Raw genomic sequence first — 55,715 nt, forward strand, 5'->3', positions numbered from 1 at the left:
GATGTCGGGCTCCAGCCACGGGATGTGCGGGGCGCCCGAGCGGGACTGGTAGACGAGCTGCCACGGGTGGTCGACGCCGGTGCGCTCCCGCACGGCGTCGGCGATCACCCGCGCCACGTCCAGGTGCTGGGCGACATACGCCCCGCCGTCGCCGTGGTCCTCGACGGGGCCGGAGGTGTCCGCGGCGGTGGTCGGAATGGAGTGGGTGCAGAAGGCGATGTGCGCGCCGTCCCGGACGTCCTCGGGGAGGTCGGCGAGGGAGCGGATCACGCCCTCGATCATGGGCTCGACGAAGCCGGGGTGGTTGAAGTAGTGCCGCAGCTTGTCGACCTTCGGCAGCTCCAGGCCCTCCGCCTCCAGGGCGGCGAGGGCGTCGGCGAGGTTCTCGCGGTACTGGCGGCAGCCGGAGTACGAGGCGTAGGCACTGGTGGTGAGGACCAGGATGCGGCGGCGGCCGTCCTGGACCATCTCGCGCAGGGTGTCGGTGAGGTAGGGCGCCCAGTTGCGGTTGCCCCAGTAGACCGGCAGGTCCAGACCGTGCTCGGCGAAGTCCTTGCGCAGCGCGTCCAGCAGGGCGCGGTTCTGGTCGTTGATGGGGCTGACCCCGCCGAAGCGGAAGTAGTGCTGCCCGACCTCCTTGAGGCGTTCCTTGGGGATGCCTCGCCCGCGGGTCACGTTCTCCAGGAACGGGACCACGTCGTCCGGGCCCTCGGGGCCGCCGAAGGAGAGCAGCAGCAAAGCGTCATAGGGACTGGCGTCGAGCACGTCTGGCATGTCTCGATCCTGCCACTCGGCACCGGCGGCCGGGACACGGCGGGGGGTGCCCCCACCCGTGCCCCGGTAAAGCCGGTGCGTGGGAGTGACCACCGGCCGTAAGCTGTATCGACTGCGGTCGCACCTTACTGACACCTTCGGAGACCCCGTGCCCAGCCCCTATCGCGCCCTGTTCGCCGCGCCCGGCAGCAAGGCCTTCTCCGCCGCGGGGTTCCTCGGCCGGATGCCGCTGTCCATGATGGGCATCGGCGTGGTGACGATGATCTCCGAACTGACCGGACGGTACGGACTGGCCGGCGCCCTGGCGGCCACGATCGCGCTCTCGGCGGCGGTGGCGGGTCCGCAGGTCTCACGTCTGGTGGACCAGTTCGGGCAGCGGCGGGTGCTGCGCCCGGCGACGCTGTTGTCGCTCGGCGCGGCGGCGGTGCTGCTGTTCGCCGCGCACTACGGGTGGCCGGAGTGGGTGCTGTTCGCCGCGTGTGCCGGCATCGGCTGCGTGCCGAGCCTCGGCGCGATGATCCGGGCCCGGTGGGCCGCCCTGTACCGGGGCACGCCGCAGCTGCACACCGCGTACTCCTTCGAGTCCGTGGTGGACGAGATCTGCTTCATCTTCGGGCCGATCGTCTCCATCGGGCTGTCCACGGCCTGGTTCCCGGAGGCCGGCCCGCTGCTCGCGGCGTGCTTCCTGGCGGCCGGGGTCTTCTGGCTGACCTCGCAGCGGGCCACCGAGCCCGTTCCGCACCCGCGCCAGGACAAGGGCGGCGGCACGGCGCTGCGTTCCGTGGGCCTCCAGGTGCTGGTGGGGACGTTCGTGGCGACGGGCGCGATCTTCGGTGCCGTGGACGTGGTCACCGTGGCCTTCGCCGAGGAGCAGGGGCACAAGGCGGCGGCCAGTGGGGTGCTCGCCGTGTACGCGCTCGGCTCGTGCGTGGCGGGCGCCGTGTTCGGGCTGCTGCGTTTCGCAGGGGCGCCGGAACGCCGTTGGCTGCTGGGCGTGTGCGCCATGGCCGTGAGTATGATCCCACTCCTACTGGTCGGGAACTTGCCGTTTCTGGCCGTGGCGCTGTTCGTTGCGGGTCTGTCCATCGCTCCGACGATGATCACGACGATGTCCCTCATCGAACAGCACGTACCACGCGCGCAGCTCACGGAGGGCATGACCTGGGTGAGCACCGGGCTCGCGGTCGGGGTCGCGGTCGGCTCCTCCGTGGCCGGCTGGGTGATCGACGCGGCCGGCGCGCGCGCAGGGTACGGGGTTCCGGCGGCGTCCGGGGCCGTCGCGGTCGCGGTCGGTTTCCTCGGGTACCGCCGGCTCAAGCGGCCGGCACCGGGTGGGGGAGGCTCCGTTGGGCAGCTCAGCGAGCGCGGGGAACGGCATATGGCGTAACTGGGGAGGGACCGTCGCCGTCCGCCCCGCGCGGGAGGTCGCGCCCGCCTCCGTCGACGAGCTGGCCGCCGCCGTGCGCCGGGCCGCCGAGGACGGTCTGCCGGTGAAGGCGGTCGGCACCGGGCACTCCTTCACCTCGATAGCCGCCACCGACGGCCTGTTGATCCGCCCTCAACTGTTGACGGGCATACGTGATATCGACCGTGCGGCGGGCACGGTCACGGTCGAGGCCGGCACGCCGCTCAAGAGACTCAACGTGGCCCTCGCGCGGGAGGGTCTGTCGCTGGCCAACATGGGCGACATCATGGAGCAGACGGTCTCGGGGGCCATCAGTACCGGCACCCACGGCACGGGCCGCGACTCCGCCTCCGTCGCCGCCCAGATCCGGGGACTGGAGCTGGTCACCGCCGACGGCGCGGTGCTCACCTGCTCGGACAAGGAGAACCCGGACGTCTTCGCGGCCGCCCGCATCGGTCTCGGCGCGCTCGGCATCATCACCGCGGTCACGTTCGCCGTGGAGCCGGTCTTCCTGCTCACGGCCCGCGAGGAACCGATGCCGTTCGACCGCGTCTGCGCCGAATTCGACCAACTTCACGCGGAGAACGAACACTTCGAGTTCTACTGGTTTCCGCACACCGGCAACACCAACACCAAGCGCAACAACCGCAGCGCGGGCCCGGAGCGGCCCGTACACCCGCTCAGGGGCTGGGTCGACGACGAGTTCCTCTCCAACGGGGTGTTCCAGGTGGCCAACTGGGTCGGCCGCGCGGCGCCCGCCGCCATCCCCGCCATCGCCCGGATCTCCAGCAGGGCGCTCTCCGCGCGGAGCTACACCGACATTCCCTACAAGGTGTTCACCTCGCCGCGCCGGGTGCGGTTCGTGGAGATGGAGTACGCCGTCCCGCGCGTGGCGCTCGTGGAGACGCTGCGGGAACTGAAGGCGATGGTCGACCGATCGCCGCTGCGGGTGAGCTTCCCGGTCGAGGTGCGCACCGCGCCGGCCGACGACATCACGCTGTCCACGGCATCCGGCCGCGACACCGCCTACATCGCCGTCCACATGTTCAAGGGCACTCCCTATCAGGGGTATTTCACCGCGGCCGAGCGCATCTTCACCGCCCATGAGGGGCGGCCCCACTGGGGGAAGATCCACACGCGTGACGCCGGGTACTTCTCCCGGGTGTATCCGCGCTTCGGGGAGTTCACCGCGCTCCGCGACCGGCTCGATCCGGAACGCCGGTTCCGTAATGACTACTTGCGGAGGGTCCTGGGGGCATAGAGGATGCCTTGAGCGGCGCGCCCATCCACGCAGGTGGTCCGAATGGAGTACTGTGGCGAGCCCTGGGTCCGGTCTCCCACCAGGGTGCCCGGGACCTTCGAGGACCGCCGGGAGGGGGGCTAGTTGCACAGGGTGACGCAGTTGGTCACTTAGCGTTGCGAATAGGTAACCGTGTCATAACGGCGATCCAGGGCCCGCGCCCGACACGCCGGGCAACTCGGCAAGGTTGTGGCAGGCTGCACCCGGGCAGGCCACACTCGACTAGCGGAAGCAGCGACGCACGTGACGTCGGCAGGCACCACCCGGGAGGTCCCCATGCCCGAACTGCGTGTCGTGGCCGTCTCGAATGACGGCACACGGCTGGTGCTGAAGGCTGCGGACAGCACGGAGTACACGCTTCCGATCGACGAACGGCTCCGCGCCGCCGTGCGCGGCGACCGTCCCCGCCTCGGCCAGATCGAGATCGAGGTGGAGAGCCATCTCCGCCCCCGCGACATCCAGGCGCGTATACGAGCCGGTGCGACCGCGGAAGAGGTCGCCCAGATGGCCGGCATCCCGGTGGACCGCGTGCGCCGCTTCGAGGGCCCGGTCCTCGCCGAGCGCGCCTTCATGGCCGAACGCGCCCGCAAGACCCCGGTGCGCCGGCCCGGCGAGAACTCCGGCCCCCCGCTCGGCGAGGCCGTTCAGGAGCGGTTGCTGCTGCGCGGCGCGGAGAAGGACACCGTCCAGTGGGACTCCTGGCGCCGCGACGACGGCACCTGGGAAGTACTTCTGGTCTACCGCGTCGCGGGCGAACCGCACTCGGCGAGCTGGACGTACGACCCGCCCCGGCGGCTCGTCCAGGCCGTCGACGACGAGGCGCGCTCGCTGATCGGCGAGTCCGACGACCTGGCCGCGCCCGAGCCCAGCTTCCCGTTCGTGCCGCGCATCGCGCGGCTGCCGCGCGACCGTCCAGGCGACCGTGAGCGGCCGAGCCTGCCCGCGCAGGCATCCGAGCCCGAGGAAGAGTCCCTGACGGCCACGGCCTCGGGTGAACGGGACTCGCTCACCAGCCTGCTGGAGGCGGTGCCGAGCTTCCGGGGCGACCTGGTCGTGCCGGAGCGCGCGCCCGAACCCGCCGCCGAGGAACCGGAGTCCGAGCCCGAGGCGGAGGAGCCCCCGGCGCCCGCGGCCTCGGCCGGTTCCGCCTACGCGGATGTCCTCATGCCGCGCTCCGTCGGCAGCCACCGGGACCGTCTCATCGGCTCGACCGACCGCCAGGCCGAGGCGGACGGCGTCCGTCCCGGCCGGCGTGCGGCGGTACCCAGCTGGGACGAGATCGTGTTCGGGACGCGGAGAAAGAAGCAGGAGTAAGCCGATCGGGCGGTCCGCGCGGGTGGCCGGTTGACGGGCGGACGGATGTCCGGGGAGGCGCCCCCGACGCCGAGCGACGGGCGCCTCGTCATACGTGCGACCGGAGCCCCGCCCCCGTCCGCCCTCGGGCGGGCTTGCCGTAGGCGCCGGGCGCGTGCCGTCGCCGTACGCGGGCCCGCCAGGAACGACTCGCCCGGAGCCCTACGACGGTGCGGGATGCCGCATGCTCCGGCGAAGCCGAGAGGTGACGGAGAATCCGGATTCGGGCGGGCGACCCCGCACGGCCCCGCCCGTCAACCGAAAACCTCCGCAACCGGCCCACCGCCACGGGGACGCCTCGGCGGGGTACCCCGTGACGGGGAGGCCCGGCAGGCGTACCCGGTCACGGGGAGGCCCGGCGGACGAACCCGGTCACGGGGAGGCCCGGCGGACGAACCCGGTCACGGGGAGGCCCGGCGGACGAACCCGGTCACGGGCACGACCCGCCGGACGAACCCGGTCACCGGCACGCCCCGCCGGACGGACCCGACCACCGGCACAACCCGGCAGACGAACCCGGCCACGGGCACGACCCACCGGACGGACTCGGTCACCGGCACGACCGGCCAGACGAACCCGACCACCGGCACGACCCACCGGACGGACCCGACCACCGGCACAACCCGGCAGACGAACCCGGCCACGGGACGCGCCAGCAGACGAACCCGAGCACCGGCACAACCCGGCAGACGAACCCGGACACGGAGACGACCCGGTGGGCGTGCCCGAGCCGATCCGGTCCCGGCTACTGCGGGTCCGGGCCCACCGCCACCGGTCGCTCCGGGTCCGAGGACCACTCCGACCAGGAACCGACGTACAGCGCCGCGGGGATGCCCGCGACCGCCAGGGCCAGGACCTCGTGGGCTGCGGAGACGCCCGAGCCGCAGTACACGCCGACCGGCGAACCCCCCGACACGCCCAGGTCCTTGAAGCGGGCGCTCAGTTCCCCGGCCGGCAGGAAACGGCCGTCGGGGCCGACGTTCTCCGTGGTGGGCGCCGAGACGGCGCCCGGAATGTGCCCGCCGACCCGGTCGATCGGCTCCACCTCGCCCCGGTACCGCTCCCCCGCGCGGGCGTCCAGCAGCACCCCTGAACGCGCCAGCGCCGCCGCGCCGTCGGCGTCGAGCAGCCCGGTCTCCGCCGGCACCGGCACGAAGTCCCCCTCGGCCGGCCGCGGCACCGCGGTCTCCAACGGGCCCTCCCAGGACGGCAGCCCGCCGTCGAGGACCCGCACGTCCGGATGACCCGTCCAGCGCAGCAGCCACCACGCGCGGGCGGCGCCCCAGCCCAGCCCGCCGTCGTAGACGACGACCGGCGTCGCGGACGACACGCCCGCCCGCCGCATCGCCGCGCCGAACACCGCGAGGTCCGGCAGCGGATGACGGCCCCGCCCGCCCGCCGCGGACGCCAACTCCTCGTCGAGGTCGACGAAGACGGCACCGGGGAGATGCCCGGCCTCGTACGCGGCCCGACCGTCGAACGGCGGTTCACCGGTCGCCGTGGCGAGGCTGAGTTGCCAGCGGACGTCGAGCAGTACCGGCGGATGCGCGCCCGCCAGCTCGCTCGCGAGTTCGGATGCGGAGATGATGTCGTTCATGGTCACCATCCTCGCGCACGGGGTGGCCGAGTCGTCGAGGTGCGGCTACTCTGCTCGGCCGGGCAGGAACGGTCACGAGGGGTACGGGACCGGGCACATACGGTGTCGGCATCGGCGCGGGAACGATCCGCCGAGTGGACGGGACACGACAACCGCAGGGGCGAGATGACCACGGCCCGCGAGCACGCGGCCGAGAAGAGAGTGACGATGACCGACGCACGGGGGTACGCCCGCCCGAACGGCGAGGCGCCCGCTGGGCACACACCCGGCACACCCTGCTGGGTGAGCCTGATGGTGCACGGACTGGAGGCCACCGAGGAGTTCTACGGGGCGCTGTTCGGCTGGGAGTTCCGTCCCGGCCCCCGGCAACTGGGGCCCTACGTGCGCGCCTTGCTCGACGGCCGCCCGGTGGCCGGCATCGGTGTACTGCCCCCGGACCGTCAACTGCCCGTCGCGTGGACGCCGTACTTCGCCTCGGACGACGTGGACCTGACGGCCGACGCGGTGCGTTCGTGCGGTGGCACGATCGGGGTGGGCCCCCTGGACGCCGCCGACGCCGGACGCCTGGCGATCGGCTCCGACCCCAGCGGCGCCGTCTTCGGGATCCGGCAGGCGTCCGCGCGCACCGGCCCCGCGGTCACCGGCGTGCCCGGCGCTCCCGCCTGGAACGAGCTGACCACCTACGATGCGGCCCATGTGGCCAAGTTCTACGAGACCGTCTTCGGCCACGAGGAGCACACGGACTCCCCCGCCGCCGACCACGTCACCCTCCACCTGGCCGGCCGCCCCGTCGCCGCCGTCCGCGGCCTGGGCAACGCCCTGCCCCGAGACCGCGGCCCGCACTGGACGACGTACTTCGTCGTCACCGACGTCGACGACGCGGTGGACCGGGTCCGTGACCTGGGCGGCCAGGTCCTCGCCCCGCCCCACAACAGCGACCACGGCCGCGTCGCCATGGTCGCCGATCCTGAAGACGCGCGGTTCGCGTTACTGCAGCCCGCGCAGTGACGTTTGCTTCCGGCGACTTCCAGGAGCCGCTCGGTGTGGGACGTCCAGCCGGCGCTAAGGACCTCATAGAAGCAGCAGTTCCGTGCCCCTCTGTTACGGGGACCTGATGTTCACGGCAGGCCCGCAGAGTTCCGCGACGAGACTGTCGACGGCCGCGTGCCAGGTGCGTACCTGGGTGTGGGTGGGGCCGAGTTCGTCGTGGTGGTACTTGCAGGCCGCGCTGAGGCGGTTCCAGAGGGCGTGGGCGCGGCGGGCCCTGGCGGGGCCGGCGTAGTGGTGCAGGCAGAGCAGTTTCGCGCGCATGCTGCGGAGTCCGCCGAGTCCGGCTTCCTCGGCCGTGAGGGCCGCGTCGACGGCTGCTTCCAGGGCGATGCGCAGGGCGTAGGCCGCGCCGCGGTCGCGGCCCGCCGGGGTCAGCGGGCCGTCGCCGTCCGGGCTGTCGGTGAGGAGGTCGTCGGCGGTTGCGAGCAGTACGGCGGCGGCGGTGGGGGTGGCGGGCATCAGGCGTTCCCCTTCGGCTTGCGGATCCGGTCGGCGAAGTCTGATCCGTCGCGTCGTCCATGGGTGTCTCCCGTGGTTCCCGTACTGACGTGGAAGGGTCGAGCACCGACGGGTGCCGGGGCGGCGACTGGCCGGCGCCGGGTGCCTGTCGACGTGCCGAACCGTAGGAGTGGGATGGGAGCAGTCATGGCTGAGGAACCGATAACCCCTGTTATCGGCCCCTCAGTCAGGCGAGTTCGGGCGATGAGGCAGGACGGACAGAACGCCGCCGCGTCTCGCCGGAACGGCTCAGCCGTTGAGGTCGATCACTCGTACAGGCTGTCCTTTCCACACGTCAGGCACTGTCGTGGCGATCACGGCTCCGTTCGGCCGCTCCGCCGTCGGCTCGGCCGCGTATCGGGTGTGGGCGGGAGCCCAGGACGTCTCGCGAGCCACGGCAAGCGCGGCAGGCAGATCCAGGTCCAGCAACGCGATGCCGGGAAGCGCGGCGAGGTGCTCCGCCGTTCCAGGCCGTACGCGATCGGCTTCCACCAGCGCGCATACGGGGGCGTAAAGGAACCAGCCCGCCTCGGAATGCGCACGGTGGATCAGGCGCGAGGCGAGCACATTGCCTTGGCCCGCCGCCACCATCGCCGTCTCGTCCAGGACGATGTGCACAGCTTCGGTCACCTGGCTCCCGCCTCACGGAGCCGTCGGTCCAGTTCTGCGTCGAGTTCGGCCTGTTCGCTCGCACTCGGGTCATAACCGTTCCATGCCCGCAGGGCGGCGCGAGCCTGGTCGGCGCGGGCGGCTCGTTCCTCGGGCGTGAGCAGGGTCTCCGCGAGGTGGGACAAGTAGCCCCGAAGTGACATGCCTTCGGAGGACGCTATCCGAGCGAGCCGGTCGCGGGCTTCAGCAGGGATACGGATGTTGGCGTCAGGCATACAGACCTCCTCAGTCACCGTCCGAGGGTACGGGTACGGGTACGCACCCGTCCAGGCAGCTCCATCTGCGGCGAACGACACCGTCACCAGACCCGTGACGAAAGTGCGCACTCCGCCCAGACGGTCTTGCCCGGGCCGTCCGGACGCGGGTGCCAGTCCCAGCGGGTCGCGAGCTGCGATACGAGGAGCAGTCCGCGGCCGTTCTCCTCGATGCCGGCGGCGCTCTCCGGGAGGGCCGGGCGGCGGGGGTGGCGTTCGGTGCGGGTGTCGGTGACCTCGACGCGTACGGTGCGGCCGTCGGGGGTTGCCTGGAGGCGGAGGTGGAAGTCCCGGCCGGGGACGTGACCGTGGCTCACGGCGTTCGCGGTGAGCTCGGCGACGATCAGCACGATCGCGTCGTGCGGGTCGGTGCCGTACGGGATGCCCCACCCGTCCAGGCGGACGGCCGCGAGGCGGCGGGCGAGACGGGCTCCGCGTGATGTGGAGGTGAAGCGCATCTCGAAGGCGGGACCTGGTGGTGAGGACGCCTTCAAGGGAGCGCAGGACGTGGCGGGTTGGGTGGTGTCGGTGGAATTGATGGGTTTCGTCATCACGCCCCTCACCGTCCCGTCGGTCGCGTAGCGTGACCAGTGGTGACGCAGCGACAGGGGGCGCCTGTACCCGTGTTGTACGCGCGTGTCGGAGCTGCGCGCCGTGACGGCGCCCCTTGTGGGGGCGTTGAGCGAGAGAAGGCGGTGGTGGACATGGCGGAGCGCACGGGTGCGGAGGCCGGGGCCGAGGTGGCTCCCGGGGAGCGTGAGCACGGCGAGGCCAACGGCGGCGCGGGAGCGGCGGTCGTGAGTCTCGGGGACGGGTGGGAGAACGACGGCGGGGCCGGGCGGCGACCGGAGGACGAGTCCGGGCGGGGTGTCGTGGTCGCGTTCGGGCAGACCATGAAGACGCTGCGGGTGCGGGAGGGGCTGGAGCGCGAGGAGTTCGGGCGGCGGCTCGGGTACTCGGCGTCCACCATCGCGTCGTTCGAGCAGGGGCGGAGGATTCCGACGCCCCGGACGATCGAGCGGGCGGATGAGGTGCTGGGGGCGGGTGGGTTGCTGTGCCTGTGGAAGGAGCAGGTGGAGCGGGCTCAGTATCCGGTGTTCTTTCAGGGGATGGCGGTGTTGGAGAAGGAGGCCGTTGAGCTGGTCGCCTACGACACCCTGGTGGTCAAAGGGCTGCTTCAGACAGAGGAGTACATGAGGGCGCTGCTCGCCATGAGGCGACCTCCCCTGGACGAGGAGACCATCGAGCAGCGAGTGACGGCGCGGTTGGCCCGACGGGACATCTTCGATCGCCGGCCTGCCCCGCTACTGAGCTTCGTGCTTGACGAGGCAATCCTGCGGCGGCCTTACGGAGGCAAGACCGTGCTGCGAGGGCAGTTGGAGCATCTGTTGCTGATGGGACAGAGGCGCAACGTCGAGATCCAGATCATGCCGGTCGACCGCGAGGACAATGCTGGCGTGAACGGACCGTTCACCGTTGTCACTCGGAAGGACGGCAAGAAGTTCGTGTACGCCGAGGCACAAGGAGTCGGCTCTCTACAGACTGACCCAGAGCAAGGGGTTCTGGCCGCCGCCCGCTATGGGATTATCCGATCACAGGCTCTCAGTCCGCGAGAGTCACTGGAGCTCATCGAAGGGTTGCTGGCATCGCTATGAACAACGCTGAGTCCTCGACCGTCGCCTCCGATCTCGCTTGGTTCAAGAGCAGCTACAGCGGAACCGAGGGCGGTGATTGTGTGGAGGTCGCGCCCGGTACAGCGGTTGTGCACGTCCGGGACTCCAAGGCCACCACTGGCCCCATGCTCACGGTGTCGCGTGAGGCGTGGGCGGGTTTCGTCGGGCTGGCCTCGTAGGAACGGCGTGCCTGACTTGGACCGCAGCTGACGCATCCGGGCTCACGAGGACCCGGATGCGTCAGCTGACGGCTCCCTACCTGGATGCCGCGTCGTCCCCGTCGGACTGTTCGACGTAGTCCGTGGCGGAGGGCTCGTGCTCTCGCACGACCTCGACGTCCTCGACCGGCAGGTCGGGTTTCGTCATGTCCAGCTCGGCGAGGTGGTTCTTCAACTTCTTCGCCATGGGACGGTAGGTCGCGAAAGTGAGTCCGTGTTTTTAATCAGTAGGCAGGTGCAGTTCGGCGAGCGTGGCGCCGGGCCGCGCTCCGCTGGATGGCTGCGTAGGTAAGTACGGCCCGTCCGTGCCCGTCAGGGACGCGGGGCTTTCTCGCCGTGCAGGGCCGGGTATTCGGCTGCGAGCCAAGGGCCGAGTTCGTTGATGAGCATCCCGAGCACCGCCTGATCGGGTAAGGGTGAACGGCCCATGGACGCGGCGATGCGCATCTGCTCGACGCGCTCGGGGTAGTAGCGGCCGAAGAGCTCGGCGGACTGGTCGAGGTCGCTGGTCCAGCCGCCCCATCCGGGCATGATCAGAGTGAATCCTGTACGGACGATGCGACGGCCGACGAGACGGCTGAGGGTCCGGCGATGGGCGTCCGTGGTGGCTTCTGCTGCTTTGGCGCGCCAGTGTGGAAGCACGCGGGCGAGGTCACCGTTGGTCTCCCGGGCCAGTAGGGCTGTGGGGTGGTAACGGGGCAGTTGTTCTGCGAGGTCAGGGCCCAGCAACGGGGTGCAGAGGCAGGCGATGAAGAATCCGCCGTCGTGACGTTCGACGTCGCTGAGCAGAGCCCGCGTGCTGGTCAGCAGGATCCCGACGCCATCAATCTGCGGGAATGCACGGTCGAGTGCGGCCTCGATCGCTTTGGCGTCAGCGCGGTCGGCTTCGGTGGGCTCGTCGTGGAGGGCGAGCTGGAGGTCGAGGTCGGAAACGCCGGGGGTAGCGGTGCCACGGGGGATGCTGCCGTAGAGGTAGGCGCTGTGCAGGCGCGTTCTGCCGAACGCCTCGGTGATCTGAGCGCGGGCGGCATCGACGACGGGGACAAACGGTGCTGGCACTCGGTCCAGTGCGCCTTCGCGTGCGATCGTTCCGTCGCGGTCCAAACCTCGTTCGTTCATGGAGCCACTGTGCCGTTACTGCTGCGTGCTGCCGAGCGGATTTCCGAGGCGGTGTGGTATGCGCGAATCGCACCGCCGAGACTGGGTCAGCAAGAAGCGGCGCCAGCACGGGACGGCGGAGGTGTCGGATGCGGCCGAGGAGTAGCGCCGTCAGATGTCCCCGACGCGGGTTTCCTCGGCCAGCTGGGGGTCTGGCCGTCGAGCCGGAACCGGCCGTGACGGTCACCGAGAAGGTCACCGTCACGCCGAAGCCGGCCAAGAAGCCGGGAGCGGCCACCACGGTCGAGGGCGACGGCCAGTACCTCGTCGGCGACGACATGCAGGCCGGCACGTACAAGACCGCCGGGCCCGAGAAGGGCAGCATCATCGAGAACTGCTACTGGGCGCGTACGAAGAACGCCTCCGGGGAGTTCGAGGCGATCATCGCGAACGACAACCTCCAGGGTCAGGGCCGGGTGACGGTCAACAAGGGCGAGTACTTCGAGACCAACGGCTGCCAGGAGTGGACCAAGGTCGGCTGACCGGCCGCCGCATACGCCGCCGCGCTCGTGGGGGGGACGCGGCGGACACGGGGCGGGCGGCCCGCCGAGAACGGACCGCCCGCCCCTCCCCTGCCCCTTCCGCCACCTGCCCGACGTGAGAGAGGCCCATGTCGGCAACCCGCTCCACGCGGCCGGGGCTGAGCCTCGTATCCGCTCGCCGCGCCCTCCTCCCGTCACATCTCCCGTTCCCTGACCCCGCCGGGCCCTCCGGCCGAAAGGAAGTTCCGCGATGTCCTCTCCCGAGCAGCAGCCTCATATCCCTCCGCCGGCCGCGGACCCCGAAACGGACCAGAACACGGCCGCCGAGGAGCCGGCCCCCGCGCCGGCCGGGCCGCTCCCCGCCCCGCCCGACCACCCGCCGACCCCGTCCGCCTCCCGCTGGTCACGGCTGCCGCGCGGCGCCGTCTTCGTAATCGGCGTCGGCCTAGGGGCCGCAGTGGTGGGAGCCTGCTGGGCGGGGGTGTCACTGGCCGACGGCTCGGAAGAGGCGTTCAGCACCGACGGGACGCTCACCGTCAGCGGGATCGGCGCGGGGCTGGCCTCCGGCGACCTGTGTACCGGAACGGACGGCTACGACGACATCGACTTCGGCGCTCAGGTCAGCGTCACCGACGCCGCCGGGACCCTCGTCGCCAAGGGCAGTCTGGGGCTCGGCGAGAAGACCGAGCTGGGCTGCGAATTCTCCTTCACGGTCGACGACATCCCGCCGGGCTCGAAGTTCTACACGGTCGAGGTCTCCCACCGTGGCGGCCTGACCCAGACCGAGGACGAACTGCGCGCAGGCGGCCTCGCGTTCACCCTCGGCGACTGAACGGCCGGCACGGACCGGTTCGGGGGGATCCCTATGTGACTCCAGGGCCCGGAATAGGCGTAGGGCCGCCCGGCGTTGGCGCGGCATGACGACGAACGTGCCGCGGCCCGAGGTGCTGCGCTACACCGCCTTCTCTGAGAGCACCGACGGCGGGAACCCCGCCGGTGTCGTGCTGGACGCCTCCGGTCTGGACGACGGGGAGATGCTGGCCATCGCCGCCGAGGTCGGGTACTCGGAGTCCGCGTTTCTGACCGCGCGGCCGGGAGAGCGGGCGTACGGCGTTCGTTACTTCAGTCCCAGGGCCGAGGTGCCGTTCTGCGGGCATGCCACCGTCGCCGCCGCCATCGCCCTGGCCGAGCGGGACGGACCCGGGGAGCTGGTGTTCGCGACGCGCGCCGGGATCGTACCGGTCGAGGTGGCCGAGGAGGGCGGGACGGTCCGGGCCACGCTCACCAGTGTCGAGCCGCACGTCGACGAGATCGCCGACGCGGATCTCGGTGAGGCGCTCGCCGCGCTCGGCTGGCCGGCCGCCGATCTCGATCCGGCCTTCCCGCCCCGGATCGCGTTCGCCGGAGCGCGCCACCTTGTGCTCGCGGCGGCGACGCGTGCCCGCCTCGCGGATCTCGCGTACGACTTCGCACGCCTGGAAGCGCTGATGCACCGCCTGGATCTGACGACGGTTCAGTTGGTGTGGCGGGAGTTGGCCACCGTGTTCCACGTCCGTGACCCGTTCCCCGTCGGCGGTGTCGTCGAGGACCCGGCGACCGGCGCCGCGGCTGCCGCCTTCGGCGCGTACGCCCGTGAGTTCGGGCTGGTTCCCGAGGACGCCGTTCTCACCCTGTTCCAGGGCGAGGATCTGGGCCGCCCCGGCGAGCTCACGGTGACGCTGCGCGCGGGTGACCGGCGGGTCCGGGTCAGCGGGGCGGGCGCCCGCATCGGCTGACCACGCCCGGTCAGGTGCTCGACACCGGGAGCACGTCCGGGGACAGTGCCGCCGCGCGGGCCGTCGCGGCCGTCATGCGGCGGCGGTGGTGGCGGCGGCACAGGACCTCGTAGCCGATCTCGTCCGCGGAACCGGTGACATCGCCGACCACCACCTGGGCGCCCTCGACGACCATGACCCCGCCGACCGTGCGGGCGTTGTGCGTGGCGCGGGCGCCGCACCAGCACAGGGCCTCCACCTGGAGCACCTCGACGCGGTCGGCGAGTTCGACGAGGCGCTGGGAGCCCGGGAACAGCTTGGAGCGGAAGTCGGTCGTGATGCCGAAGGCGTAGACGTCGAGGTCCAGGTCGTCCACCACGCGCGCGAGCTGGTCGATCTGCTCCGGCGCCAGAAACTGCGCCTCGTCCGCGATCACGTAGTCCGCGCGCCGGCCCTGCGAGAGGTGGTCGACGAGGTACGCGTACAGGTCGGTGGCGTCGCCGACCTCCACCGCGTCCGTGACCAGGCCGAGGCGGGAGGAGAGCTTGCCCTCGCCCGCGCGGTCGTCGCGGGTGAAGATCATTCCGGTCAGACCGCGTGCCGAACGGTTGTGCTCGATCTGGAGAGCCAGCGTCGACTTCCCGCAGTCCATCGTTCCGGAGAAGAACACCAGCTCGGGCATGGGGGGACGGAAACCTTTCGGCGGCGACGGCGGGGGACGGCGGGACGGCCGTCAGGAGCGTACTTCGAGCAGGGGGACGAGTTGCTCGGCAGGGGTCATGGAGCCGTGGTTGCCCACCATGGACGACTCCCTCGGTTCCCGCTCGGACGCGATCAGCAGGACGTCGTCCCGCGCGGCGGCGACCACGTCGCCGATGCGCTGGTGCACACGGTCGTCGATCACGGGACCGAACCAGCCGGAATCGATCGCCTCGTCGCGCGAGGCCACCCAGAACTGCTCGCCGAGCACCTCGCGCCAGCAGGTCAGCACGTCGTTCGCCGCGCCGGGGACCGCGTACACGTGCCGGGCGCGGCCCTCGCCGCCGAGGAGGGCGACGCCCGCCTTCAGCTCCCAGTCCTCGTCGAAGTCGATGCGGTGCCGCTCGTCGAAGGGGACGTCGATCATGCCGTGGTCGGCGGTGACGTAGAGGGCGCTGCGCGGCGGCAGCTGCTCCGCCAGGCGCTGCACGAGCCGGTCGACGTGGGCGAGCTGGCCGCGCCAGGTGTCCGAGTCGACGCCGAAGCGGTGGCCCGCGCCGTCCACCTCGGCGTAGTACGTGTAGACGAGGGCGCGGTCGGCGCCCGCCAGCTGTTCCGCGGCGAGGTCCATGCGGTCCTCGCCGGAGAGCCGTCCGTGGAAGGCGCCGCCGCTGAGCGCGACCTTGGTCAGCGGGGTGTTCTCGAAGGTCGGCGAGGAGACCTGGGCGGCGTGCACCCCCGCGCGGTGGGCCAGCTCGAAGACGGTGGGGTACGGCTGCCAGGCGGCGGGGGCCGTCCAGGGCTGCCAGCGTAGCTGGTTCATCAGCTCGCCGGTGTCCGGGTTGCGCACGGTGTAGCCGGGCAGGCCATGGGCGCCGGGGGGCAGGCCGGTACCGACGGAGGCGAGGGACGTCGCGGTGGTCGCCGGGAAGCCCGCGGTGAGCGGGCGGCCGGTGCCGCCGCGCGAGCTGCCGAGCAGCGAGGTCATGAACGGGGCGTCCTCGGGATGCGCGCGCAGCTGCTCCCAGCCGAGACCGTCGATCAGGAACACGCAGTTCCGGTCGGCGGGGGTCAGCTCGGGGATGCCGGCGGCCATGCCCGGGACGCCGAGACCGGCGGCGAGGGTGGGCAGCAGGTCGGCGAGGGACCCGGTGCCGTACTCGGGCACGGGGGCGGAGTCCAGGGGGAGCGGTTCCGGGTGGGGGTCCCAGACGGCGGGCTGCACCATCAGCGGGTGGTGTCCGCGGTCGCCTCGGAGAGGGCCTGGGCGAAGGCGAGCGCCTGGCGCACCGTCTCCGGCCCGTCACCCGCCTCGCTGACGCGCAGGCTCAGGTCGTCGGCCGTGGAGCTGCCCGTGTAGCCGTGGTCGGCCTCGCAGTTGGGGTCGCCACAGGCGGCCGGCTCCAGGTCGATACGGGAGACGGCGCCCCAGCCGATGGTGAGCACGATCTCGCGCGGCAGGGTGCCCGGGGCGTACGACTCCGGGTTCGCGACCACCCGGCTGACCACGATCGACGAGATCCGGCCGAGCTTGACCGACTCGGTGGAGGTGGTGGCGTACGGCGTCGGGGAGGTGGTGTCCGCGGCCTGCTCGTCGGTGTGGCTGACGATGAAGCGGTTGCCGGTGAGGACGAGCACGGTGACGTGCCGCCGCACCTCGTTCTGGTCGAAGGTCGTCTCCTGGTGGACCAGATACGACCGGATGGGCTCGCCGCCCACGGCGGCCTCCACCGCCTCGGCCACGAGGGCCGGGTAGTAGCCGCTGCGCTCGATCGCCGCCCGCAGCCCCTGGGTCGTCGTACTGGTCTTGGCCATGACGCCCATCCTACGGGGGACCACTGACTGCCAGGCACCGCTCGGCGCAGTCGGCTCTGCCTCTGGCGAGCTCAGTAGACCGGCAGGGTCCGCGGGCCGAGGTCGTCGCGGGCGGGCGGCGGGGCCAGGCGTACGGAGGCGCCGAGGACGCTCACGCCGTGCGGGGCCACGACGACCGGCTCCAGGGTGACCGCGACGACCTCCGGGTGGTCGTGGACCAGCCGCGACACCCTCAGCATCAGTTCCTCCAGGGCGGCGGTGTCGACGGGTGCCGAGCCGCGCCAGCCGAACAGGAGGGGGGCGCTCCGGATCGCTCGCACCAGTGAGGTCGCGTCGCGGTCGGTGACCGGGACGAGGCGGTGTGCCATGTCGCCGAGGAGCTGGGAGGGGGGCCCGGCAAGACCGAAGGACAGCACCGCTCCGGCGGCGGGGTCGATCACCGCGCGTACGACGGTGTCCACTCCGCGCGGTGCCATCCGCTGCACCACGGGGCGCAGCTCCTCCGGCGTGCCGAACAGCTCGGTCAACTCGGTGTACGCCCGGCGCAGTTGTTCCTCGTTCATCAGGTCCAGGCGTACGCCGCCCAGGTCGGCGCGGTGCCTGAGGTGCGGGGCGGTCGCCTTGAGGGCGACGGGGTAGCCGAGGCTGCGGGCGGCCTCGGCGGCGGTGTCGGGGGTGGGGGCGGGCAGGGCCCGGTTCACGGGGATGCCGTACATGCCGAGCAGGTCGCAGGTCTCCTCGTCGCCGAGGGTGAGGCCCTGTCCGCGCGAGAGCAGCCCGTCGATGAGCGCGGCGGCGCCCCTCTCGTCGATGTCGTCGTACTCAGGCACCTTGCCGGGCTGGGCGGCCTCCCGCCGCCACTGCGCGTACGCGACGGCGTGCGCCAGGGCCCGGACGGCCCGCTCGGCAGCGGGGTAGGCGGGGATGAGGTGGGCGCCTTCGGGGGGTTCGACGGGGGTGGTGGGGGTGGCGGGGGCTGGGTCGGCCGTGCCGGGGGCGGGCCGCGTGGGGGTGGGGGTGCGGGGGGCGGCGGGCCGCGCGGGGGGCGTCGATGGAGCACCGCCGGGCGGCGTTCGCGGTGCCGCCCGGTCGGGAGTGCCGTTTCCGGCGCGTGTACCCGCGGCCGCTGCCGCGCCGTCCGCCGTCCGGGAGGCCGTGTCGTGTCCGGCCTGCGTACCCCTGGCCGGTATGGCCTCGGCGGAGGAGGTGCGCTGCCCCGTCCGTGGGGGTGCACCCGCGTCCGGCTGCCGCTCCTCGTGCTCGTCCCCCTGCGGCCCGGCGCCCGGCGTGTCGCGTACGGGGGCCGTCCCCGCCGGGGTCGGCGAGTCCGGCCCGGCGCCGGCCGTCGGCTGGGGTGCCGTGCTGGTCGCGGCGGACAGGGCCTCCGCAAGGCCGCCGAGCTCGACGTGGACCACGAGGACCGGCTTGGTCGGGGCCGCGGCGGCGGCCGAGCGCAGGGCCTCCGCCAGGGCCGCGTCGCCGACCGAGCCCTCCCCCACCGCCGGGATGGCGGTCACGACGACCGCGTCGCTCGCATCGTCGGCGAGCGCGCGCGAGAGCGCGGCGTGGAAGTCCGCCGCCGACGCCGCCGTGGTGAGGTCCTGCGGGGGATGCGGACGCAGGCCCTCGGCGAGACAGGCCTCGTAGGTGAGCAGGCCCAGGGACTCGGAGTTGCCGAGGATCGCGACCCGGGGGCCGGCCGGCAGGGGCTGGCGGGCGAGCAGCAGGCCCGCGTCGACCAGTTCGGTGATGGTGTCCACGCGGATCACCCCGGCCTGCCGCAACAGCGCGGACACCGTCTCGTGCGGCAGCCGGGTCGCCCGTACGGCGTGTCCCCGGGGCCCGGTGCCGTGGCGGGCGCCCTGGACCACGACCAGGGGCTTGGCGGCAGCGGTCCGGCGGGCGAGGCGGGTGAACTTGCGGGGGTTGCCGATGGATTCCAGGTACATCAGGGCGACGTCGGTGTGGGGATCCTCGTACCAGTACTGCAGCACGTCGTTGCCGGAGACGTCGGCCCGGTTGCCCGACGAGACGAAGGTGGAGACGCCCGTGACCCCGGTGACGCCGCCGCCGCGCCGGTGCAGACGCGACAGCAGGGCGACGCCGATCGCGCCGGACTGGGCGAACAGCCCGATGCGCCCCGCGCGGGGCGGCTCCGGCGCGAGCGAGGCGTTCAGCCGCACGTCCGGGGCCGTGTTGATGACGCCGAACGAGTTGGGGCCGATGATCCGCATCCCGTACGAACGGGCTTGCCGGACGAGGGCACGCTGGCGTTCGCGGCCGTCGGGTCCGGACTCGGCGTAACCGGCCGAGACGACGACGAGCCCCTGCACTCCGTGTTCACCGCACTCGGTCACGACCTCGGGGACGTGCTCGGCGGGCACGGCGACGACCGCGAGCTCGACGGGTCCGTCGACCTCCCGGACGGACCGGTACGCGGCCACCCCGTCGAGCTCCTTCTGATCCTGCGCGAACGCCTTGTTCACGGCGTAGAGCCGGCCGGTGTACCCGGCGTCCCGGATGTTGTCGAGGATGCTGCGTCCCACACCGCCGGGGGCGCGTCCGGCGCCGACGACGGCGACCGAGCCGGGGGCGAGCAGCCGCTGCACCGAACGTGCCTCCGCGCGTTGCTCGCGCGCGTACTGCACGGCCATGGACCGGTCCGTGGGCTCGAGGTCGAACTCCAACCGGACGACGCCGTCCTCGAAGCTGCGCTTCTGGGTGTATCCGGCGTCGGTGAACACCTTGATCATCTTGGTGTTGGCGGGCAGCACCTCGGCCGCGAACCGGCGGATGCCGCGCTCCCGCGCGACGGCACCGATGTGCTCCAGCAGCGCGGAGGCGACGCCCCGTCCCTGGTGGGCGTCCTGCACCAGGAAGGCGACCTCCGCCTCGTCGGCCGGTGCGGACGCGGGCGTTCCGTCGGTGCCGATCCGGTCGTAGCGTACGGTGCCGATGAACTCGCCGCCGATGGTGGCCGCGAGTCCCACCCGGTCCACGAAGTCATGGTGCGTGAAGCGGTGGACGTCCTTGGCGGACAGGCGAGGGTAGGGCGCGAAGAAGCGGTAGTACTTCGACTCGTCCGAGACCTGCTCGTAGAAGCTGACCAGGCGCTCCGCGTCGTCGACGGTGATGGGGCGGATACGCGCGGTGCCGCCGTCGCGCAGCACCACGTCGGCCTCCCAGTGGGCGGGATACTCGTGCCGGTCCGACGGGATCTGCATGCGCCCCAGAGTACGGCTCGCGTACGGCGACGGCGCGAGGCAGTCTGTGGTGGACGACAGCCGGAGCGAGGCCGCGGTCCGGCTGTCACCGGGAGCGGGCACGGATGCCGCTTTGGACAGGCTTCACGATATGCGAAGCTGGTCTAGACAACCCTGAACACCGAAGGGCAGCAACACATGGCTGAGCGCCGCGTCAACGTCGGCTGGGCCGAGGGTCTCCACGCCCGCCCCGCCTCCATCTTCGTCCGAGCCGCCACGGCCGCAGGCGTCCCCGTGACGATCGCCAAGGCCGGGGGCAACCCCGTCAACGCGGCCTCCATGCTCGCCGTGCTGGGCCTGGGCGCCCAGGGCGGCGAGGAGATCGTCCTCGCGTCCGACGCGGAAGGGGCGGAGGCCGCCCTGGACCGTCTGGCGAAGCTGGTCTCCGAGGGGCTGGAGGAGCTCCCCGAGACCGTCTGAATCGCGCGTGAGCGCGGGGACGGTTTCGTTCCTCGCAGGCACCCGACACGGCACAGGAAAGGCCCGCCCGGATGATCCGGGCGGACCTTTCCTTCTTTTCCACTCCCCTGCGACGGTGGGCCGGGGGAGTCGCGTACGGCGGGGCGGGGGTGTTCGCCCGCTGTGGCTGGCGCGTCCGCGCCCTCAGCTCCACCAACAAGCACAGTCGCGCCAGTCCGAGGACGGACATCCCCGACCCGACCCCGCACCACCCACCGGCCGTGGGCGCCGCGCAGCGGGCGCGCGCGTGTCTCAGAGGTTCACGCCATGCGCGCGGAGGTAGGCGACGGGGTCGAGGTCGGAGCCGTAATCGGCCCCCGTGCGGGCCTCAAAATGGAGATGGGCGCCCGTGACATTCCCGGTGGCGCCGGAGAGGCCGATCTGCTGTCCCGCGGTGACCTGCTGCCCCGCCGAGACGGCGAGGGACGACAGGTGAGCGTACTGCGTGTACGTGCCGTCGTTCATCTTGATCACGACCTGGTTGCCGTACGCACCGCCCCAGCCGGCCTCGACGACGGTGCCCATGCCGACCGACTGGACGGGCGTACCGCTCGCCGCGTGGAAGTCGATACCGGTGTGGCTGCCGGACGACCAGACGGCGCCGCCGCTCTGGTAGGCGGTGGAGACGTAGGAGCCCGGGATCGGGGAGACGAAGGTGTTGAGGCGCTTGCGCTCCGCCTCACGCGCGGCCCGCTCCTTCTCCGCGCGGGCCTTCGCGGCCTCCTCGGCCGCCTTCTCTGCCGCCATCTCACGGGCGGCCTCCTCGGCGGCCTTCCGCGCGGCGGCCTCGGCCGCCGCGCGCGCGGCCTCGTGCTGGGCGGCCGCCTGGGCGTCGATCCGTTCGGCGACCGTGTCGCCCAGGGTGATGACGGGAGTGAGGCCGGTCTGCGCGGCGGCGGGTTCGGCGGCGAGCGCCGGAGCCGTGAGGGAGCCGACGACTCCGGTGCCGGCGAGGGCCGCGACGCCCGCCGCGCGGGCGGTGCCGCGCTGCATCCGGCTGGGACGACGGTGCTTCCCGGGGGCGCGGGTGAACGCCATGTACAGGCTGGTCCTTTCCTTCCCTCTCGCCTACCGGGTTAGCTGACGGGTTCGGAGCAGGAAGGTCTCCTACGGGCCCCCTCGCGGCACGCGCGGGCGTCCGATTCACCCCAGGGACTACAGGTGGGTCCCCGGCTCCCCTGGCTCGCGCCGTACGGGGACTCGGCGATGGCTGTTCGGTGCCGCGGATGCGGCGCACTGCCCGACGAACAGCCCGCACGAAGCTAAGCGGGACGTCTCCCAATCCCCAAACGATTCCGGGTTTTTGTAGCGCATCCCACAGGGCAGACAGGCAACCTCCGCCCCAATTCCGGGCATAAGAGGGCCCTGGTGACTTTCGTGTCACCAGGGCCCTCTGCGCGGATACCGGCCGGCGGCTCGCTACTCGGCCGTCACGACGGTGACTTCGCCGATCCCGAGGGCCTCGACCGGCGCCTTGATCTGCGCCGCGTCACCGACGAGGACGGTCACCAGGCGGTCCACCGGGAAGGCGCTCACGACCGCCGCGGTGGCCTCCACGGTGCCCGTCGCGGCCAACTGCCGGTACAGGTCGGCCTGGTAGTGGTCCGGCAGGTGCTGCTCGACCTGGTCGGCCAGGGTGCTCGCGACGGCCGCGGCGGTCTCGTACTTGAGGGGCGCCACACCCACCAGGTTCTGCACGGCGACGTCGCGTTCGGCGTCGGTCAGCCCCTCCGCGGCGAGCGTGCGCAGCACCTGCCACAGGTCGTCCAGGGCGGGGCCGGTGTTCGGCGTGTCGACGGAGCCGCTGATGGCCAGCATCGCCGCGCCGGTGCCGTCGGGGGCGGACCTGAGGACCTGCCCGAACGCCCGCACGCCGTAGGTGTAGCCCTTCTCCTCGCGCAGCACGCGGTCCAGGCGGGAGGTGAGGGTGCCGCCGAGGCAGTACGTGCCGAGGATCTGTGCGGGCCAGACGCGGTCGTGCCGGTCGGGGCCGATCCGGCCGATCAGCAGCTGCGTCTGGACGGCGCCGGGACGGTCCACGATCACGACCCGGCCCCGGTCGTCGGCGACCACCGGCGGGATGGGCCGCGGCCGGGCCGAGGAGCCGGTCCAGGCGCCCAGCGTGTCGCCGAGCAGCGCGTCGAGGTCGACGCCGGTGAGGTCGCCGACGACCACGGCGGTGGTCGTGGCGGGGCGGACGTGCCTCTCGTAGAAGGCGCGCACGGCCGCGGAGTCGATTCCGGCGACCGTCTCCTCGCTGCCCTGGCGCGGGCGTGACATGCGCGAGCTCGCCGGGAACAGCTCCTTGGCGAGCTCCTTCGCCGCGCGGCGGGAGGGGTTCGCCAGCTCGTGCGGGATCTCGTCGAGGCGGTTGCGGACGAGCCGTTCGATTTCGCTGTCGGCGAACGCGGGCGCCCGGAGGGCGTCGGCGAGCAGCCCGAGCGCCTTGGGGAGCCGTGAGGCCGGGACCTCCAGGCTGAGGCGGACGCCGGGGTGGTCGGCGTGCGCGTCCAGGGTGGCGCCGCAGCGCTCCAGTTCGGCGGCGAACTCCTCGGCGGAGTGCTTGTCGGTGCCCTCGGAGAAGGCGCGCCCCATGATCGTGGCAACGCCGTCGAGCCCGGCCGGCTCGGCCTCCAGGGGCGCGTCGAGCAGCACCTCCACGGCGACGACCTGCTGGCCGGGGCGGTGGCAGCGCAGGACGGTGACGCCGTTGTCGAGCCGGCCGCGCTCGGGGGCCGGGAAGGCCCAGGGCGTGGCGTCGCCCGGCTGCGGCTGGGGGTGGAAGTCCATCGTGGCGAGCTCGGTCACTTCGCCGCCTCCTCGTTCTCGTGGGTGCCGGCGACTGCGGCGGCTTGCTCGGTGTCTTCGGCGTCCCCGGCGCCCTCGGCGTCCTCGGGGGTCTCGCCCTCCGGGGCGACGGGCTCGTAGACGAGCACCGCGCGGTTGTCGGGGCGCAGGCGGCTCTTGGCGACCTCCTGCACCTCCTCCGCCGTCACGTCGAGAACACGCTGGACGGCAGTCAGCGCGAGCTGCGGGTCGCCGAACAGGACGGCGTACCGGCAGAGTTCGTCCGCGCGGCCCGCGACGGTGCCGAGCCGGTCGAGCCACTCGCGCTCCAGCTGGGCCTGGGCGCGTTCCATCTCCTCCGGCGTGGGGCCCTGCTCGGCGAAGCGGGCCAGCTCCTCGTCGATGGCGGCCTCGATGACCGGCACCTCGACGTCGCCGGACGTCTTCACGTCCAGCCAGCCCAGGGAGGGGGCCCCGGCCAGCCTCAGCAGGCCGAACCCGGCGGCCACGGCGGTGCGGTCGCGCCGTACCAGCCGGTTGTAGAGGCGCGAGGACTCGCCGCCGCCGAGGACCGTGAGGGCCAGGTCGGCGGCGTCGCACGCGCGCGTGCCGTCCTCCGGCAGCCGGTAGGCGGCCATCAGCGCACGCGCGGGGACCTCCTCCTCCACGATCTCGCGCAGCTGCTCGCCCATGACGTCGGGCAGCGAGCCCTCGCGCGGGACGGGCTTGCCGTCGTGGGACGGGATGGAGCCGAAGTACTTCTCGATCCAGGCGAGCGTCTGCTCCGGATCGATGTCCCCGACGACGGACAGCACGGCGTTGTTCGGCGCGTAGTACGTGCGGAAGAACTCGCGGGCGTCCTCCAGAGTGGCCGCGTCCAGGTCCGCCATCGAGCCGATGGGCGTGTGGTGGTACGGATGGCCCTCCGGATAGGCGAGCGCGGTGAGCTTCTCGAAGGCCGTGCCGTAGGGGACGTTGTCGTAGCGCTGGCGGCGCTCGTTCTTGACGACGTCGCGCTGGTTCTCCATGGACTCGTCGTCCAGGGCGGTCAGCAGGGAGCCCATGCGGTCGGCCTCCAGCCAGAGGGCGAGCTCCAGCTGGTGGGCGGGCATGGTCTCGAAGTAGTTGGTGCGCTCGAAGCTGGTGGTGCCGTTGAGGGAGCCGCCGGCGCCCTGCACCAGCTCGAAGTGTCCGTTGCCCTTGACCTGGGCGGAACCCTGGAACATCAGGTGCTCGAAAAGGTGAGCCAGACCGGTACGTCCCTTGACCTCATGACGTGAACCGACGTCGTACCAGAGGCACACCGCCGCGACCGGGGTCAGGTGGTCCTCCGAGAGCACCACGCGCAGGCCGTTGGCCAGGCGGTGCTCGGTCGCTGTCAGGCTGCCGGAGCCTGCCTGGTCTGTGGCCGTGTGACCCATGGGCATGTACGTCCCTCCGATCGCGGAGGCGGTCGTCGAAACCGCCGTTTCTGCCGGTCCTGCCACTGTATGCAAGCGCGCGGACGACCGGAGAAGTTCCCGGCCGGGCTCGGGTACGCCGAGAGCGAGAATGCCCGGGAGGCGTACCCTCGAGGGCTGCGGCGGCACGGCGGCGGGCGCGATGGCACCCCCGGACCCCGTTCGCCCGGTGACCGCGCACTCCGCGCAGCCCCGCGCGGAGCGCACCGCACCCGTCCGCGTACCCTGCTCGCGCCGCCGCACCCCGCCGGACGGGACGTCCGGACCCCGGTCCTGGTCCCGTCTGTCAGTGCGACGGTCCACAATGGTCCGCGTCAGATCCCGTCCCACGCTCAGCAAGGAGCCGGCAGCGATGGCCCGCCGCAGCACGAAGACCCCGCCGCCCGACGACCCGTACGAGGAGAAGATCCTCGACATCGACGTCGTCGACGAGATGCAGGGCTCCTTCCTCGAGTACGCCTACTCGGTCATCTACTCCCGCGCCCTGCCCGACGCGCGCGACGGCCTCAAGCCGGTGCACCGCCGCATCGTCTACCAGATGAACGAGATGGGCCTGCGGCCCGAGCGCGGCTATGTGAAGTGCGCCCGCGTCGTCGGCGAGGTCATGGGCAAGCTGCACCCCCACGGCGACGCGTCGATCTACGACGCCCTCGTCCGCATGGCCCAGTCGTTCTCGATGCGCGTCCCCCTGGTCGACGGCCACGGCAACTTCGGCTCGCTGGGCAACGACGACCCGCCCGCCGCCATGCGGTACACCGAGTGCCGGATGGCCGAGGCGACCAGTCTCATGACGGAGTCCATCGACGAGGACACGGTCGACTTCGTACCCAACTACGACGGCCAGGAGCAGGAACCGGTGGCGCTGCCCGCCGCGTTCCCGAACCTCCTGGTGAACGGCGCCTCGGGCATCGCGGTCGGTATGGCCACCAACATGCCGCCGCACAACCTGCGCGAGGTGATCGCCGCCGCCCGGCATCTGATCAGATATCCGAACGCCGACCTCGACGCCCTGATGAAGCATGTCCCGGGCCCCGACCTGCCCACGGGCGGCCGGATCGTCGGGCTCTCGGGCGTCCGCGACGCGTACGAGACGGGCCGCGGCACGTTCAAGATGCGCGCGACGGTCACGGTGGAGGACGTGACGGCGCGCCGCAAGGGCCTGGTCGTCACCGAGCTGCCCTTCGCGGTCGGTCCGGAGAAGGTGATCGCCAAGATCAAGGACCTGGTCGGCGCGAAGAAGCTGCAGGGCATCGCGGACGTCAAGGACCTCACCGACCGTGAGCACGGTCTGCGCCTGGTCATCGAGATCAAGAACGGCTTCGTGCCCGAAGCGGTGCTGGAACAGCTGTACAAGCTGACGTCGATGGAGGAGTCCTTCGGCATCAACAACGTGGCCCTGGTGGACGGCCAGCCGCTCACCCTCGGGCTGAAGGAACTGCTGGAGGTCTACCTCGACCACCGGTTCAACGTCGTGCGCCGGCGTTCGGAGTTCCGCCGCGGCAAGAAGCGCGACCGTCTGCACCTGGTCGAGGGCCTGCTCACGGCGCTGGTGGACATCGACGAGGTCATCCGCCTCATCCGCTCCAGCGACAACTCCGCGCAGGCCAAGGAGCGGCTGATGGACCGCTTCTCGCTCAGCGACGTCCAGACCCAGTACATCCTCGACACGCCGCTGCGCCGCCTGACCAAGTACGACCGGATCGAGCTGGAGGCCGAGAAGGACCGGCTCAACGCGGAGATCGAGGAGCTGACCCGGATCCTCGACTCGGACGCCGAGCTGCGCAAGCTGGTCTCCGCCGAACTGGCAGCGGTGGCCAAGAAGTACGGCAACGACCGGCGTACGCTGCTGCTGGAGTCGGCCGGCACCGCGGCCGCCGCCGTGCCGCTGCAGGTGGCGGACGACCCGTGCCGTGTCCTGCTGTCGTCCACGGGGCTGCTGGCCCGTACGGCGAACGACGAGCCGTTCGGCGACACCTCCGGCGCCAAGCGGGTCAAGCACGATGTCATCGTCTCGGCGGTGCCGGCGACAGCACGCGGTGAGATCGGCGTCGTGACCTCCTCCGGCCGTCTGCTCCGGCTGAACGTGGTCGATCTGCCCCAGCTCCCGGAGACGATGCCGACGCCGAACCTCTCGGGCGGGGCTCCGCTCGCCGAGTTCGTGTCCCTGGAGGACGGCGAACAGGTGGTGTGCCTGACATCGCTGGACGAGTCGTCGCCCGGCCTGGCGCTCGGCACGGAGCAGGGTGTCGTCAAGCGTGTGGTGCCCGACTACCCCTCCAACAAGGAGGAGCTGGAGGTCATCACGCTCAAGGAGGGCGACCGGATCGTCGGCGGGGTCGAGCTGCGTACGGGCGAGGAGGACCTGGTCTTCATCACCGACGACGCACAGCTGCTGCGCTACCCGGCGGCGCAGGTCCGTCCGCAGGGCCGCCCCGCGGGCGGTGTGGCGGGCATCAAGCTCGCCGAGGGAGCGAAGGTCATCAGCTTCACGGCGGTCGATCCGGCCGTGGACGCGGTGGTGTTCACGGTCGCGGGCTCGCGCGGGACGCTGGACGACTCGGTGCAGACGACGGCCAAGCTCACCCCGTTCGACCAGTACCCGCGCAAGGGCCGGGCCACCGGCGGTGTGCGCTGCCAGCGGTTCCTGAAGGGCGAGGACTGTCTGTCCCTGGCCTGGGCGGGCCCGGCCCCGGCCCTCGCCGCCCAGAAGAACGGCGCCGCGGTGGTCCTCCCGGAACCCGACCCGCGCCGCGACGGTTCCGGCGTCTCCCTCGCGAAGACGGTGTGGGTGGTGGCGGGCCCGGCCTGAGGCGCTCGGGGCGGCTCCGGGCCTGCCTAGGCCGCCGGGTCCTCCTCCGCCTCCCGCACATAGCGCAGAACGCCCCACATGCCCTGCTCATCGGCGTGTGGGGCGTCGCCGTCGCCGCTCACGCACGCCTCCAACTCCGTGCGCAGGGCGCCGGCGTCGATGTCCGTCCCGATGAGGACGAGCTGCGTAAGCCGCTCCGTCCCCGCCGGCCGGGGCTCCGGGTAGAACCGCAGGAACCGCCCCACGGCATGCACGGCGTAGCGGTTGCGGGTGTCGTACGGCCCGAAGTCGACGTACCCCTTGATCCGGTAGAGCCCCGCGGGCCTGCTGTCCAGGAAGCGGATCAGCCGCCGTGGGTCCAGCGGGCGCTCGGACACGAAGGAGACGCTGTCGTACGCGGCGTGCAGATGCCCGGCGTGCTCACGGTCGTCGCGATGCAGGTCGTCGAACGACAGCTGCCCGACCCGCTCCTCACCCGGCCGGCAGTCGAAGAGAAACTCGGGGTCGACGCGGCCGTGCGTGGCGGGCACCACGGCGGCGCGGTCGACGAGTGACCGCACGAGCCGCAGCACCCGCGCCTCGTCCGTGACCCGGTCGACCTTGTTGACGACCACCAGATCGGCGAGTGCCAGGTGCCGGTCGATCTCCGGGTGCCTGGCCCGGGTGTCGTCGAACTCGGCGGCGTCCACCACCTCGACAAGTCCGCCGTACACGATGCCGGGGTGCTCACTGGCGAGCACCATCCGCACGAGCTCCTGCGGTTCGGCCAGGCCGCTGGCCTCGATGACGATGACGTCGAGGCCGGCGGAGGGGCGGGCGAGCCGCTCGAGGTACTCGTCGAGCTCGCTGGCGTCGACGGCGCAGCAGAGGCATCCGTTGCCGAGGGACACGGTGGAGTCCCCGAGGGCCCCGGCCACGGCCATGGCGTCGATCTCGACCGCACCGAAGTCGTTGACGACGGCACCGATGCGGCTGCCGCCGCTGCGGCGCAGGAGGTGGTTCAGCAGGGTGGTCTTCCCCGAGCCGAGAAATCCGGCCAGCACCACGACCGGAATCTGCCGCCCGCCGCTCCACACCACCACGCGACCCCTCTCATACCTGTGCGCACGCCGGCTCACTGAGGGCGTGCACACCGAAGATTGACTGACGAACCAGGATACGAGCGAGAAGAACGACGGCGAAGTGAACGATTGTTAGCAGCATCTGCGGGGCAGACGTTGTTCATGGCGCCGGTTTGTGCGACCCTCGCTTCCCTCCGTGCGCCTCCTCTCCGCCTTCCCGCCGATCAGAGCCGCTCGGCACCCTGGAAGGCGGCAAGCGCCGCCCACCGCTCGCCGGTTCCCCGCAGTCGACCCGCATCCCGACGACCGGCGGACGGCGGCCTGATCGGGGGTATTTGACATGGTCACACAGAACAGTGGTGTGCGAAGTCTGGGACTCGCCGCCGCGGCGGTCGCCGCGGTGGTCCTCACAGGGCTGGCCGCGCGGCAGCGACGGCTCGAGGACGTGTGTCGGCAGTTGGTCGAGGTTCAGCGGGCCGAAAGTCGCCGTGCGGGCCTCGTCGACTACCAACGGCTGCAGCTGGGACTCCTGGAACGGGCCATCGACGACCCCGAACTGGCCGCCGTGCTGAGCACCTTCGAGACCGACTCCGCCGCCCATCTCCGGCAGCACCTTTTCGCCAACGCGCTCTACTCGAACGCGCTGTTCGGCTACCGCATGGGTATGGCGACCCGCGAGGAGCTGCACGGACACCTTCGAGTGCTGTGCAGGAGTGCCGCCTTCCGCACGTACTGGGAGTCCACGCGGCCTCATCGGGCAAGCCTCAGGGACGACTCGGAGGAGGGTCGTATCGGCCGGATGGTGGACAGCCTGATTCACGATCTGGACGCGGCCGGTGAAGCGGAGGAGTGGTTCGTTGTGGGTGAACCACCCACTGAATGACGGAGGTTGATCCGCATGCGACCGCTCGCATGACGGGTCCATTCGGCAGTGGCGGTCTCAGTGCCCGGACAGCACCCGTGACAGCGTGGGTCTAATCTGTCCCCGCCCAACCGCCACACCGCAAGAATGGGGACCTCCCTTGGAAATCGTGCGTCGCATTGGTGCCTCCCCCAAGGAGCGCGGGAGCATGACCGGCGACACCTGCCCCGACATTTTTGAGCTGTCCGACGGCAACTTCGCCGTCATCGGCACGGACGCCACGGCGTCACTCGACGCCCGCCTGCCGGCCGACGCCGCTCGCGCCGACCACGAGCGCATCGTGGTGATCAGCCGCGAAACGCTGCTGCGCGCAAAGGGAGACATTCCCGATGCTTGAGATAGCCACGCTCCTCGGATCCATCGGCACAGCCCTCACCGGCATCGCGGCGATTGCCGCGGTGATGATCAATAAGCGCAGGTCCACCGGAGACTCCCGGGATTCGTCCGAGTGAGGATGCTCGCAGCGGGGCCCGGCGCCGGTGCCGCGCCGGACCCCGCGGTCATGCCGCGTCCGGAACCCCGACCGGGGCCCCCTCGCCCACATACCGGGCCGTCGGCCTGATGATTTTCGGGTCCTCCGCCTGTTCGAGGATGTTGGCGCTCCATCCCACCGCCCGCGCCGCCGCGAACGTGGGGGTGAACATCTCGCGCGGGATGCCGCAGAGTTCCATGACGACGCCGGCGTAGTACTCCACGTTGGTGCGCAGGGCCCGGCCCGGCTTCAGCTCCGCCAGGATCGCCTCCACGTGGCGTTCGACCTCCACCGCGAAGTCCACCCGGGGTCCGCCGAACCGCTGGGCCACCTCGCGCAGCAGGCGCGACCTGGGATCCTCCGTGCGGTAGACCGCGTGGCCGAAGCCCATGATCCGCTCGCCGGCGCGCACATGCTCACGGACCCAGGAGTCGATGCGCTCCGGCGTCCCGATCGCGTCCAGCGTGTCCAGTGCCCGGCTCGGCGCGCCTCCGTGCAGCGGCCCGGACAGTGCCGCCACCGCGCCCACCAGGCACGCCGCCACATCCGCGCCCGTCGACGCGATGACCCGTGCCGTGAAGGTCGACGCGTTGAAGCCGTGATCGATGGTGGAGATCAGGTACTGCTCGATCGCCCGGACCCGCTCCGCGTCCGGCTCCGAACCCGTCAGCATGTAGAGGTAGTTCGCCGCGTACGGCAGATCCTCCCGCGGTTCCACCGGCTGCAGCCCCCTGCCCAGCCGGTACAGCGCGGTGAGCAGCGTCGGCACCGCCGCGGTCGCAGCGAGGGTGTCCTGTCGGCGCCGGTCGGCGCCGATGTCGTACACCGGCTGGAACCCCTTCGCCGCACCGAGCAGCGAGAGCGCCGTCCGCATCCCCGCGAGCGGGCCCGAGCGTCCGCCGGCCGCCGCGATGGCGGGCAGCGCCGACCGCACCTCGTCGGGCAGGCTCCGCAGCGCGGCGGTCTCCGCGGAGAAGCGCGCGGATCGTTCCGCGTCGGGCAGGTCGCCGTGCACCAGCAGATGCCATACGTCCTCGAAGCCACGGGACCGCGCCAGATCGACGGCCGAGTACTGCCGGTAGTGGTAGAAGCCCTCGGCCCCCCGGACGTCACCGATCCGGGTGTCTGTGACGACCACCCCCGCCAGCCCTCGCGGCACCTCGACACGTGCGGCAACAGCCTCATTGACAGACATGACTTCCTCCTTGAACTTGATCCGACTGTCTATCGTTGATGCCGAGCTGTCAATATTGAGTGAATCAATGAAAAAGTCCATGTGCGACAGGACGGATACGGTGACCCCATGCGCGATCAAGACCCCTCCCCCGGCGCCGCCGACCGGCGGCTCAGCACCAAGGAAGCCGCCGAACTGCTCGGCGTGAAGCCGGAGACCGTGTACGCGTACGTGAGCCGCGGTCAGCTCAGCAGCCGGAGGGCGCCCGGGGGCCGGGGCAGCACCTTCGACGCCAGGGAGGTGGAGGCGCTCGCGCGTCGCAACAGACGGGAGAGCGCGAGCGGTCCGGGTGGCCCGGGCGGCGAGCTGTCCGTGCGGACCCGCCTTACCCTCATCGAGAGCGACCGGTTCTATTTCCGCGGTGTCGACGCCGTCGAACTCGCGACCCGGCACAGCTACGAAGAGGTCGCCGAGTGGCTCTGGACCGGCCGCCTCCGTCCCGGGGCCGCATTCGACGCGCCCGGGCCGCTCGTCGCCGTGGCCCGCCGTGCCGTCAAGGCGCTGCCCGGCCACGCCACCCCCACCGACCGCCTGCGCGTCGCGGCGATCGCCGCGGCCACCGCGGACCCGCTGCGCTTCGACCTGTCCGAGGACGCCGTGCTCGGCGCGGGCCGCACCCTCATCCCTACCCTGGTCGCCGCGCTCCCCCCGCTCGGGCCCGACCGACGCGACACCGGCCCGCTGGCGCACCGCCTCTGGACCCGGCTCAGCGGCAGGGACCCCGACGAAGCACGGCTGCAGGTCCTCGACACGGCCCTGGCCCTCCTCGTCGACCACGACCTCGCCGCCTCCACCCTCGCCGTCCGCGTGGCGGCGTCGGCCCGCGCGCACGCCTACGCGGCCGTCTCGGCGGGGCTCGGCGTGCTGGAAGGTCCCCTGCACGGCGCGGCCAGCGGCCTCGCGCACAGACTGCTGCTCGAGGTGCTGGACCAGGGCGACGCGGCCCCCGTGATCGCGGACGAGTTGCGGGCCGGCCGCCGCATCCCGGGACTCGGCCACCGCCTGTACCCCGGTGACGACCCGCGCGCGCGTGCGCTCTTCACCCTGTTGGGGGACATCCCGGATGCCGAGCCCGCCCTGGCGGCCGCCCGCGACATCGTGGCGACCGCCGCCCGCCACACCCCTCTGCACGCCAACGTCGACCTGGCGCTCGCCGTCCTCACCGTGTCCTGCGGCATGCCGGCCTCCGCGGGCGAGACGGTCTTCGCCGTCGCCCGTACGGCCGGATGGATCGCCCACGCCCTGGAGGAGTACGGCGAGCGCCCCCTGCGCATGCGCCCCAGCGGTCTGTACGCCGGGCCGAAGCCGCCCCGGCCGCTGCCCGGGCAGGAGGCGGAGGGGGCGCCACCTCACTCCTGATGGGGCGCCACGTCACTCCTAAGGAAGCCAGGTTAGGCTCACCTGTGTGAGTAGCACGTGCTCAACCGTCTCCCGCGAGCTCGACGAGCCGGTCGCGGGAACCGCGGCCACCGCGAGGACCTGGCTGCTGCTGGAGCAGCCGGGCCCGTGGGGTGCCAAGGCGCTCACCGCGAGCCACCTCGATCCCGCGCTGGGCCGCGCCCTGGAGGCCGCCGCGCGCGGGACCGGGGTCCGGGTCGCGCTCATACGGCGCGCCGGGCGTCACGCGGACTGCCGGGTGCCCGCCAGCCGACGGGTGTATGCGGCCCACACCGTTCCGGGAAACGTGTGGCTGCACGCCGCCACAGTCACCGACCCCGCGAAGCTGCTGGATCTCGACTTCCCCGCGCTGGGCCGGGGCGAGCCCGGCACCTTCGGGACGGCACTCGGCGGCGGCCCCCATGAGAACGACCCGCTCGCGCTCGTCTGCACCAACGGCAAGCGCGACCGCTGCTGCGCCCTGCTCGGGCGGCCCCTGGCGGCCGAGCTCGCCGCATCCGGGGTCAAGGGTGTCTGGGAGGTCACCCACCTCGGCGGTCACCGCTTCTCGCCCACCGTGCTCGTCCTGCCGTACGGCTATGCGTACGGCAGGGCCCAGGCACACGCCGTCAAGGAGGTACTGCACGGCGCCCAGGAGGGCCGGATCATCGTGGAGGGATGCCGGGGCGGCTCCGCGTGGGAGCGGCCGGGCCAGGCGGCCGAGCTGGCCGTCCGGCGCACGGTGGGCGAGTACGCCGCGGAGGCGCTGAGCGTCGTACGGACGGACGGCGCGGCGCCGCGCTGGGAGGTGACCGTCGCCCACGCGGACGGACGGCGATGGCTGGTGGAGGTCGGGCAGGGCGCGTCCCTGCCGCCCCGCCCGGAGAGCTGTGGATCGGTACTGGGCTCGCCCGCGCGGATGGACGTCGTGGACATCCGCGAGGCGACCATGACGGCACTGGCCGGCTGACCGCGCTGTCCACGGGAACGCGGGAACGCGCGCCCGGGAGATCCCCGCCCCAACCCCTACGGCACCCCGCGCCCCTCCCCGTACCGTCAGGGGCATGAGTACCGCTCCCCCTGCACGCCGCCTGCGTCTGGGCCTGCCCCGGCGGGTGTTCTCGCAGGTCCTGCTGATGCAGCTGGCGATCGCCGCGGGGGTCGCGGTGCTCGCCACCGGACTGTTCCTCGCCCCACTCGGCGACCAGCTGGACGACCAGGCGATGCGCCGCGCGCTCGCCATCGCGCAGACCACGGCCCAGCAGCAGCGCATCGCGGACGACCTGCTGACCACGGCACCGTCGCCCGACGGGCCGGTGCAGCGGGAGGCGGAACGGATCCGCAGGGCCACCGGCGCCGAGTACATCGTGGTGCTGGACGTACGCGGCGTGCGCTGGTCGCACACCGATCCGCGGCGGATCGGCGGCGTGGTGTCGACCGACCCCGGTGAGGCGCTGGCCGGGCACGAGGTCATGGAGATCGACGAGGGCACCCTGGGGCGCTCCGCGCGGGGCAAGGTGCCGCTGCGGGACGATGACGGCGAGATCATCGGGGCGGTCTCGGTCGGCATCGCCTACGACAGCGTCCGGGCCCGGCTGATCCACGCGATCCCCGGACTGTTCGCCTACGCCGGCGGCGCCCTGGCCGTGGGCGCGCTCGCGGCCTGGCTCATCTCCCGGCGGGTCCAGCGGCAGACCCGTGACCTGGCCTTCTCCGATATCGCGGCGCTGCTCGCGGAGCGTGAGGCCATGCTGCACGGCATCCGGGAGGGAGTCGTCGCCCTGGGCCGCGGCGGCCGCATCCGGCTGCTGAACGACGAGGCGCAGCGCCTGCTGGGGATCGGCGAGGAGGCCGTCGGCCGCTCCCCCGACGAGGCACTCGGCGCCGGACGCACCTCCGATGTGCTGGCCGGGCGGGTGACCGGCACCGATCTACTCACCGTCCGCGGCCGGCGGGTCCTGGTCGCCAACCGTATGCCGACCGACGACGGCGGCGCCGTGGCCACCCTGCGCGACCGCACGGAGCTGGACCGGCTCGGCCGGGAGCTGGACTCCACGCGCGGGCTGATCGACGCGCTGCGCGCCCAGGACCACGAGCACGCGAACCGCATGCACACGCTGCTCGGGCTGCTGGAACTGGAGATGTACGACGACGCCGTGGAGTTCATCGGCGAGGTGGTCGGCGATCACCGGGCCACGTCGGAGCAGGTCACGGAGAAGATCAGGGACCCGCTGCTCGCGGCGCTGCTGGTGGGCAAGGCGACCGTGGCGGCGGAGCGCGGAGTGGCGCTGTGGGTCTCGGACCGGACCCGGCTGCCGGATCGGCTCATCGACCCGCAGGGGCTCGTCACCGTCGCCGGCAACCTGGTGGACAACGCCCTGGACGCCGCCGCCGGGACGCCGCACGCGCGCGTGGAGGTCGAAGTGCGCGCGGAGGGGCGCACGGCGGTGCTCGTGGTACGGGACACGGGGCCCGGAGTCCCGCCCGAGCGGCGCGAGTTGATCTTCGCCGAGGGCTGGTCCACCAAGGAGCCGCCGGCCCACCGCGAGCGGGGCATCGGGCTGTCCCTGGTGCGCAGGCTCGCCGAGCGGCAGGGAGGCAGCGCGAGCGTGAGCGACGCGCGGGGCGGCGGCGCGGAATTCACCGTCATCCTGCCCGAGGCCCTGACCGAACCGGGCGCCGAACCCGCGCTCACCAGGGCGTCCGCCCCGCGGACCGCCGACGAGGAGACACCGCCCAGCGCTGTCTGAAGCTCCTGGAGCGCATGGGACGGGCCCCGCTGACCCTCACGCACGGCGACGCGGGCCGCCCGGAACACCGTTACGTGTGGGCGACCCGCGCCTGAGGACACGGCCCATGGGGGCGGGGGAAGGAACCGTGCCCCCCCTTCCATACGGAAACCGGCGCCGTACGTCTCCGCTGCCGGCGCCGTACATCTGCGCCGGGTGCCCTACACCGCCCCCGCTCCGGTCAGCGAACGCACCTCGGTCTCCGCGTGCCGGGCCTCGTCGGGGACCTCGGCCGAGGTGACCGTGCCCAGCCAGCCCGCGAGGAAGCCCAGCGGAATGGAGACCAGCCCCGGGTTCTGCAGCGGGAAGAGCTGGAAGTCGGCGCTGGGGAAGAGGGATTCGGGGCTGCCGGACACCACGGGGGACAGCAGCACCAGCACCAGGGCCGGGACCAGACCTCCGTAGACGGACCACACGGCACCGCGTGTGGTGAAGCGGCGCCAGAACAGCGAGTAGAGCAGCACGGGCAGGTTCGCGGACGCGGCCACGGCAAAGGCGAGACCCACGAGGAACGCGACATTGAGGTCCCGGGCGAGCAGCCCGAGGGCGATCGCCAGCAGACCGATGCCCACCGCGGCGACCCGGGCGACGGCCACCTCGCTGCGCGGCGTTCCGCTCCGGCGCCGCAGGGAGGCGTACAGGTCGTGCGCGACGGACGCGGAGGAGGCCAGCGTGATCCCGGCGACCACGGCGAGGATCGTGGCGAAGGCGACCGCGGCGACGACCGCGAACAGGATCGTTCCCCCCGTGGTGCCGGCGCCGCCGCCCAGGTCGAGGGCGAGCAGCGGCACCGCCGTGTTCCCGGACGCGTGGGAGGCGCGCACGGCATCCGGTCCGATGATCGCGGCGGCACCGAAGCCGAGGACGATCGTCATCAGGTAGAACCCGCCGATGAGACCGATCGACCAGACGACCGAGCGCCGCGCCGCCCGCGCGGTGGGCACGGTGTAGAAGCGGGACAGGATGTGCGGCAGCCCCGCCGTACCGAGCACCAGGGCGAGCCCCAGGCTGATGAACTCCAGCCGCGCGGTCCAGTCCACGCCGTAGGCGAGCCCCGGTGCCAGGAAGGCGTCCCCGTGCCCGCTGCGGTCGGCCGCCGTGTGCAGCAGCCGGTTGATGTCGCCGTGGAAACGCAGCAGGACGAGGGTGGTCAGCGCGACGGTACCGCCGAGCAGCAGGACCGCCTTGACGATCTGGATCCATGTGGTGGCACGCATCCCGCCCAACGAGACGTAGATCACCATGAGTACGCCGACGCCGACGACGGTCCAGGCCTGCGCCGCCTCGCCGGTGCCGCCGAGCAGCAGCGCGACCAGGCTGCCCGCGCCCACCATCTGCGCCACCAGGTACAGCACCGACACGGTGACCGAGGAGGTTCCCGCCGCGATACGCACCGGCCGCTCCCGCATGCGCGCCGCGACGACGTCGGCGAGCGTGAACCGCCCGCAGTTGCGCACCAGTTCCGCGACCAGGAACAGCACCACCAGCCAGGCCACCAGGAACCCCACCGAGTAGAGCATCCCGTCGTAGCCGACGAGGGCGATGAGTCCGGAGATGCCGAGGAAGGAGGCGGCCGACATGTAGTCACCGGCGATGGCAAAACCATTCTCCATGGGTGAGAAGAGTCTGCCGCCCGCGTAGAACTCCTCCGCGGAGCCCTGGCGGCGACGGCTCACCCAGGTCGTGATGCCCAGCGTGACCGCGACGAACACGCTGAACAGCAGCAGCGCGGACATCTGGTGATCGACCCTCACGCGGCACCGCCTCTGCCGCCCCGCGCCAGTTCCTGCGTGTCCCAGCGCAGTTCCAGCGCCGCACGGTCTCTGCGCAACCGCGCGTGACGTGTGTAGGCCCAGGTGAGCAGAAAGGTGGTGAGGAACTGGCCGAGCCCCGCCAGCATGCCCAGGTTCACCGCGCCCGCGACCGGCCGCGCCATCAGGCTCGGAGCGGTCGTGGCGGTCACGACGTACGCGACGTACCAGGCGAGGAAGACCGTGACCGCCGGGACCACGAACCGCCGGTACCTGCTGCGTACCTCCTGGAAGGCCGCGCTGCGCTGTACTTCGAGGTACACGTCGGCGGCTGCCACGGTGTTCTGCCCGTGTCGCGCCGACGGCACCCTGACGTCGGCCGACTCGCCCCAGCCCGAGGCCAGGGCGTCGTACCAGGGATCGTCGTAGGTCACGTCCCCCGAGTTGCTTGGCTGCATGCCCAAGGATGGACAGAACGGGAAGATCCCTGACTCTTCTTCCCGTTCCTCTTCACCCCATCAGGTGACCCCGACCGTGCCCGCGCCCCGAGAGGCCCTGCCTAGGCGTCGATGCGGGACCGGTCCAGCGTCGCCGCGGAGCTGGAGATGAACTCCTTGCGCGGGGCGACGTCGTTGCCCATGAGCAGGTCGAAGACCTGCTCGGCGGCCTCCAGGTCGGTGAGGTTGATCCGGCGCAGGGTGCGGTGGCGCGGGTCCATGGTGGTCTCGGCCAGCTGGTCGGCGTCCATCTCGCCGAGGCCCTTGTAGCGCTGGATCGAGTCCTTGTACCGGATGCCCTTGCTCTGGAACTCCATGAGTTTGTCGCGCAGTTCCCGGTCCGAGTACGTGTAGACGTACTTGTCCTGGCCCTTCTTGGGCTGGACGATCTCGATGCGGTGCAGCGGCGGCACCGCGGCGAACACCCGGCCGGCCTCGACCATGGGCCGCATGTAGCGGTGGAACAGCGTCAGCAGCAGCGTGCGGATGTGGGAGCCGTCGACATCGGCGTCGGTCATCATGATGATCTTGCCGTAGCGGGCCGCGTCGATGTCGAAGGTCCGGCCCGAGCCGGCTCCTATGACCTGGATGATCGCGCCGCACTCGGCGTTCTTGAGCATGTCCGTCACGGAGGACTTCTGGACGTTGAGGATCTTGCCCCGGATCGGCAGCAGCGCCTGGAACTCCGAGTTCCGGGCGAGCTTCGCCGTACCGAGCGCGGAGTCGCCCTCGACGATGAACAGCTCACTGCGGTCGACGTCGTCGCTGCGGCAGTCGGCGAGCTTGGCGGGCAGCGAGGACGACTCCAGGGCGGTCTTGCGGCGCTGGGCGTCCTTGTGCTGACGGGCCGCGATACGGGTACGGGCCGCCGCGACCGCCTTCTCCATCACGACACGGGCCTGCTGGGCCGCGTCGCGCTTGCTGGAGGTCAGGAACGCCTTGAGCTCCTTGGAGATCACGTTGTTCACGATCCGGCGGGCCGCCGAGGTACCGAGGACCTCCTTGGTCTGGCCCTCGAACTGCGGCTCGGCAAGACGGACCGTGACGACCGCGGTCAGGCCCTCGAGCGCGTCGTCCTTGACGATGTCGTCCTCGGCCACACGCAGCATCTTCTTGGCGCGCAGCACCTCGTTCATCGTCTTGGCGACGGCCTGCTCGAAGCCGGCGACATGGGTGCCGCCCTTGGGGGTGGCGATGATGTTGACGAACGACTTGAGCGTGGTGTCGTAGCCGGTCCCCCAGCGCATCGCCACGTCGACGCCGAGTTCACGGGTGACCTCGGTGGGCGTCATCTGGCCGTGCTCGTCCAGGACGGGGACGGTCTCCTTGAAGGTGCCCTGTCCCGTGAAGCGGAGGGTGTCGCAGACGGGCCGGTCGGTGGCCAGGAACTCGCAGAACTCGCTGATCCCGCCATCGAAGCGGAAGGACTCCTCGCCCTTGCTGCCGCCCTCTCCGAGTCCGTACTCGTCGCGGACGACGATGGTCAGGCCGGGCACCAGGAACGCGGTCTGGCGGGCGCGCTGGTGCAGGGTGTCCAGGGCGAGCTTGGCGTCCTTGAGGAAGATCTGGCGGTCGGCCCAGTAGCGCACTCGGGTGCCGCTGCGGCTCTTGGGGATCTTCTTGGTCTTGCGCAGCCCGCTCCCGGGCTCGAACTTCGCGTCCGGGCCCTCGCCGGCGAAGGCGCCGGGGACACCGCGCCGGAAGCTGATCGCGTGGGTTTGCCCGCCGCGGTCGACCTCGACGTCGAGCCGCGCGGAGAGTGCGTTGACCACGGAGGCGCCGACGCCGTGCAGACCGCCGGAGGCGGCGTAGGAGCCGCCGCCGAATTTGCCGCCGGCGTGCAGCTTGGTCATGACGACCTCGACGCCGGAGAGCCCGGTCTTGGGCTCGACGTCGACCGGGATGCCCCGGCCGTTGTCCCGGACCTCCACCGAGCCGTCGTCGTGGAGCACCACCTCGATGTGGTCGCAGTAGCCTCCGAGGGCCTCGTCGACGGAGTTGTCGATGATCTCCCAGAGGCAGTGCATCAGACCACGGCTGTCGGTGGATCCGATGTACATGCCGGGGCGCTTCCGCACGGCCTCGAGCCCCTCGAGGACGAGCAGGTGCCGCGCGGTGTAGTTGGAACCGTCCCGGTCTGCTCCTGCCAGCAGCGCTGTGGACGGGACGGACGTCTCGGCGGTCACGCGGTTCGCTCCTCGCTGAATTTCAGATGGGGCCCTCATGGGTAAGGGCGCGGCTTGGGTCACCGGTCAGAGGGTACCGAGGCCTGGTAGAGCCGTTGTAACGCCACCCTCGTCCGGGCCCACCCTAGTCCAGAGTCGCATGCCTGTTCGATCCCTCGATGGAGTGAAGCACACATCACGTTCCCTTCCAGGCATGAACCATTTAGGCTCCGGGCACGTCCTCATGAACAACCGGCAACCCAGCCGGGAGGGCCGACCACCGATAAGAACGCGAATCCGTACGACACAGAGACACGCACTACGGCACATTCGCCGCCAACCGGCAACAGCCACCCACCTCGGAAAGATTTTTTTCGAGGAGAAGCCACGAGCGGGAACGTTTTGGGGCTGGTTGGATGTTGACCCTGGTACGACAGCTCGTCGAGCTAGAGAAGAGGCGACGTGACTACTGTTCTGACCCCCGCGAGCCCGCTGACGGCCGCCGATCGCTGCGACCGCTGCGGCGCCCAGGCATACCTGCGCGTCGTCCTGCTGAGCGGCGGAGAACTGCTCTTCTGCGCCCACCACGGTCGCAAGTTCGAGCCGGAACTCAAGAAGATCGCCGCTGAGATACAGGACGAGACGGAGCGGCTCACCGCCCCGGCGACCGCCTCCGACGAAGAGCGCTGATACTTCGCCTCAGACGAAGAGCGCCGACACTTCGCGTCCGACGACGAGCAGCCCGGCACAGGCCGGCCGACGGGCGACCGCCTCCGTTGCCTCGGAGGTGGTCGCTCGTCTCTGCCCACAGGCCCCGGAGACCTCTCCAGAGCCGCGCAGACGCTCTCGGAGCGCCTCTCAGGTACGAGACCACCCCAGCGTCCGCAGAACGTCGGAGATCCGCGTATAGACGCCGGGACTGCCCGCCCAGCCGCAGCCGGTCCCCCACGACACCAGGCCTATCAGCCGTCCCTGAGCCACCAGCGGCCCACCGCTGTCCCCCTGGCAGGCGTCACGGCCTCCTTCCACCTCCCCCGCGCACAGCATCGTCGTGGCGCGGTAGGTGCCTTCGAAACCGCCCGGATACGCCCGCTCGCACACCGTGTCCGGCTGCACGCGCACGCGTGCCGCATGCAGGCTGCCGGCGAAGGTGCCGGAGCCCGTGGTGTCCCCCCACCCGTAGACCAGGGCGCTCGTACCCGCCCGGTAGGCGGGGTCTCCCGCGTCCGCCATGCCTATCACCGCGTTCGCGGGCAGCGGCTCCGCCAGGCTGAGCACGGCGAAGTCGCCCGAGTTCGTGACGCCGTCGTAGCCGGGGTTCACCCAGGTCTCGCGGACGGCTATCTCCTTGCCGCGGTCCGAGAGCAGCTCCGTGCGCCCCGTGATCACCCTGAGGTCGGGCACCTGCTCCGGGGGCGCCCCCAGCTGGTCCTTGTCCATGCAGTGGGCCGCGGTGAGGACGGTGGTCCGGCCGACCGCCACACCCCCGCAGAACTGTCCCGCTCGCGTACCTCCGAACCGGTCACGGCTGGACAGCGCCACCGTCCACGGACTCTGCGAGACATCGACGGGGAAGCCGCCGACGACGATGCTGTCGGCGGCCGCCGGCGCGGTCGTGGCCAGCGGTATGACGGTCCCCGCGGCCGCCAGGGCGAGCGGCCGGGCCAGGGCCCGGGCAAGACGACGTCGCATGCGCGCTCCTCACTCTGGGGTGCTCCTGAAGCACCCAGAGTGATCGACGCCGTTCGGGCCCGCACCCGCGCGGCAGCGTGAAGGCCCGGTTCCCGAGGACGGGAACCGGGCCTTCACGGACGCGTCGCGCGACCGTCGGTCGTGGCGGACGGGTCTTCTAGTCGAGGTAGTCGCGCAGCACCTGGGAACGGGACGGGTGGCGCAGCTTCGACATGGTCTTGGACTCGATCTGACGGATGCGCTCGCGCGTCACGCCGTAGACCTTGCCGATCTCGTCGAGGGTCTTCGGCTGACCGTCGGTGAGACCGAAGCGCATGGAGACGACGCCCGCCTCGCGCTCGGACAGGGTGTCCAGGACGGAGTGCAGCTGTTCCTGCAGCAGCGTGAAGCTGACCGCGTCGGCCGGGACGACCGCCTCGGAGTCCTCGATGAGGTCACCGAACTCGCTGTCGCCGTCCTCGCCCAGCGGGGTGTGCAGGGAGATGGGCTCGCGGCCGTACTTCTGGACCTCGATGACCTTCTCCGGGGTCATGTCGAGTTCCTTGGCCAGCTCCTCCGGGGTGGGCTCGCGGCCCAGGTCCTGGAGCATCTGGCGCTGCACACGCGCGAGCTTGTTGATGACCTCGACCATGTGCACCGGGATACGGATGGTGCGGGCCTGGTCGGCCATCGCGCGGGTGATCGCCTGGCGGATCCACCAGGTGGCATACGTGGAGAACTTGTAGCCCTTGGTGTAGTCGAACTTCTCCACCGCGCGGATCAGACCGAGGTTGCCCTCCTGGATCAGGTCCAGGAAGAGCATTCCGCGACCGGTGTAGCGCTTGGCCAGGGAGACCACCAGACGGAGGTTGGCCTCCAGCAGGTGGTTCTTGGCGCGGCGCCCGTCCTCGGCGATGATCTCCAGCTCACGCTTCAGCTTCGGCGCCAGCTTGTCGGAGTTGGCCAGCTTGTCCTCGGCGAACAGACCCGCCTCGATGCGCTTGGCGAGCTCGACCTCCTGCTCTGCGTTGAGCAGGGGGACCTTGCCGATCTGCTTGAGGTAGTCCTTGACCGGGTCGGCGGTGGCACCGGCGGCGGCGACCTGCTGGGCCGGCGCGTCGTCCTCGTCCTCGTCCGAGAGCACGAAGCCGGCGTTCTCGGCGCCCTCGGGCTCCTCGGCCGCCTTGGGCTCCTCGATGGCCTCCTCGTCGACCAGCTCGGCGTCGTCCTTCTTGGCCGTGGCCTTCTTGGCGGCCGTCTTCTTGGCCGTGGCCTTCTTCGCGGTCGCCTTCTTGGCGGTGGTCTTCTTGGCAGCCGCCTTCTTGGCGGGTGCCTCCTCCTCGGCGGCGGGGTCGTTGGCGGGCGCCGCCGGGGTGGCGGTGGCGGTGGCCTTCCGGGCGGTCGCCGTCTTGGCCGCGACCGTCTTGGTGGCGGTGCGCTTGGCGGGACTCTTCGCTGCGACGCTCTTGCGGGTGCGCTTGGGCTCTGCGGCACTGACCATCAGCGTCACACCCTCTTCCTCGAGGATCTGGTTGAGGCTGCGCAGTACGTTCTTCCACTGAGTGGCCGGAATCTGGTCAGCTTCGAAGGCCCGACGCACGTCATCGCCGGCGATCTGCCCCTCAGCCTTTCCCCGCTCAATGAGAGCCATGACAGAGACGGACTCGGCGATCTCCGGCGGGAGCGTACGGGATGTGCTGGCCGACACGAACAACCTCTCGGAACGTTGAAAAACGGCTTCCGGCCCCGTCCACAGTGGACCGGAGCCGACCGCCGGTTTGGGGATGGGCCGACGGCGCGGGCGCGGGCCGGGAAGATGCACAGCGCCATGCATGGCGTCCGTATTCCCTCCGCGGCTGTCACCTCTTAGGTCATCGCGTTCCCTTCAGGAGCGTTACGCCCAATCCGCGTGGCCCGAGTCACATCCCATGAACTACCAAAAATGATCACATGGGCACAAAAGTGGTCACCCTGGGGCGAGGAGGTCGTCCCTCCCGGGCTTGTGATGCTGTTTCTTGTCGTCGGACCCTGTGGGATCTTCCAACGATCCCACAGGGTCCGACGGTGGACGGGTCACGGGTGGGGCGCTGCCACAGGAGGGGGATGGCATGCCGCACCGCGCCGTCCGCGGAACGCGGTCAGTGCTCGCGCGGCGCGGGCACCACGCGTTCCACCTCGGGATGGACCGTGAGGAGTTGCCGCATGGCCGCCTCGGCCGCCGCGCCGTCGCCGGCGGCGAGTGCGTCGACGATCCGGGCGTGGTGGGTCAGCGAGGTCTCGTTCGGCCGGTCGCAGCCCGCGACCGGACCGCCCGAGACCTGGAGCGCGGCGGACACGATCCCGGAGAGGTGCTCCAGCATCCGGTTGCCGGCGATCTGGATGAGCAAGGAGTGGAACTCGGAGTCGGCCCGGGCGAACGTCAGCGCGTCCCCCTGCCCCAGGGCGTGGCCCATGATCTCCACCATGTCGGACAGGCGCTGCTGGACGTCCTCCCGCCCGTGACCGGCCGCCAGGCGGGCGGCGAGCGGCTCGATCGTCCAGCGCAGCTCGCTGAGCTCGCGGCGCTGGTCGTCCCGCTGCGGCCCGAAGGCCCGCCACTCGATGATGTCCGGATCGAGGAGATTCCAGTCGCTGACGGGGCGCACGCGCGTGCCCACGTTCGGCCGGGCGCTGACCAGGCCCTTGGCCTCCAGGACGCGGAGGGACTCGCGGACGACGGTGCGGGAGACCTCGAAGCGCTGGCCGATCTCCTCCGGGACCAGCGGGCGGTCGGCCCCCAGGTCCCCGGAGACGATCATCTGCCCCAACTGCTGGACGAGTTGGCCGTGCAGTCCGCGTCCGCGGCTGCCTGCGGCCCGCCGGCCCACGCGGCCCAGTTCCGGATCCGCTCCGTCCCACGCAGGGGCACCGACGCGGTCGACGGCGGGCGTCTCCGCATAGGGGTAGCGGTCGAGTTCGCCCGGGTTCGCGAGGCCGGAGTCTGCGGAGCGGGCGGCGGTCATCATGGTGTGCGCAAGGGTACTCACGCATCCTTTGTCGGCGTCGCTTCCAACTCCCTTGAGGTCTTTGGTGAAAAGCACACGAAAGGGTGATCGCTTGCCCCGTCGCAATTGACGCCTTATCGGAAAGAAATGTGCATCCCATGGGGAGTTGTGGGCGAGGACGGGCCGAGGTGGTCACGGACGGTCGTCATCGGACTCTGCTGCGCACACCGGTGAGCAGGTAGGCGCAGAGCAGCGCCGCCAGCGACAACGTCAGCGCCCCGCCGACGGGTTGGGCGACCAGGCGCAGCACCGCGTCCAGGTGGCGCTCTCCCCCGAAGGGCCACCGGAACGGCAGCCCCTCCCGCAGCCGTGCCGCGAACGGGACCGGGGTGCGCACCGACGGCACCTCCATCACCTTGTGCACGAGGGGGACGACGAGCACGGGCACGGCGACGACCGCGGCCAGCCCCGCGGTCGCGGACCGGAAGACGCCCGCGGCCAGGACACCGGCACAGGCGCACCCCGTGACCAGTCCGAGCCAGCCGGCACTCAGCGGGAACCAGTCGGCGGGAACCTCGACGACCTCCCGTCCGTAGAGGAGGTAGAGCAGCTCGGCATCGCATCCGACGGTCAGGACGGCCAGCACCAGCGCGGTGGCCGAGGCGACGAGGAGTTTGGCGGTCAGCAGTCCGAGCCGCCGGGGCACGGTGCCGCGGTCCGCCGCCAGCGCGGGGTGGCGGAACTCGTCTCCGAAGGCCAGCGCGCCGAGCAGCCCGGCGCCCAGCGCCGCGGGAGGCAGCGGCAGCTCCCTCGGCCAGGCGGCCAGCAGGCGCGGCTGCGGGGTGTGCCCGACGCGCGCCAGCAGTACGGCGGTGACGGCGGACACGACGAGCACGGCGGCCCCGACGAGGAACCCCGTCCCGACACCTGTGGCACGGCGGATCTCGTAGCGGACGGGGCGGAGGGGCCGGGGCGCGGGCCGGACGGAGATGGGGGGCGGCAGGTCGGCCCCGGGGCCGGGCGTCCCCTCGGCCCGGCGCGAGCGGGCTCCGTCGGCGGGGCGGGCGTCCTCGGCGGGGGCCTGCGGCGCTTCCGGGTCGCCGGGCACGGCGACGGGCGCGCCCGCTGCGGCGGGGACAGCGGGGTGGTGCCGCGGCGCTTCGGGGGCCGGCGGCTGCGGACTCACCGTCGCGTGCCGGGGGGTGCCGATGTCCGGCCCGGCACGGTCGGCGCGGTCCGCCCTGTCGTCCGCCGCCCGGTCGGCCGCCCCGGCACCGGGGCCCATGTCTCCGATCTCGTCCGCGATTTGGTGGACGACGATGCCGTTGCGGAAGGCGGTCTCGCCGACGTCGGCGCAGGTACTGCCGTAGACGCAGAGACGGTTGCCGCCCTCCCGCACGACCTCCACGGACCGCTGCGCGGAGCGGGCCTCCTGCGCGAGCAGCGCGGAGAGGCGGGCGGCGTGCGGGCTGCGGACGGCGACGCGGGGGCGCAGCCGGGTGCGTGAGAAGTCGGCCGCGTCCTGGTCGGCGACGAGCCTTCCGCCCTCCAGCGTGACGACGTGGTCCGCGATCCGCGCGGCCTCCTTCGGGTCCGCCGTCGTCCACAGGACCGTGCCGCCCTGTGACGCATGTGCCCGGAGCATGCCGTGCAGCCAGCGCCGTTCCCCGGCCGAGAGCCCTCGCGCGGGGTCGTCGAGCACAAGGGTGTGGGGGTCGGGGAGCAGCGCGCAGGCCAGTCCCAGCCGGCGGTCCATACCGCGCGACAGGGTGCCGAGGCGTTCATCGCGCAGGCTCACCAGCCCCACCGCTTCGAGGACTTCGTCGGCACGGCGGGCCGGGACGCCGGAGGCGGCGCACAGCATGCGGAGGTGCCCGCGGACGGAGCGGGCGGGGTGCCCCGGTACATCGCCCAGCAGCACGCCGACCTCGTGGGCGGGATGAGGGATGCGGTGCAGGGGGCGGCCCCTGAAGTAGGTGATGCCACGGCCGCGTTGGAGTTCGAGCATGAGCCGGAGCGCCGTCGTCTTGCCGGCGCCCGGTGCTCCGAGCAACGCGGTGACGTGGCCCGCGTGCGCCTCGAAGGAGACGTCGTCGACGGCGGGCGGGAGCTCTTTGCGGGGGTTGCTGGTCAGTCCGATGGCCTGAATCACCCGATGCAAGATAGCGCGTCATATCGGGTTTTTCGGGCATCGCACGGCCCGTCGAGGCAGGGGTGTACGCCCTGTCGGGCCCGTCGGGCGTTCCGCCGGCCGCGGCTCAGACCTCGGGGCGCAGCATCGGGGGGTTGAGCAGTGTGGCTCCGCCGGCCCGGAAGAGCTGCGCGGGGCGCCCGCCCTGCCGGGTGGTCGTGCCTCCGGTGGGGACCAGGAAGCCGGGTGTGCCCGTCACCTTGCGGTGGAAGTTGCGCGGGTCGAGCGCGACGCCCCAGACGGCCTCGTAGACCCGGCGCAGCTCGCCTACGGTGAACTCGGGCGGGCAGAAGGCCGTCGCCAGCGACGAGTACTCGATCTTGGAGCGGGCGCGCTCCACCCCGTCAGAGAGGATCTGCGCGTGGTCGAAGGCGAGCGGCGCCACCGGCTCGCCGTCCCTGCCGTAGCCGTCCTGCTGGAGCAGCTCCTCGACGGGCGCCCAGCGTGCGTTGCTGGCGTCACCGCCCGCCCGCGGCGCGGGCAGGTCGGGCGCCAGGGCGAGGTGGGCGACGCTGACGACCCGCATCCGGGGGTCTCGCTTGGGGTCGCCGTAGGTGGCGAGCTGTTCCAGGTGGGCGCCGTGGTCCTGGGCGGGGACGGCGGGGTCGTGCACGCGCAGTCCCGTTTCCTCGGCCAGCTCGCGGGCCGCGGCCTGGGCGAGGTCCTCGTCGGCCCGTACGAAACCGCCGGGGAGCGCCCAGCGCCCCTGGAACGGCGGTTCGCCCCTGCGTACCGCCAACGCGCACAGGGAGTGGCGGCGCACGGTCAGCACGACCAGGTCCACGGTGACGGCGAAGGACGGGAAGGCTGACGGGTCGTAGGCCATGCCGCGATCATAGTCGTCTGCCTGACGATAAACACTCCCTTCGCCGTTCGTATCGCTGACTGATCCACTTCGGTCCCGCGCTCACGTCGTGGTTCCCTCCCCGCGGCTCGGCGAAGGAGCGTCTCACCAGGTCACACCGCCAGCCGCAGCCCCTCGGCCGCTTCCTCGACCATGCGGAGACCGAGTCGGCCGATCCGCACGGAGAAGGGGGCGCCCGCGACCCGGGGACCGGTGAGCACGATGTCGCCCTGGGATCCCGGCCGGGCGAGTGCGGTACGGCCTCCCACCCCGTCCAGGCGTTCCGCCACTCAGGTGAACGGCACCGCAGGCGTCCTGGTCATGCCCGCGGCCCGCACGCCCCGCCATCGTCCGTCCTGCCTCCCCTCCGGAGACGGTCCCCGTGTCATCGCGCCCCGCCGGTGTCCTGACGACCGGCCTGCGCGCCTCCCCGCGGCGGCACACCGCGTCGCTCCTCAGCGCCCGGTCCAGCCGTTCCCGGACTCACCGGGCCCGGACGCGCACCGCCCGTACGCGCTCCGCCGGGACGCGTTCCACGCCGGTCCCCGCCGCCCGCCGCACCGTCCCCGGGGCGTGCGCGCTTCGACGAGGCCCGCGGACACGGCAGCCGCCCTCCCGGCCGTCCCTCCTGTGCGCACGTCCTGCGGTAGGCACCTTTGCCACCACCGGGCCCACGCGTGCGCTGCCGGCGAGGCAAGGGAGGCAGGGCGGAGGCCGCCGGGCCGGGCGCAGCCGGTTCAGCGGCCGAGGCCCCGCCCTCGGCCTCCTCCCGCGGCTCCGCCCCCATGGCCCGCTCGTCGGGCGCGGCCCTTCCGCGATCCACGCGTTCGGTGCGCAGGCAGCGGCGGACCGATTCGGGGTCGAGGCCCTCGTTGCACGCCTGGTGCAGCAGGCGTGCGAACAGGTAGTCGGGGTCCGCCGCGAGCGCCAGGGCGAGGGCTTCCCGGGCCTCCAGCTCGTCCCCGGTGGACCAGGCGACCCAGCCGGCGAGCGTGAGAGGTGCCGCGGCGTGCTCGCCGTAGGGTCCGGCGCAGCGGCGCGCGAGCGCCCGCCACAGGCGCAGGGCCGGGCCCGCTTCGTCGCCCTCCATCCACGCGGCCGCGCGGTCACGGGTCGTGCGGTCCTGCAGGCCGAGGATCAGCGTCGCGGCCTCGTCGTGCCCGAGCAGCTCGTCGTCCCGCAGATCCTCGGTGACCGTGTCGGAGGCGGGCGGGGCGTCGGCGAAGCGGTCCATGATCCGCGCGGCCAGCCCCAGGGTCTCCTCGGCGACCGCTTGGCGGCTCGCGGCGTCGAGGATCCTGGGGACCAGCGTCAGGCCCGCGGTGTCCAGGGCCTTCTCCTGCTCCAAGGCGGTCGTGCTCTCCCGGGGCAGGAGCCTGTCGCGCAGTTCGCGCAGGCTGCCGCGGACCCGGAGGCCCGCATAGGCGGTGGCGGCGGCCAGCACCGAGGTGCCGGGCAGGCCCAGCGGTGTCCCCTCGGCCGGGCAGCAGCCGTCGTCATCGCAGCAGTAGGACCAGAAGCGGCCGTCCGAGACGCACAGGGCCTCCACCACCGGGATGTCCAGGGCACCGCATTCCAGGCGCAGGACGTGGGCGAGCGGGCCCAGCCGCTCCTTGACCTGCCTGCCGGACTCGCCCGGGCCCGGCTCGTGGCAGAGGAAGACGACCATCTGTTCGGGCCGGCTGCCCCGGCGCTCGCTGCCCGTCACCAGGCCGTGGGCCAGCTGCCGGGCGGCGGAGGGCCAGTCCTCCGCGCTGGCGGGGATGCCGAGACGGGCCCGGCCGCCGAACCGGCCGCGCCCGTCCTTGTCGTGCAGGGCGACCAGCACGATGCTGTCCTCGGGACGGTAGCCGAGGAGGTACGGCAGGGCATCGGCGAGTTCGGCGGGGCTGCGCAGGGTCACCTGCTGTGCGCCACCGCTCTCGTACACGGTGCGGTTGATGTCTTCCGGGCCGGAAGCCCCACTGTTGTCGGAGGATCCGGTGGTCTCGCTGTGGTTCGTCATGCCAGGACGATCTCGCAGATTGCGACATTCCGGTTCTGCCTGTGGATAAGTCAGATCAGGGACATGTCACCCGCCCCTGGGCGGCCCATGCCGCCCGCCCGTGCTGTTGTATGGGACCCATGGAGCACACGAGCAACACGGATCTCCGGACGGCCGCCGACGCGGTCCTCGCCCGTCTCGTCGGGGACGTCCCGGGCGAGGCACGGCTGCGTGAGGACCAGTGGCGCGCGATCGAGGCACTCGTCGCCGACAAGCGCCGTGCGCTGGTCGTCCAGCGCACGGGCTGGGGCAAGTCCGCCGTCTACTTCGTGGCCACGGCACTGCTGCGGGCGCAGGGCAGCGGCCCCACCGTGATCGTCTCCCCACTTCTGGCCTTGATGCGCAACCAGGTGGAGTCGGCGGCCAGAGCCGGCATCCACGCCCGGACGATCAATTCCTCCAACACCGAGGAATGGGACGCCATTCAGGACGAGATCGCCGCAGGCGACGTGGATGTGCTGCTGGTGAGTCCGGAGCGGCTGAACAACCCGGACTTCCGTGACCAGATCCTGCCCAGGCTCTCCGCCGCGACCGGACTGCTCGTAGTCGACGAGGCGCACTGCATCTCCGACTGGGGCCACGACTTCCGCCCGGACTACCGACGGCTGCGCACCATGCTCACCGACCTGCCGGACGGCGTGCCGGTGCTCGCCACCACCGCCACCGCCAACGCCCGCGTCACCGCCGACGTCGCGGAACAGCTCGGCACGGGAGGCTCGTCGGACGCGCTGGTGCTGCGCGGGCCGCTGGACCGGGAGAGTCTGAGTCTGAGCGTGCTGCGTCTGCCCGACGCCGCGCACCGGATGGCCTGGCTCGCCGACCATCTGGACGAGCTCCCCGGCTCGGGGATCATCTACACACTGACCGTGGCCGCCGCCGAGGAGGTCACCGCCTTCCTGAGGCAGCGCGGGCACACCGTCGCCTCGTACACCGGCAGGACGGAGAACGCCGACCGGCAGCAGGCCGAGGAGGACCTGCTCGCGAACAAGGTGAAGGCCCTGGTCGCCACCTCCGCTCTGGGTATGGGTTTCGACAAGCCCGACCTGGGCTTCGTGGTGCATCTCGGCTCCCCGCCCTCCCCCATCTCCTACTACCAGCAGGTCGGCCGCGCCGGGCGCGGTGTCCGGCACGCCGAAGTGCTGCTTCTGCCGGGGAAGGAGGACGAGGCGATCTGGGAGTACTTCGCGTCGCTCGCCTTCCCCTCCGAGGATCTGGTGCGCCGCACGCTCGACGTCCTGGCGCACGCGGACCGGCCCAAGTCGCTGCCGGCCCTCGAGCCGCTGGTGGAACTGCGCCGTTCCCGGCTGGAGACCATGCTCAAGGTCCTGGACGTGGACGGGGCGGTGAAGCGGGTCAAGGGCGGCTGGATCGCGACGGGGCAGCCGTGGACGTACGACACCGAGCGTTACGCGTGGGTGGCGCGCCAGCGCAAGGCCGAACAGCAGGCGATGCGTGAGTACGCGGCGAGCACAGACTGCCGGATGGAGTTCCTGCAGCGCCAGTTGGACGACGAGGGCGCCAAGCCCTGCGGCCGCTGCGACAACTGCGCGGGCGCGCGGTACACCGCCCAGGCCTCCGCTGCCGCGCTGGAGGCGGCCCGCGACGATCTCGGCCGGGCGGGGGTGGAGGTCGAGCCCCGGCGGATGTGGCCCACCGGCCTCTCGGCGATCGGCATGGACCTCAAGGGCCGTATCCCGGCCGGGGAACAGGCGGCGCAGGGCAGGGCGCTGGGGCGTCTGTCGGACATCGGCTGGGGAAACCGGCTGCGTCCGATGTTCGCGCCGCAGGCGCCGGACGGTCCGGTGCCGGACGACATCGCCAAGGCCGTGGTGGGTGTGCTGGCCGACTGGGCCAAGGGCCCCGGCGGGTGGGCTTCGGGGCCGGCGGACGCCGGGGCCCGGCCGGTGGGTGTGGTCACCCTCGCCTCCCGCACCCGGCCCCGGCTGATCCACTCGCTGGGAGCACGGATCGCGGAGGTCGGCCGGCTGCCGCTGCTGGGGTCGCTGGCCTACACGGCCGAGGCGCACCCCGCCTCACGGAGCAACAGCGCCCAGCGCCTCAAGGCGCTCGACGGGGCGCTCACCGTGCCCGCCGACCTCGCCGCCGCGCTCGCGCAGGCGCAGGGCCCGGTCCTTCTGGTGGACGACTTCACGGAGACGGGCTGGACTCTGGCGGTCGCGGCGCGTCTGCTGCGGCGGTCCGGTGCACAGGGTGTGCTGCCTCTGGTGCTGGCCGTACAGGGCTGACGGTTCGTCCCACTCGCTGGGTGGGGATATTAGTCATGGAACACCCGATACCGGTCCGCTGCCCCAATTGCTCGTTGCCGCATCCAAGTTCGACAGGAAGAATTGAAGTCCGCACCCGCACGGCTCGCCCGCCGATCAGGTAGGGCTCTGTTGCGTGCGCGCTCCCCCGAATCCGACCCGCCCGCAGTCCGGGCGTAGCCGAAGGGAGGACCGTGACCTTCGGATTCGCTCCGTCCTCGGCGGCATCGCTGTCGACGTCCGCCGCTTCCGCCACTCGTGTGCTCGAGCCCGCGGAGTGGGCCGCCGCGGGAATCCCGCTGCTGCGCAGTCCGCGCGAGGTCGTCAGCGGGCTGCACGCCCGGCATCATCCCGGCCCGGCGACCGCGGTCGTCGCCGTGCTCGATCCGGACGAACGTCTGCGCGCGAGCGCGTCGTTCACCCGGCGGGCCGCCTCCGCGGACGGCTGGATGTTCCGCAACGTGCTGCTGGCCCAGCTGCGCCGGGTCATTCCGCACGACCTGCGGCGCCGCACACCTGTGCGCACCGCCGTGCTGCTCTACTGCCGGGACGGCGACGCCCGTTGGACGGAGGAGGACGGCGCGTGGATGTGGGGGCTGCGGGACGCCTGCACCCTGCACGGGCTGCGTTGCGGCGCGTACATCACGCTGACCCGGGACGGCTGGCAGGTCCTGGGCGAGGGGCGCGGCGGGCGTCATCCCAGCGCCGGCTCGGCGCCGGAGCCGTTCGCCATGTCCGCGGCACCGCCGCGGATACCGCGCACCGGCGGTGCGGCGTCTGAGGTGCTCCGCCGCGCGGCGGCACGCTGACACAGCGGGGGACGCATCCGGACGCCGGACCTCCGGGACCGCACCGCCCTCACCGCCCGCGCCGGGGTACGGAGCACGGCACCTCCGCGCGGTGGACCGACCCGGCGGGGACGAAGGCAGCACACGCAGCCCCACACATCGGCCCATCCGGTTCCGGACACGCCGGACGCCGGCCTCGCCAACGAGGCGACCGCGGTGTTCGCGTCTCCCCCAGGGCCCGGCCGGACGCCGTGGCGCCGACTCAGGCAGCCGTGCCCAGCACCGAGTTGATCCGCTGCGGGTCTCCGCAGACGATCAGCAGGGCGCCGGCCCGGGCGTGAGCCACCGACAGGGCGGAGGCGGCTGCGGACTCCGGCCCGCCGTTGACGGCGACCACCACGACGGGCCGCGCTCCGGCACGGCTCGCCACCTGGGCGTCCGTGTAGAAGACGTCGTCACCGGCGTCGTGCTGGGCCCAGTAGGAGGCTTCGCCGAAGGACAGTTCGTGGGTGGCCCACGGGTGCGACTCACCGGTGGTGATCACCAGCACGTCGCCGGGGGCGCGGCCCGAGTCCAGCAGCAGGTCCACGGCCTCTTCGGCGGCGTCGAGCGCCCCCTGGGCCGAGGCAGGGATCAACTGGATCTGCGGGGTGGCCGCAGCGCGTGCGGGCCGGTCCGCGGGAGCGGGCTCGGCCGCGGGAGCCACATCGCGCGGCGCACGCTGCACCGGCGGCGCGGGCCGCGGCGGGCCGGGACGACCGGGACGCGACGGAGCCGCGGGGCGGGGACCGGGTACGGGGCGGGGGGTCGGCGCGGTGCGGCCGCTGGCCGGCGTGGCGCGGGGACCCTGGGCACTCTCGTGAATCTGAGGCTCCTCGGGAAGGAGAGGCATGAGCTGATTTTTATCAAACGTTGGTACGACACGCGCCGCCGGGTGGCACATGAGTACGGGGGGTCCGTCAGAAGTCGAAGCCGAGTTGACCCTCGATCTCCGGAATGGCCCCGTCCGTCCAGCTGCGGACCTTCTTGAGGTGCCGCCACTGGGGCAGCGCATCAAGATACGCCCACGACAACCGGTGGTACGGAGTGGGCCCCCGAACCTCCAGTGCGGCCTTGTGCACGGGCGACGGATACCCGGCGTTGTCCGCGAAACAGAAGTCTGCATGGTCGACGCCCAGTTCGGCCATCATTTTGTCGCGCTGAACCTTGGCGATCACCGAGGCCGCCGCGACCGCCACGCACGACTGGTCACCCTTGATGACCGTGCGGACCTGCCAGGGCGCCCCGAGATAGTTGTGCTTGCCGTCCAGGATCACCGCGTCGGGCCGCACCGGGAGGGCGTCCAGTGCGCGCACCGCCGCCAGCCGGAGCGCGGCGGTCATCCCCAGGTCGTCGATCTCATCATGGGACGCGTGTCCCAGGGCGTATGACGTCACCCAGGTCCGCAGCGTCTCGGCGAGTTCGGTGCGCCGCTTGACGGTGAGGAGCTTGGAGTCGGTCAGCCCCGGCGGGGGCCGACGCAGTCCGGTGACCGCCGCGCAGACGGTGACGGGGCCGGCCCACGCGCCGCGTCCCACCTCGTCGACACCTGCAACGATCTTCGCTCCGGTCGTGGCGCGGAGTGAGCGCTCGACGGTGTGAGTAGGCGGTTCGTACGGCATGGCGCCCTTAGCGTACGCCGCCCGGGACCGCCCGCGACACCCCGGTCCCCCCAGTGGCACCGGCGTCCGGTCGGTACCCCGGCTCAGCTGCGCTCCGCCGCAGCAAGGGGACCATCAACTCGTCGATCATTTCGTGCGGATCGACGTCCGTCCATTCGCTGCCGCACATTTTCGAGCGGTACATCATCATCGCCGGGATGGCGTCGAAAACATAGCTGTTCGCCGCGTCGGGGCGTACCTCTCCCCGCTTGATTCCGCGCTCGATCGCCTCGCGGAGCATCTTGAGGGTCGATTCCACGACCCCTTCGAAGATGACCGCATGGAAGCGCTAGGCCTGGAGGGTGTCACATTCGTGATCACCGAACGCAGCGCGAGCCGTCACGATCCGGAACCGAGCCGAAGTCCGGCAGCCCGGACCGCAGGGCGTCCGCGACAAGATCTCCTTGGACGGCCGACGCCGGTAGACGGCGGCCTTCCCGGTCTGGGCGCCCGCGGCGACGCCCTCCATGCCACCGCGTGGTTCGCTGTCCGGGTCCGCAAGAGCGATCTGGAGGCCCTGTCGGGCACGGCAGGACCGGGCATGGGTGAACCGGTGACGCCATGGGTGCGGCCCGGCGGCGCTCCGCCCGCCGGCCTCACGGGAGTCGGCCGGAGAACGCCGGGCCTGCCCGCGAAACGCGGCACCACGGCACGCAGGACAATCAGCACGACGAACAGCACATGCATGATCACGCCACCGCCCCTCTCCTTCGATCCGCCGGCACCCGCAGGTGACACCTGTATGTGTCAGGCCTCATGCCTCACACAGTGGATGTCCCGACAACGAACGCCCGGTCACGGAGAGTTCCCAAAGCGTACGGAGAGTTCCGAAACGTCGGCCGGCCCGCCTCAGACCGAGGTGGGCACCCAGTCGGGCAACGGCTCGACCCGGTCGACCCACTCGGCGGGCGGCGCACCCGCCTTGCCGGCGGCGACCACGCCGCCCACGATCGCACAGGTCGTGTCGACGTCACCGCCCACCTGCGCGGTCGTCCAGAAGGCCCGCTCGTAGTCGCCCAGGGCCCGGGCCGCCGACCAAAGCGCGAACGGCACGGTGTCATGCGCCGTCGTACGCCGGCCGCAGCCGAGAACGGCCGCGACGGTCGTCGCGTCGCCGTAGTCGAGCATGTCCCGGGCCCGGCGCAGCCCCGCGCCGACCGCGCTCCTCCCGGGCACCAGCGCGATGACTCCGTCGAGGAGGCCCTCCGCGCCCGGCGGGCCGTCCGGGGCCCCGGCGAACGCGGCGGCCGCGGCGACGGCCATGGCGCCGACCACGGCCTCACGATGCTGATGCGTGGGGTAGGAGGAGACCTCGGCCTGGTGGGTGGCCTGTTCCGGGTCGTCGGCATACCAGGCGCCGAGCGGGGCGACCCGCATGGCGGCGCCGTTGCCCCACGACCCCTGGCCGTCGAAGAGGGCGGCGGCCAGCTGGCGCCAGTCCCCGCCCTCCCGGACCAGCCGCAGCAGCCGGTTGACCGCGGGGC

General features: G+C 71.9%; 50 protein-coding genes, 2 pseudogenes and 1 riboswitch (2 of these 53 cut by a window edge). Of the genes and pseudogenes, 21 read left to right on the forward strand and 31 right to left on the reverse strand.

Going from position 1 to position 55,715, the window contains the following annotated elements:
* Positions 1-774 carry the 5' portion of a ferrochelatase gene (locus AB0L56_RS19070; RefSeq protein ID WP_365424709.1) on the reverse strand. The gene continues 354 nt to the left of window position 1, outside the view, so the window shows 774 of its 1,128 coding nt (coding positions 1-774); it begins with the start codon at positions 772-774; its stop codon lies beyond the left edge, outside the window.
* A 148-nt stretch (positions 775-922) separates the two neighbouring features.
* Between AB0L56_RS19070 and AB0L56_RS19075 the strand changes: the two genes are divergently transcribed.
* The 3 genes from AB0L56_RS19075 (at position 923) to sepH (ending at position 4,793) form a co-directional block, all read left to right on the forward strand.
* Positions 923-2,161, forward strand: coding sequence for an MFS transporter (locus AB0L56_RS19075; RefSeq protein WP_361026132.1), 1,239 nt, complete (start codon positions 923-925; stop codon positions 2,159-2,161).
* The gene (locus AB0L56_RS19080) at positions 2,121-3,440 is read left to right on the forward strand and encodes a D-arabinono-1,4-lactone oxidase (RefSeq protein ID WP_365424712.1); all 1,320 of its coding nucleotides are present in this window, start codon (positions 2,121-2,123) and stop codon (positions 3,438-3,440) included. Before AB0L56_RS19075 ends, AB0L56_RS19080 begins: the two co-directional genes overlap by 41 nt.
* A 315-nt stretch (positions 3,441-3,755) precedes the next feature.
* Positions 3,756-4,793, forward strand: coding sequence for a septation protein SepH (gene sepH, locus AB0L56_RS19085; protein WP_361026126.1), 1,038 nt, complete (start codon positions 3,756-3,758; stop codon positions 4,791-4,793).
* 784 nt (positions 4,794-5,577) lie between these two features.
* Here sepH and AB0L56_RS19090 read toward each other — a convergent pair.
* Entirely contained in the window at positions 5,578-6,429 is an 852-nt protein-coding gene (locus AB0L56_RS19090; protein WP_365424714.1) for a sulfurtransferase, read from the reverse strand.
* Positions 6,430-6,636: 207 nt separating this feature from the next.
* Between AB0L56_RS19090 and AB0L56_RS19095 the strand changes: the two genes are divergently transcribed.
* Positions 6,637-7,437: a VOC family protein gene (locus tag AB0L56_RS19095; protein ID WP_365424716.1), complete on the forward strand. Its 801-nt coding sequence runs from the start codon at positions 6,637-6,639 to the stop codon at positions 7,435-7,437.
* Positions 7,438-7,530: 93 nt separating this feature from the next.
* Here the strand turns inward: AB0L56_RS19095 and AB0L56_RS19100 are convergent, their stop codons facing one another.
* The 4 genes from AB0L56_RS19100 to AB0L56_RS19115 form a co-directional block, all read right to left on the reverse strand.
* The gene (locus AB0L56_RS19100; RefSeq protein WP_365424718.1) at positions 7,531-7,938 is read right to left on the reverse strand and encodes a hypothetical protein; all 408 of its coding nucleotides are present in this window, start codon (positions 7,936-7,938) and stop codon (positions 7,531-7,533) included.
* Positions 7,939-8,226: 288 nt separating this feature from the next.
* Positions 8,227-8,607 carry a hypothetical protein gene (locus AB0L56_RS19105; protein ID WP_361026108.1) on the reverse strand — a complete coding sequence of 127 codons (381 nt, stop codon included), beginning with the start codon at positions 8,605-8,607 and terminating at the stop codon, positions 8,227-8,229.
* Positions 8,604-8,861, reverse strand: coding sequence for a hypothetical protein (locus AB0L56_RS19110; RefSeq protein ID WP_361026105.1), 258 nt, complete (start codon positions 8,859-8,861; stop codon positions 8,604-8,606). The genes AB0L56_RS19105 and AB0L56_RS19110 overlap by 4 nt, the downstream gene beginning before the upstream one ends.
* 83 nt (positions 8,862-8,944) lie before the next feature.
* Entirely contained in the window at positions 8,945-9,451 is a 507-nt protein-coding gene (locus tag AB0L56_RS19115) for an ATP-binding protein (protein ID WP_365424838.1), read from the reverse strand.
* A gap of 153 nt (positions 9,452-9,604) precedes the next feature.
* Between AB0L56_RS19115 and AB0L56_RS19120 the strand changes: the two genes are divergently transcribed.
* Entirely contained in the window at positions 9,605-10,555 is a 951-nt protein-coding gene (locus AB0L56_RS19120; RefSeq protein ID WP_365424721.1) for a helix-turn-helix transcriptional regulator, read from the forward strand.
* Positions 10,552-10,752 carry a DUF397 domain-containing protein gene (locus tag AB0L56_RS19125; RefSeq protein ID WP_365424723.1) on the forward strand — a complete coding sequence of 67 codons (201 nt, stop codon included), beginning with the start codon at positions 10,552-10,554 and terminating at the stop codon, positions 10,750-10,752. Before AB0L56_RS19120 ends, AB0L56_RS19125 begins: the two co-directional genes overlap by 4 nt.
* Positions 10,753-10,828: 76 nt before the next feature.
* On the opposite strand, the gene AB0L56_RS19130 is transcribed toward AB0L56_RS19125, so the two are convergent.
* Together AB0L56_RS19130 and AB0L56_RS19135 are read right to left on the reverse strand one after the other, a co-directional pair.
* Positions 10,829-10,978, reverse strand: a complete 150-nt coding sequence (locus AB0L56_RS19130; protein WP_365424725.1) for a hypothetical protein — start codon at positions 10,976-10,978, stop codon at positions 10,829-10,831.
* Positions 10,979-11,103: 125 nt separating this feature from the next.
* Entirely contained in the window at positions 11,104-11,910 is an 807-nt protein-coding gene (locus tag AB0L56_RS19135; protein ID WP_365424727.1) for a nucleotidyltransferase domain-containing protein, read from the reverse strand.
* A 215-nt stretch (positions 11,911-12,125) separates the two neighbouring features.
* Here AB0L56_RS19135 and AB0L56_RS19140 point away from each other — a divergent pair, with 215 nt between their 5' ends.
* The 3 genes from AB0L56_RS19140 (at position 12,126) to AB0L56_RS19150 (ending at position 14,206) form a co-directional block, all read left to right on the forward strand.
* Positions 12,126-12,431, forward strand: coding sequence for a hypothetical protein (locus tag AB0L56_RS19140; RefSeq protein ID WP_365424729.1), 306 nt, complete (start codon positions 12,126-12,128; stop codon positions 12,429-12,431).
* A gap of 250 nt (positions 12,432-12,681) precedes the next feature.
* Complete coding sequence (locus AB0L56_RS19145) at positions 12,682-13,263, forward strand: hypothetical protein (RefSeq protein ID WP_365424731.1); 582 nt, start codon at positions 12,682-12,684, stop codon at positions 13,261-13,263.
* An 85-nt stretch (positions 13,264-13,348) separates the two neighbouring features.
* A complete protein-coding gene (locus AB0L56_RS19150) occupies positions 13,349-14,206 on the forward strand; it encodes a PhzF family phenazine biosynthesis isomerase (RefSeq protein WP_365424733.1) in 858 nt (285 codons plus the stop codon).
* Between the two features lie 10 nt (positions 14,207-14,216).
* On the opposite strand, the gene AB0L56_RS19155 is transcribed toward AB0L56_RS19150, so the two are convergent.
* The 4 genes from AB0L56_RS19155 to AB0L56_RS19170 form a co-directional block, all read right to left on the reverse strand.
* Positions 14,217-14,867, reverse strand: coding sequence for a thymidine kinase (locus AB0L56_RS19155; RefSeq protein WP_361026081.1), 651 nt, complete (start codon positions 14,865-14,867; stop codon positions 14,217-14,219).
* Between the two features lie 51 nt (positions 14,868-14,918).
* Positions 14,919-16,112 (reverse strand): nucleotide pyrophosphatase/phosphodiesterase family protein, encoded by a 1,194-nt coding sequence (locus tag AB0L56_RS19160; RefSeq protein ID WP_361026078.1) that lies wholly within the window; start codon positions 16,110-16,112, stop codon positions 14,919-14,921.
* The gene (locus AB0L56_RS19165) at positions 16,112-16,699 is read right to left on the reverse strand and encodes a DUF5998 family protein (RefSeq protein ID WP_361026075.1); all 588 of its coding nucleotides are present in this window, start codon (positions 16,697-16,699) and stop codon (positions 16,112-16,114) included. The genes AB0L56_RS19160 and AB0L56_RS19165 overlap by 1 nt, the downstream gene beginning before the upstream one ends.
* Before the next feature lie 71 nt (positions 16,700-16,770).
* Entirely contained in the window at positions 16,771-19,923 is a 3,153-nt protein-coding gene (locus AB0L56_RS19170; protein ID WP_365424736.1) for a GNAT family N-acetyltransferase, read from the reverse strand.
* Between the two features lie 177 nt (positions 19,924-20,100).
* On the opposite strand from AB0L56_RS19170, the gene AB0L56_RS19175 reads away from it, so the two are divergent.
* Positions 20,101-20,382 (forward strand): HPr family phosphocarrier protein, encoded by a 282-nt coding sequence (locus AB0L56_RS19175; RefSeq protein ID WP_361026067.1) that lies wholly within the window; start codon positions 20,101-20,103, stop codon positions 20,380-20,382.
* A 291-nt stretch (positions 20,383-20,673) separates the two neighbouring features.
* Here AB0L56_RS19175 and AB0L56_RS19180 read toward each other — a convergent pair whose 3' ends face one another.
* From AB0L56_RS19180 to AB0L56_RS19190, 3 genes are all read right to left on the reverse strand, one after another.
* Entirely contained in the window at positions 20,674-21,459 is a 786-nt protein-coding gene (locus tag AB0L56_RS19180) for a M23 family metallopeptidase (RefSeq protein WP_361026064.1), read from the reverse strand.
* A gap of 12 nt (positions 21,460-21,471) precedes the next feature.
* Positions 21,472-21,637, reverse strand: a riboswitch (cyclic di-AMP (ydaO/yuaA leader).
* 203 nt (positions 21,638-21,840) lie between these two features.
* On the reverse strand, positions 21,841-23,229 hold the full coding sequence (locus AB0L56_RS19185; protein WP_361026061.1) for a pitrilysin family protein: 1,389 nt from the start codon (positions 23,227-23,229) through the stop codon (positions 21,841-21,843).
* A complete protein-coding gene (locus AB0L56_RS19190; protein WP_365424739.1) occupies positions 23,226-24,635 on the reverse strand; it encodes a pitrilysin family protein in 1,410 nt (469 codons plus the stop codon). Before AB0L56_RS19190 ends, AB0L56_RS19185 begins: the two co-directional genes overlap by 4 nt.
* Before the next feature lie 385 nt (positions 24,636-25,020).
* Between AB0L56_RS19190 and AB0L56_RS19195 the strand changes: the two genes are divergently transcribed.
* Positions 25,021-27,477 (forward strand): DNA topoisomerase IV subunit A, encoded by a 2,457-nt coding sequence (locus AB0L56_RS19195; protein WP_365424741.1) that lies wholly within the window; start codon positions 25,021-25,023, stop codon positions 27,475-27,477.
* Positions 27,478-27,503: 26 nt separating this feature from the next.
* Here AB0L56_RS19195 and AB0L56_RS19200 read toward each other — a convergent pair whose 3' ends face one another.
* A complete protein-coding gene (locus tag AB0L56_RS19200; RefSeq protein ID WP_365424840.1) occupies positions 27,504-28,556 on the reverse strand; it encodes a GTP-binding protein in 1,053 nt (350 codons plus the stop codon).
* Between the two features lie 343 nt (positions 28,557-28,899).
* Between AB0L56_RS19200 and AB0L56_RS19205 the strand changes: the two genes are divergently transcribed.
* The 3 genes from AB0L56_RS19205 to AB0L56_RS19215 all read left to right on the forward strand — a co-directional run bounded on the left by AB0L56_RS19205 (position 28,900) and on the right by AB0L56_RS19215 (position 29,912).
* A complete protein-coding gene (locus AB0L56_RS19205) occupies positions 28,900-29,421 on the forward strand; it encodes a DUF6082 family protein (RefSeq protein WP_365424743.1) in 522 nt (173 codons plus the stop codon).
* A 139-nt stretch (positions 29,422-29,560) separates the two neighbouring features.
* Positions 29,561-29,797, forward strand: a complete 237-nt coding sequence (locus AB0L56_RS19210) for a hypothetical protein (RefSeq protein WP_365424745.1) — start codon at positions 29,561-29,563, stop codon at positions 29,795-29,797.
* On the forward strand, positions 29,790-29,912 hold the full coding sequence (locus tag AB0L56_RS19215) for a hypothetical protein (RefSeq protein ID WP_361026047.1): 123 nt from the start codon (positions 29,790-29,792) through the stop codon (positions 29,910-29,912). Before AB0L56_RS19210 ends, AB0L56_RS19215 begins: the two co-directional genes overlap by 8 nt.
* Before the next feature lie 48 nt (positions 29,913-29,960).
* Here the strand turns inward: AB0L56_RS19215 and AB0L56_RS19220 are convergent, their stop codons facing one another.
* Positions 29,961-31,127, reverse strand: a complete 1,167-nt coding sequence (locus AB0L56_RS19220; RefSeq protein ID WP_365424747.1) for a citrate synthase/methylcitrate synthase — start codon at positions 31,125-31,127, stop codon at positions 29,961-29,963.
* A 108-nt stretch (positions 31,128-31,235) separates the two neighbouring features.
* Between AB0L56_RS19220 and AB0L56_RS19225 the strand changes: the two genes are divergently transcribed.
* From AB0L56_RS19225 to AB0L56_RS19240, 4 genes and pseudogenes are all read left to right on the forward strand, one after another.
* On the forward strand, positions 31,236-32,525 hold the full coding sequence (locus tag AB0L56_RS19225; protein WP_365424749.1) for a citrate synthase: 1,290 nt from the start codon (positions 31,236-31,238) through the stop codon (positions 32,523-32,525).
* A gap of 46 nt (positions 32,526-32,571) precedes the next feature.
* Positions 32,572-33,513 (forward strand): sucrase ferredoxin, encoded by a 942-nt coding sequence (locus AB0L56_RS19230; RefSeq protein ID WP_365424751.1) that lies wholly within the window; start codon positions 32,572-32,574, stop codon positions 33,511-33,513.
* 94 nt (positions 33,514-33,607) lie between these two features.
* Positions 33,608-35,293 carry a sensor histidine kinase gene (locus tag AB0L56_RS19235; protein ID WP_365424753.1) on the forward strand — a complete coding sequence of 562 codons (1,686 nt, stop codon included), beginning with the start codon at positions 33,608-33,610 and terminating at the stop codon, positions 35,291-35,293.
* Positions 35,263-35,388: pseudogene (locus AB0L56_RS19240) on the forward strand (two-component system response regulator); the annotation flags it as partial. The gene AB0L56_RS19235 and the pseudogene AB0L56_RS19240, both read left to right, overlap by 31 nt.
* Before the next feature lie 105 nt (positions 35,389-35,493).
* Here the strand turns inward: AB0L56_RS19240 and AB0L56_RS19245 are convergent.
* The 3 genes from AB0L56_RS19245 to AB0L56_RS19255 all read right to left on the reverse strand — a co-directional run bounded on the left by AB0L56_RS19245 (position 35,494) and on the right by AB0L56_RS19255 (position 39,766).
* Entirely contained in the window at positions 35,494-37,086 is a 1,593-nt protein-coding gene (locus AB0L56_RS19245) for a cation acetate symporter (protein WP_361026032.1), read from the reverse strand.
* Positions 37,083-37,541 carry a DUF485 domain-containing protein gene (locus AB0L56_RS19250; RefSeq protein WP_365424756.1) on the reverse strand — a complete coding sequence of 153 codons (459 nt, stop codon included), beginning with the start codon at positions 37,539-37,541 and terminating at the stop codon, positions 37,083-37,085. The genes AB0L56_RS19245 and AB0L56_RS19250 overlap by 4 nt, the downstream gene beginning before the upstream one ends.
* Before the next feature lie 101 nt (positions 37,542-37,642).
* Positions 37,643-39,766, reverse strand: a complete 2,124-nt coding sequence (locus tag AB0L56_RS19255; RefSeq protein WP_365424758.1) for a DNA topoisomerase IV subunit B — start codon at positions 39,764-39,766, stop codon at positions 37,643-37,645.
* A 441-nt stretch (positions 39,767-40,207) separates the two neighbouring features.
* Between AB0L56_RS19255 and AB0L56_RS19260 the strand changes: the two genes are divergently transcribed.
* A complete protein-coding gene (locus tag AB0L56_RS19260) occupies positions 40,208-40,435 on the forward strand; it encodes a hypothetical protein (protein ID WP_361026022.1) in 228 nt (75 codons plus the stop codon).
* Between the two features lie 168 nt (positions 40,436-40,603).
* Here AB0L56_RS19260 and AB0L56_RS19265 read toward each other — a convergent pair whose 3' ends face one another.
* The 7 genes from AB0L56_RS19265 to AB0L56_RS19295 all read right to left on the reverse strand — a co-directional run bounded on the left by AB0L56_RS19265 (position 40,604) and on the right by AB0L56_RS19295 (position 49,440).
* On the reverse strand, positions 40,604-41,437 hold the full coding sequence (locus AB0L56_RS19265) for a serine protease (RefSeq protein ID WP_365424760.1): 834 nt from the start codon (positions 41,435-41,437) through the stop codon (positions 40,604-40,606).
* A gap of 157 nt (positions 41,438-41,594) precedes the next feature.
* On the reverse strand, positions 41,595-43,124 hold the full coding sequence (locus AB0L56_RS19270) for an RNA polymerase sigma factor (RefSeq protein WP_365424762.1): 1,530 nt from the start codon (positions 43,122-43,124) through the stop codon (positions 41,595-41,597).
* A gap of 430 nt (positions 43,125-43,554) precedes the next feature.
* On the reverse strand, positions 43,555-44,442 hold the full coding sequence (locus AB0L56_RS19275) for an FCD domain-containing protein (RefSeq protein WP_361026013.1): 888 nt from the start codon (positions 44,440-44,442) through the stop codon (positions 43,555-43,557).
* Positions 44,443-44,605: 163 nt separating this feature from the next.
* Complete coding sequence (locus AB0L56_RS19280) at positions 44,606-46,552, reverse strand: ATP-binding cassette domain-containing protein (protein WP_365424764.1); 1,947 nt, start codon at positions 46,550-46,552, stop codon at positions 44,606-44,608.
* Positions 46,553-46,658: 106 nt separating this feature from the next.
* Positions 46,659-47,417 carry an NUDIX hydrolase gene (locus AB0L56_RS19285; RefSeq protein ID WP_361026007.1) on the reverse strand — a complete coding sequence of 253 codons (759 nt, stop codon included), beginning with the start codon at positions 47,415-47,417 and terminating at the stop codon, positions 46,659-46,661.
* A gap of 131 nt (positions 47,418-47,548) precedes the next feature.
* Positions 47,549-47,725, reverse strand: coding sequence for a hypothetical protein (locus tag AB0L56_RS19290; RefSeq protein WP_365424849.1), 177 nt, complete (start codon positions 47,723-47,725; stop codon positions 47,549-47,551).
* A 95-nt stretch (positions 47,726-47,820) separates the two neighbouring features.
* Positions 47,821-49,440, reverse strand: a complete 1,620-nt coding sequence (locus AB0L56_RS19295) for a DUF4192 family protein (protein ID WP_365424766.1) — start codon at positions 49,438-49,440, stop codon at positions 47,821-47,823.
* A gap of 119 nt (positions 49,441-49,559) precedes the next feature.
* Here AB0L56_RS19295 and AB0L56_RS19300 point away from each other — a divergent pair, with 119 nt between their 5' ends.
* Both AB0L56_RS19300 and AB0L56_RS19305 read left to right on the forward strand, forming a co-directional pair.
* Positions 49,560-51,725, forward strand: a complete 2,166-nt coding sequence (locus AB0L56_RS19300; protein WP_365424768.1) for a RecQ family ATP-dependent DNA helicase — start codon at positions 49,560-49,562, stop codon at positions 51,723-51,725.
* Positions 51,726-51,937: 212 nt separating this feature from the next.
* The gene (locus AB0L56_RS19305; protein WP_361025998.1) at positions 51,938-52,552 is read left to right on the forward strand and encodes a hypothetical protein; all 615 of its coding nucleotides are present in this window, start codon (positions 51,938-51,940) and stop codon (positions 52,550-52,552) included.
* 241 nt (positions 52,553-52,793) lie between these two features.
* Here the strand turns inward: AB0L56_RS19305 and AB0L56_RS19310 are convergent, their stop codons facing one another.
* The 4 genes and pseudogenes from AB0L56_RS19310 to AB0L56_RS19325 form a co-directional block, all read right to left on the reverse strand.
* Positions 52,794-53,423: a hypothetical protein gene (locus AB0L56_RS19310; protein WP_365424771.1), complete on the reverse strand. Its 630-nt coding sequence runs from the start codon at positions 53,421-53,423 to the stop codon at positions 52,794-52,796.
* Positions 53,424-53,490: 67 nt separating this feature from the next.
* Positions 53,491-54,192, reverse strand: coding sequence for a ribonuclease HII (locus AB0L56_RS19315; protein WP_365424773.1), 702 nt, complete (start codon positions 54,190-54,192; stop codon positions 53,491-53,493).
* An 88-nt stretch (positions 54,193-54,280) separates the two neighbouring features.
* Positions 54,281-54,700, reverse strand: a pseudogene (locus tag AB0L56_RS19320) (TetR-like C-terminal domain-containing protein); the annotation flags it as partial.
* A gap of 380 nt (positions 54,701-55,080) precedes the next feature.
* Positions 55,081-55,715 carry the 3' portion of an ADP-ribosylglycohydrolase family protein gene (locus tag AB0L56_RS19325; RefSeq protein WP_365424775.1) on the reverse strand. Its footprint extends 286 nt past the window's final position, so 635 of the gene's 921 nt are visible here — the last part of the coding sequence; the start codon falls outside the window, past its right edge; its stop codon occupies positions 55,081-55,083.

The sequence above is a fragment of the Streptomyces sp. NPDC052079 genome (genome assembly GCF_040680275.1).
Taxonomy (GTDB): domain Bacteria; phylum Actinomycetota; class Actinomycetes; order Streptomycetales; family Streptomycetaceae; genus Streptomyces.

Excerpts from the sequence above, each read along its gene's own strand:
- sepH (WP_361026126.1), top strand. The coding sequence starts at position 3,756 with ATGCCCGAACTGCGTGTCGTGGCCGTCTCGAATGACGGCACACGGCTG.
- AB0L56_RS19090 (WP_365424714.1), bottom strand. The coding sequence starts at position 6,429 with ATGAACGACATCATCTCCGCATCCGAACTCGCGAGCGAGCTGGCGGGC.
- AB0L56_RS19095 (WP_365424716.1), top strand. The coding sequence starts at position 6,637 with ATGACCGACGCACGGGGGTACGCCCGCCCGAACGGCGAGGCGCCCGCT.
- AB0L56_RS19100 (WP_365424718.1), bottom strand. The coding sequence starts at position 7,938 with ATGCCCGCCACCCCCACCGCCGCCGCCGTACTGCTCGCAACCGCCGAC.
- AB0L56_RS19110 (WP_361026105.1), bottom strand. The coding sequence starts at position 8,861 with ATGCCTGACGCCAACATCCGTATCCCTGCTGAAGCCCGCGACCGGCTC.
- AB0L56_RS19115 (WP_365424838.1), bottom strand. The coding sequence starts at position 9,451 with ATGACGAAACCCATCAATTCCACCGACACCACCCAACCCGCCACGTCC.
- AB0L56_RS19120 (WP_365424721.1), top strand. The coding sequence starts at position 9,605 with ATGGCGGAGCGCACGGGTGCGGAGGCCGGGGCCGAGGTGGCTCCCGGG.
- AB0L56_RS19125 (WP_365424723.1), top strand. The coding sequence starts at position 10,552 with ATGAACAACGCTGAGTCCTCGACCGTCGCCTCCGATCTCGCTTGGTTC.
- AB0L56_RS19130 (WP_365424725.1), bottom strand. The coding sequence starts at position 10,978 with ATGGCGAAGAAGTTGAAGAACCACCTCGCCGAGCTGGACATGACGAAA.
- AB0L56_RS19135 (WP_365424727.1), bottom strand. The coding sequence starts at position 11,910 with ATGAACGAACGAGGTTTGGACCGCGACGGAACGATCGCACGCGAAGGC.
- AB0L56_RS19145 (WP_365424731.1), top strand. The coding sequence starts at position 12,682 with ATGTCCTCTCCCGAGCAGCAGCCTCATATCCCTCCGCCGGCCGCGGAC.
- AB0L56_RS19150 (WP_365424733.1), top strand. The coding sequence starts at position 13,349 with ATGACGACGAACGTGCCGCGGCCCGAGGTGCTGCGCTACACCGCCTTC.
- AB0L56_RS19155 (WP_361026081.1), bottom strand. The coding sequence starts at position 14,867 with ATGCCCGAGCTGGTGTTCTTCTCCGGAACGATGGACTGCGGGAAGTCG.
- AB0L56_RS19160 (WP_361026078.1), bottom strand. The coding sequence starts at position 16,112 with ATGGTGCAGCCCGCCGTCTGGGACCCCCACCCGGAACCGCTCCCCCTG.
- AB0L56_RS19165 (WP_361026075.1), bottom strand. The coding sequence starts at position 16,699 with ATGGCCAAGACCAGTACGACGACCCAGGGGCTGCGGGCGGCGATCGAG.
- AB0L56_RS19170 (WP_365424736.1), bottom strand. The coding sequence starts at position 19,923 with ATGCAGATCCCGTCGGACCGGCACGAGTATCCCGCCCACTGGGAGGCC.
- AB0L56_RS19175 (WP_361026067.1), top strand. The coding sequence starts at position 20,101 with ATGGCTGAGCGCCGCGTCAACGTCGGCTGGGCCGAGGGTCTCCACGCC.
- AB0L56_RS19180 (WP_361026064.1), bottom strand. The coding sequence starts at position 21,459 with ATGGCGTTCACCCGCGCCCCCGGGAAGCACCGTCGTCCCAGCCGGATG.
- AB0L56_RS19190 (WP_365424739.1), bottom strand. The coding sequence starts at position 24,635 with ATGCCCATGGGTCACACGGCCACAGACCAGGCAGGCTCCGGCAGCCTG.
- AB0L56_RS19195 (WP_365424741.1), top strand. The coding sequence starts at position 25,021 with ATGGCCCGCCGCAGCACGAAGACCCCGCCGCCCGACGACCCGTACGAG.
- AB0L56_RS19215 (WP_361026047.1), top strand. The coding sequence starts at position 29,790 with ATGCTTGAGATAGCCACGCTCCTCGGATCCATCGGCACAGCCCTCACC.
- AB0L56_RS19220 (WP_365424747.1), bottom strand. The coding sequence starts at position 31,127 with ATGTCTGTCAATGAGGCTGTTGCCGCACGTGTCGAGGTGCCGCGAGGG.
- AB0L56_RS19225 (WP_365424749.1), top strand. The coding sequence starts at position 31,236 with ATGCGCGATCAAGACCCCTCCCCCGGCGCCGCCGACCGGCGGCTCAGC.
- AB0L56_RS19235 (WP_365424753.1), top strand. The coding sequence starts at position 33,608 with ATGAGTACCGCTCCCCCTGCACGCCGCCTGCGTCTGGGCCTGCCCCGG.
- AB0L56_RS19250 (WP_365424756.1), bottom strand. The coding sequence starts at position 37,541 with ATGCAGCCAAGCAACTCGGGGGACGTGACCTACGACGATCCCTGGTAC.
- AB0L56_RS19265 (WP_365424760.1), bottom strand. The coding sequence starts at position 41,437 with ATGCGACGTCGTCTTGCCCGGGCCCTGGCCCGGCCGCTCGCCCTGGCG.
- AB0L56_RS19285 (WP_361026007.1), bottom strand. The coding sequence starts at position 47,417 with ATGGCCTACGACCCGTCAGCCTTCCCGTCCTTCGCCGTCACCGTGGAC.
- AB0L56_RS19295 (WP_365424766.1), bottom strand. The coding sequence starts at position 49,440 with ATGACGAACCACAGCGAGACCACCGGATCCTCCGACAACAGTGGGGCT.
- AB0L56_RS19300 (WP_365424768.1), top strand. The coding sequence starts at position 49,560 with ATGGAGCACACGAGCAACACGGATCTCCGGACGGCCGCCGACGCGGTC.
- AB0L56_RS19310 (WP_365424771.1), bottom strand. The coding sequence starts at position 53,423 with ATGCCTCTCCTTCCCGAGGAGCCTCAGATTCACGAGAGTGCCCAGGGT.
- AB0L56_RS19315 (WP_365424773.1), bottom strand. The coding sequence starts at position 54,192 with ATGCCGTACGAACCGCCTACTCACACCGTCGAGCGCTCACTCCGCGCC.